Raw genomic sequence first — 57,517 nt, 5'->3', positions numbered from 1 at the left:
GCCTGCGACAGACGAGCTGTCCAGGTTTCGCCGTTCGCGAGCTTGACGTGGCCCTGCCCGTCGACAAAAGGTGTAGTGACCGTTCCAGCGGCTCCGATCAAGGCGGCAACATTAGTCGGGGTGGCATCGGACCCACGGCCCAGTGAGCGCTTGATAGCCGGCCGCGCAATAAACAGAAAGAGAAGGGAGAGCATCCCCGCAAGCAGAATTTGCGCCCAGAACGGCGCACCGAGCAGGTCTGCCACGAGACCGCCGACACAGCCACCCGCGAGCATGAGAAAGGTGAAATCGACGGTGAGAACCTCGACGATGACGAACACCAGCAACAGCGCCACCCAAAAGACCCAGGCGTACATCGTGAAAAAATCAGCGATCATTCAGCGGTGCCCCTTGCCACTCGTGTCCCCTAAAACTAGCACCGGCACCCGTAAAACCGCCTGATCTTGCTATTCTCGTGACCCGTGGCTCGCGCCTCGACCGCCCTTTCGACTTCAGGAGCCATCCCGTGACAAATCCCCTCGCCGCCGGTTCGCTCGACGGGCTCCGCGCCCTCGTGACCGGCTCTTCCCGCGGCATCGGCGCCGACACCGCCACCTACCTCGCCGAGGCTGGCGCGAGAGTCGTGATCAACTTCCGCAACAAAGAGGCCCGCGCAACCAAGCTCGTCGACAAGATCATCGCCGCAGGCGGATCCGCGATCGCCATCGGCGCGGACCTCACCGACCCGACGTCGGTCACCGGGCTGTTCGACACCATCACGAGCGAATGGGGCGGCCTCGACATCCTCGTGATGAATGCCTCCGGCGGCATGGAGTCCGGAATGGCCGAGGATTACGCGATGCAGCTCAATCGCGACGCCCAGGTCAGCCTGTTGACTGCCGCACTTCCACTGCTCTCGCCCGGATCCCGCGTGATCTTCGTGACCAGCCACCAGGCGCACTTCATCCACTCGACCCCCACGATGCCGGAGTACCTTCCCGTGGCACTCAGCAAGCGGGCGGGTGAGGATGCGCTGCTGGCGATGATCACGATCCTGGATGCTGCGGGCATCGGATTGGTCGTGGTCTCCGGTGACATGATCGAGGGCACCATCACCGCCACACTGCTCGAGCGGGCCAATCCCGGGGCGATCAGTGCACGCAAGAGCTCGGCCGGCCGCCTGTTCAACGTGAGCGAGTTCGCCGCGGAGATCGCGTTGGCTGCGGTAGAGCCGATCCCCACCGATCACACCCGGCTGGTCGGGGACGTGAGCGGCTTCGGTACCGCCTGATCCTGTCGGGGCGCGCGTCGGGGTTCTCCCGCCAGCTCTGGGCTGCCCTGTGTCGCGGCCGATAGCATCTGTGTCGCGGTGGCTAGCATGGGAACGATGAAGCCTTCAGATCTTCCCCTGCTGTCCACCGTATCCCGCCCCACGATCCACCCGGATGGCAGTCGTGCTGTCGTGGCGGTCTCGCGACCGGATCTTGATGCGGACCGCACGGTTGGGCAACTGTGGAGTGTCGATGTCGGTGTCGATGTCGGTGTCGATGTCGACGGCTCCGGTGCGCGGCGGATCACCCGCGGGATCAGTGATTCTTATCCGCAGTTCTCACCGGACGGCGCTTTACTCGCGTTTGTCCGGTCGCCAACCGACGGTCCGGCACAGCTGTACGTCATGGCTGCACCTGGCGGAGAGCCGGTGCAGCTGACCGATCAGAAACTGGGCATCGGCATCTGGCGCTGGTCCCCGGACTCCCGCAAGATCGCCTTCACCGCTGCGGTCGCCGAGGACGGACGTTACGGCACCGTCGCGCACCTCGGGCCGGGTTCTGAGCCGCCCCGTCGCATCAGCACTCTCAAGTACCGCTCCAACGGGTTCGGCTACACGACCGATCGGCGTCGCCAGGTCTTCCTCATCGATGTGCCCAGCGTGGATGACGAGCCCGGCTACCCGACGGCACCTTCGGCCGAGCATCCGGAGCCCGACGCATCCACCGGGGTTCCCCTGCCGCGCCGGCTCACCGAAGGAGACTTCGACCATGGAGCTCTCGCCTTCTCGCCGGACGGCCGAACACTCGCGGTGGTGTCGGCGCGGCATCCCGATCGTGACCGTGACCTCGCCAACAACGTCTACGAGCTCACTCTCGAAACGCCTGCTGGGGAGCTACCGGCCGCAGTGCAGGTCACCGGCCACCACCGCCGCTACGGTATCTCGAGCGTCGAATATTCTCCGAGTGGCGAGCTGTGGTTCATCGGTGCTGATCTGGGCGAGCGCGGCATCGACTTCGTCGGACGTGGAGATCAACTCTGGGTGCAGGATGCGGCAACCGAGGCCGCGCGACGGCTCACCGATTCGGCCACAGTTCAGCTCGACGGCGAGCTGATCGTGACAGCCGAGGGAGCCCTCGTGCACCGCCTCGACCGTGGGCGGGTACATCTGCTGCGGATCGCACTCGACGGCACGGTGACCGCTCTCGTCACCGGCGATCTCGAAGTGCACGGAACAGCGGCCAGCCACAATGCCAGCACCGGGGCAAACACGATCGTGGTCTCCTACACGACCCCATCCTCGATGGGTGAGCTCGGTCTCGTCACCGCGAGCGGGTCGCATCCGCTCACCGACTTTTCCGCGGGGTTGCGCCGCGGCGGGGTGACTCCGCTTCAGGAGCTGTCGGTGACCGCGCACGATGGCAGCGATGTGCACGGCTGGGTTCTGACACCGATCGACCAAGGGGAACCACATCCGGTGCTGCTGGTTATTCACGGCGGACCATTCGCCCAGTGGGGAGTCTCATTTTTCGACGAGGCGCAGGTGTATGTCGACGCGGGCTACGCCGTGGTGATGTGCAATCCGCGCGGGTCGGCCGGATATGGCGAGGTGCACGGACGTGCCACGCGCCAGCGAATGGGCACTGTCGACTTCACGGATGTGATCGACTTCCTCGAGGGGGCTTTGTCACGTCACCCCGCACTCGACAGAGAGCGCATCGGTGTGATGGGCGGCTCGTATGGCGGTTATCTGACCGCGTGGATCATCGCCAATGACCACCGTTTCGCCGGAGCGATCGTCGAACGCGGCTACCTCGACCCCGAGACTTTTGTCGGCACCTCCGACATCGGCTCGTTCTTCAGCGACGAATACACCGGTACGGATCCGCAGCGGATGCGTCAGCAGAGTCCGCAGGCGCTGTCGGGCCAGGTGACCACTCCAACGCTGGTGATCCATTCGGAGGACGATCTGCGCTGCCCACTCAGCCAGGGCGAACGCTTTTACGCAGCGTTGAAGCGCAACGGTGTCGAGACGGAACTGCTCATCTTTCCGGGGGAGAATCACGAGCTGAGTCGCAGCGGAAGACCACGACACCGCGTGCAGCGCTTCGAGGCCGTGCTGGACTGGTGGGCGCGATACCTGCCGTCCGTTGCGAATCCGGGCATTGCGAATCCGGGCGTCACGAGTCCGGGCGTCTAAGTGCGGAATCGACATCGCCTCACGTCCCGAATCCTGATCTTCGATGAGCAGGATCGAATTCTGTTGTACCTGACGGTTGGATCGGTGCCTGCCGAGCGCACACGCTGGATTACACCCGGTGGGGGAGTAGAGCCGGGGGAGACCCATGCCCAGGGCGCTCGGCGCGAACTCTTCGAGGAGACGGGCCTCGACATCTCCGACCTCGGCGAACCGGTCTGGCGCCAAGATTTCGTGCCGGACTACGCCGGGGGAGACCACGACACCGCTCATGCCGAGTATTACCTGTTGCGTACCACGGGCTTCCAGCCGTCACGAGAGAATTGGACCGCCGAAGAACTACTCGACGTGCTCGAGACCCGCTGGTGGACGCTCGACGAACTCACCAGCACGACAGAGCCGTTTCGTCCTCCCGAACTGCTCGACCTCATCCGCAACCAGTTACCGCCCTGTTGAAAGGCTCACCGTGACCGAAGACACCGCCCGCCTCATCGCCGAGATCGAAGCACAGGAGGAGCGCCTCGTCTTCGCCCGGTTCAGCCACGCCGATGCGTGGGAACTCGGATGCATCCTGGTTGCGCTCGGTACCGAGCGCGGCCTTGCGATCACCATCGACATCCGCCGCGGCGACCAGCAGCTCTTCCATGCCGCACTGGCCGGCACCGCCGCGGACAACGACCAGTGGATCGATCGCAAGGTGCGCACAGCGCGGCGATTCGGCAACAGTTCTTTTCTGGTCGGACTGCGCCATCGCGCCACCGGAACACCCTTCGAGACGCGCGAATGGAACGATTCATTGCTGTTCGCGGCGCATGGCGGTGCGTTTCCAATCATCATCCGCGATTCGGGCCTGATCGGCACCGTCACCGTATCGGGCCTCGCCCAGGATGCGGATCACCGCCTCGTGGTCGAAGCCATCGAGCGATTTCTCGGCCTCAGCGACCAGTAGTGCCGGGCTGCGCCGTTATGTCAAGTAAACATCATGTCAAGAAAAGACGACGCGGAGGACCGCACTGTCGAGACACTGTTTGAGCTGGCGAGGCAGCAGATCAACTTTGTAAGAAACCCGGGATGAGCGTTGGTGACAACGAGACGATGATTCCGATGAGTGCGGTAACAGCGACCAGCACGGCCATCACGATCAAAACGGCGATTCCGGCGGACCGGACCAGCGAAAGAAACATCGACATGTCCCAAGTATCCCAGATTGCGGCGGATGCCTCGGGCGCCTCTATTCAAGGGTTTCGTGCGGGGGCTCCCAGCTTCTGCTGCTGGCAAAAGCGCTGATAATGCGCATTATGTCAAGTCGGGGATATTCTGCATGTCAAGTCAGGGATAATCTGCGGCGGTAACACTCGACGATTAGGTCACCGCGAATCTCGCAGAGCCGATCGATGACCCGCCCCACCGTTTTCTTTGAGACCCCCGGCGCAGAGATGTCCCACGGGCCGATGGGCTGCAGCTTTCCGCACCGGATGCGAATGACTTCCCAGCCGGCTGCGCGCAGGAGGCGATCTTTTCGCCGGTCAGTGTCCTCGCGTCGACCGACATGTTCGAGACCGTCCCGGCCCGTCGTGTCGTATTCGATCGCGACCCGCAACTCTGCGATCACGATGTCGGGCCACACCTCGTGGTGCGCGAAGAACGCACGGCCAACCCGCACCGCATTCAGTGAGAAATCGACGTCGAATATCTGGGCGAGCCGATGCCGCAGGTCGCCCTCGGCTGCCGACGCCGGCGTTGGAGCGAGAGCGCTGAAAAAGGCCTCCCCCACACGAGACTCCCCCACAGCAGACTTCCCCGCGACGGCCTCCCCCACAGGATGAAGGGGCGAAATTTGTCGAACCGGTACGCGACGGGTTCGTGAACGCACCGGCGACACAGTGCGAGACGGTACAGGTGCACGCGGGCGCCTCGCTCCCGCCGCGCACTCGGGACACCAGGTCGACCGCCGCCTCGACTGCCCGGGTCGCTGACGTTGCTCCTCAGGGGTTGCCACGAATTGATGCCCGAAGTCGCACTGCCAGACGAGATAGACCTCGGCGGCTGGCGGCACCTGGGTCAGGGTGATCCCCGAGTTCAGGTCGGGGCGATATTGGCGCACCAGCACCGGATGACGCTCCCAGTCGCTGCGATAACAACCGACCGGATATGGGATCTCGAGCGCCTTCGACCATTGGCGTCTGGCCCACCACAGTTCGACCGGTTCTGCCATGGCAACAGGATGCCCCACCCGACCGACACCGGCCAATCGAGCATCCGCCCCAGAGGATGGAGCCCAGGAAGAATGGAGCACAGGAAGAACGGAGCCTAGGAGAGGATGTCTTTTGTGGTGAAGCGTCCAAACGCGAGAGCCCCGAAAACGAGGATATATCCGGCCTGCAGAATCAGATTGCTGCCGAATGAATCCCACAGGATGGGCTGACGTGATAGGTCGGCGAACCCGAGCCAGTAATGGCTGAACAACCACGGGTGCAACCAGTCGAGCTGCGGCAGCGAGTCGAGCACCTGGGAGACGACGGACAGCACAATCGTGGTGGCCATCGCTCCGACCGGCACGTCCGTCATCGTGGAGATGAACAGGCCGATCGCAGAGAGTCCGAGTAGCGAGACGCTGATGTAGGCGGCGATCAGCAGCGACCGCACGATCGAGTCCCCCACCGCGATGCTGTCACCCGAGAGGAGGGTGACCGGGCCAATCGGGAACAGTGCGGCGCCGATCATCGCGCCGGAGACCGCCACCGCGAGCGTGCCTGCAACGCAGAAAACCGCGGTCGCTACGTACTTCACGACGAGAAGCCGCACCCGGCCGGCCGGTGCGATTAGCAGATACCGCAGGGTGCCTGCACTCGCCTCCCCCGCAATCGTGTCTCCGGCAACGACTCCGACGGTCAGCGGTAAGAACAGAGGCACCGAGACCAGCAGCCCGACGAAACTCACGAAGAGGCCATTTTGGCTCACCTGATCGAGAAACGCGGGGCCGCGTCCTGTCGAGGGGCGGGAGGAGGTGAGCCGCACGGCAAGGGCGATCAGCACCGGAATCAGAGCGAGAGAGGCAAGCATCGCCCAGGTGCGGCGACGGCGGAACAGCACCGAGATTTCGGATGCCAGAAGGGGCAGCCCGAGCACCGACCGATTGCTCAGAGCGGGTCGATCAGCCGGCGACATCGAAACCCTCCCCCGTGAGGTCGACGAAACGCTGCTCGAGGCTCGGTCGATCGACAGTGAACGAACGCACTCGCACTCGCGCGTCCACGAGGGCGGCGACCATTACTTCCGGATCGGGTTCCTTCTCGCCGAACGCGGCGATCAGCTCCGTAGCATCCGCTCCCGGCTCGGCAACGGTCATCCCGAAGCGGGAGAAAACTGCGATTGCCAGATCCCGGTCCGGGCTCTCCAGCCTCACGCGCGCACCGCCGACTCCGCGCAGCTCTGCGATCGTGCCCTGCGCAACGAGACGTCCGACGCTCATCACGGCCGCGTCGGTGCAGACCTGCTCGATCTCAGCGAGCAGGTGACTGGAAACGAAAACGGTAGTGCCCTCTGCCGCCAGGGACCGGATGAGGCTGCGCACCTCACGAGTCCCCTGCGGGTCGAGGCCATTCGTCGGCTCGTCAAGCACAAGTAGTCGACGGGGGGTCAGGAGGGCGTTGGCGATGCCGAGCCGCTGCTTCATTCCCAGGGAGTACGCCTTCACCTTCTTCCCCGCCGCATGCGACAGCCCGACCCGCTCGAGTGCCGTCTGCACGCGAACACGCCGGGTCGCGGATGTTGCGTGGCCGTCGGCGGTGTCGAGACGATGGAGGTTGGCTGCACCCGACAGGTAGGGGTAGAACCCTGGCCCCTCCACGAGCGCGCCGACCTCGGGAAGTACCATCCGCAGATCCTCCGGAATGCGCTTCCCAAGCACCTCGATTTGCCCGCTCGTGGCCGAGGCAAGACCCAGAAGGAGGCGGATGGTGGTGGTCTTGCCCGACCCGTTCGGACCGAGAAACCCGAACACCGAGCCGACCGGTACACGAAGGTCTACGCCGTCAACGGCGAGTTGTGATCCAAATCGCTTGGTCAGACCCTCGGTGTGGATCGCAAATTCGGTACCCATCGCGAACCCGGTCGCGACGGGGGTCACTTCGTTGCAGCGGCAGCGGCAGCAGCAGTCTGAAGTTTGGCCAGCGGCACCGAACCGGCGAACACGCGTCCGTCATCCGTCAGCAAGACGTTAATTAGGCTCGTGCGAAGCAGGCGTCCGCCCGTCACCGAGGTGGTGAGCTGTGCGAAGAGGGGCGAGGATGTCGCGCGTGCCGTATTCTTGCCGGCCGGGAGGGCGACGATCGCGTCCCATCCGGTTCCTGAGACTGTCGGCTTCGCGGTGTCGTTCCGAGGTGTTTCAGTCTGAGGCGCCTGGGCCTTCGGGGTTTTTGTCATCACTGTGACCCCGGCTGGCGGGGTGAAGGTGAAGAGGCTGGCATCGGGAGTGCCGAGGTCGAGCGTAGAGAATCCGACGCGGAATGCGGGGGCCTCCTGCGAACGGGCGAAGACCTCGACCGACAGCGGGAGCCCGGTTTCGGAGTCGACCGCGATGGAGACGGATCCGATCAGCGTCTCGCCGGCCTTCGGCGTGAGCACCAAGTTGTATGCCGTCCGTCCCGCGACGCGCAGATCGTCGCCAAGCGAGACAACGGTGGTGGAGTCGACCGAGGAAAGGAACTTCGAGGCAAATTCGTCAGGGGTAGGAATGCTGCCCTCGGTCAGCGGCGGCGAGGTGGCACCCGCAGCGAGCGTCGAATGCGCTGCTGTCTTCTTCTTCGAGTCGTAGAGCCACACCTCGGAGCCATTTCGCACCATGTCCCGCTCCGCCATGGTGTCGAGCACCTGCACGCGCTGCTTGGTTGATCCGTCCACGAAAATCCGGGCGGTGTGCGAACCGGTGAGCAGTTCGATTGCGGAACCCGCCGAGGCATCCGCGCCGGTGGTCGGGATCTCCGGCAGTCCGAAGTTCGAGGTCTGCGAGAGTGTGCCCGACAGCGCAGTGACCTTCTCCCCGGCCGCGAGCGCGAGCACTTGGGACGGCGTTTTGGTCGGCAGGTTCACTGCGGCATTCGCCGCGACGGGCACAGCGACCGCGACCGATGCGATCAAGACGGGCACCGCGAGGGCGGGCATCCACTTCAACCAGGTGCGTTTCATGGTGACGAAACTACTCTCTGATGCCTACGGTTGGCTGGGTTGCGAGTTACTGGCACACGGGGCTACTGGCACACGGGGCTACTGGCACGCGTGCTTCTGGCACGCGTGCTTCTGGCACACTGCGTTGTGGCACACTGAGTTCTGGCACACTGAGTCGATGCCGCCTGTGAAGCGTTGTCCATGCCTGCGCGGCGACAGCTATGACGAATGCTGCGGGCCATTTCATCGCGGAGCTGCCTGTCCACCGACCGCCGAACGACTCATGCGGTCGCGATACGCGGCGTTTGCCCTCGGCGACAGTGCTTACCTTCTGGCCAGCTGGCATCCGGATTCGCGCCCGGCCTCTCTCGAACTCAACCACCTGCGCTGGTACCGCCTCGACATCGTCGGGCGCACCGCGGGAGGGCCGTTGGACACAACGGGCACAGTCGACTTTCGCGCCTACTGGCGGGCGGCGGATGGCGCGGCCGGGGTGCAATCGGAGAACAGTCGATTTACCCGCGTCGAGCAACGTTGGGCCTATCTCGGCGAGGCCTGAGCCGTCGATCGGCGTGACCGCGCGCCCGTTTGTCAGCCATGCGCCCGAACGTTCGGGCGCATGGCTGACAAACGGGCGCGCGGTCGCACAACTGACAAGCAGCGGTCGTGCCGCGGCGGCTCAGCGACCGCGGATCCGGCGCGAGAGTTCGGCAGCGGCCCTGCTGATCTCGGCAGCGAGGTCCGGCCAGCGTTCGACCGGGATCGCATCGCGCGGGAATGAGACGGCGATGCCCGCAGCCGGCCAGCCGGTGTGGTCCCGCACTGCGACCGCGACGGAGGCGATTCCCTCTGTGACATCCCCGTCTTCCGCCGCAAAACCGCGTTCGCGTACGCCATCGAGCAGGCGGGAGAGCTCCGCGTATCTGGACGGACCCGAATCCAGCCGGTGTTCAAAACTCTCGCTGGAGGGAAACAACGCCCTCAGTTGGGATTTCGGCAGGGTCGCAAGCAGTGCCCGCCCGCTCGCGGTGACATGGCTCGGCAGCCGCACCCCGACATCCGTCACGAGATGTGGCCGCCGCGGGGCACGCTCCTCGATGAGGTAGACGACGTCCCGTCCGTGCAAAACCGCGAGGTGGGCGCTCTCACCAAGCCGGTCGACGAGGGCGGAGAGGATGGGGCGCCCCAGTCGAGTGAGCGGCTCCTGGCGCATGAATCCCGAGCTCAGTTCGAAGGCCGCGATTCCGATTCCATAGCGCCGTTCCTCCGGAAAGTGCAGAACGAAGCCATGTTCCTCGAGTACGCCGAGCAGGCGGTAGACGGTGGATCGCGGAAGCTGCAGGGCGTGGGCGATAGTCGAGGCGGCGATCGGACCACGCTGGGCAGACAGCAGCGCAAGGATGCGCAGGGTGTGGTGCGCAGCTGGAGCGGGGCGAGTGGTCCGATCATCCATTTCTCTTTCCCTGTTTTCCGCATCGACAACTGTCTCGTATCTGAGACAGAGGTCAGCCTAACGATGTGGCGCATCACCGTGGTGAGGGAGTCTGATGGTGCCATGGAGCATTCCACGATCAGCACCACCACCAAAACCAGCCGAGTCGCAGCACGCAGTGTGTTGATGGGTATCGGCGCACTCACCGCAGAGCAGGTGGTCGCGATCGCGCGTGACGATGTTCCGATCGAAATCGACGACGCGGCTCGAGCCGCAGTGACCGCGAGTCGGGAAACGATCGAGCGCCTTGCCAGCGACGTCGAACCCCACTACGGCATCTCGACCGGTTTCGGCGCGCTCGCGACCACCTTCATCGCGGAGGATCGTCGTCGCCAGTTGCAGCGCAGCCTCGTGCGCTCTCATGCCGCGGGCTCCGGACCCGAGGTCGAACGTGAAACTGTGCGTGCGCTGATGGCACTCCGGCTCTCGACTCTGCTCACCGGCCGCACCGGCATCCGCCTCGAGACGGCCGAAGCCTATGCCGGCCTTCTCAACGCTAGCATCACGCCGATCGTTCGCGAATACGGGTCGCTCGGCTGTTCGGGCGACCTCGCACCGCTCGCCCATTGCGCCCTTGCTCTCCTCGGCGAAGGCACGGTGCGCGACCGCGACGGCATCCTCATGCCCGCCGCTGACGCACTGGCCGCGGCCGGTCTCACTCCCATTCTGCTCGCCGAGAAAGAGGGCCTTGCCCTCATTAACGGGACCGATGGGATGCTCGGCCAGCTCGTGCTCGCCCTTGACGACCTCGACCGACTCCTCAGCACCGCCGACCTGTCCGCGGCGATGTCCGTCGAAGCGCTGCTCGGCACCGACGCGGTTTTCGCTGAGGATCTCGCAGCCCTTCGCCCCCAGAGCGGCCAACAGGTCTCGGCGGCGAACCTACGCCACCTGCTCGCCGGATCCCCGATCGTGCACAGCCATAAGAGTCCGGAGTGCACTCGCGTGCAAGACGCGTACTCGCTGCGCTGCGCGCCCCAGGTGCACGGTGCCGCCCGCGACACCGTCGACCATGCCACGATGATCGCCGGGCGCGAGCTCGCCTCAGCGGTGGACAACCCCGTCGTCACCCTCGATGGCCGGGTCGCGTCGAACGGTAATTTCCACGGCGCACCGGTGGCCTATGTGCTCGACTTTCTGGCGATCGTGATCGCGGATGTCGCAAGCATGTCGGAGCGCCGCACCGACCGGATGCTCGATCCCTCCCGCAGCCAGGGCCTGCCCGCGTTTCTCGCCTTCGAAGTCGGGGTCGACTCCGGGCTGATGATCGCCCAGTACACCTCCGCCGGGATCGTGTCGGAGCTGAAGCGCCTCGCCGCGCCGGCATCCGTCGACTCGATTCCCTCGTCGGCCATGCAGGAGGACCACGTGTCGATGGGCTGGGCCTCGGCTCGCAAGCTCCGGAGAGCGATCGACGGACTCACTCGGGTGCTGGCGATCGAGATCCTCACCGCTTCCCGCGCACTCGACCTGCGCGCTCCTCTGCTCCCGGGCCGCGCAACCGGCGCCGCCCTTGCCGAGGTGCGCCGGGATGTCGCGGGGCCGGGCCCCGACCGCTACCTCTCCCCCGAAATCGAATCCGTCGTCGAGGCCGTTGCCTCTGGTCGGATCCTCGCTGCCGTCCGTACCGTGATCGGAGAACTCAGATGACCAAGAACCTCACCCACCAAAGCCCAGGCCCGCAGAACCTCACCGCGCAAAACCCGAGCCCGCGAAACCCGAGCCCGGCAGGCCCACGGCCGGTTCGCGCCTCCCGCGGCTCGACCCTCACGGCAAAAAGCTGGCAGACCGAGGGCCCTCTGCGGATGCTGATGAACAACCTCGATCCGGAGGTCGCCGAGCACCCCGACGAGCTCGTGGTCTATGGCGGAACCGGCAAGGCGGCACGCAACTGGGAATGTTATGACGCGATCGTCCGCACGCTCGAAACCCTCGAGAGCGACGAAACCCTGCTCGTGCAGTCGGGTAAGCCGGTGGGTGTCTTCCGCACCCACGAGTGGGCGCCGCGGGTGCTCATTGCAAACTCCAACCTCGTCGGTGACTGGGCGACCTGGCCGGAGTTTCGCCGACTCGAACAACTCGGCCTCACGATGTATGGGCAGATGACCGCGGGCTCGTGGATCTACATTGGCACCCAGGGCATCCTGCAGGGCACCTACGAGACCTTCGCTGCCGTGGCTGACAAGCTCGCCAGCCGAGCAGACGGAAAATACCGGCACAGTGGCGGCACGCTCGCCGGCACGATCACTCTCACCGGCGGTGCGGGTGGGATGGGGGGTGCCCAGCCTCTCGCCGTCACCATGAATCACGGAGTCGTTCTCATTGTCGATATCGATCGTTCCCGGCTCGAACGCCGGATGGCGAAGGGATATCTCGATGAAATCGCTCACAACCTCGACGATGCGCTGCGCCGGGTGATTGCGGCCAAGGAACTGCGCATCCCCATGTCGGTCGGCCTCGTGGGCAACGCCGCGACCGTTTTCACCGAGTTGCTCGAGCGGCACGCTCCCATCGACATCGTCACCGACCAGACCTCGGCCCACGACCCGCTCGCCTATATTCCCGAGGCCATCACCCTCGACGACTGGAAGCAGCGCTGCCTCGACGATCCACAGGGGTCGACCGAGCTGTCCCGCGCGAGCATGGCGAAGCAGGTTCGTGCCATGGTCGGGTTCCAGGATGCCGGGGCGGAGGTCTTCGACTACGGAAATTCCCTTCGCGCCGAGGCGAAACTCGGCGGCTACGACCGCGCCTTCGACTTTCCCGGGTTTGTGCCGGCCTACATCCGCCCCCTCTTCGCTGAAGGCAAGGGCCCATTCCGCTGGGTGGCGCTGTCCGGAGATCCGGCGGACATTGCGGCGACAGATCGGGCCATCCTCGAGCTGTTCCCAAACGATAAGAAACTGCACCGCTGGATTACCGAGGCTGGCAAGAAGGTTCATTTCGAGGGGCTTCCCGCTCGCATCTGCTGGCTCGGCTACCAGGAGCGCCACCTCGCCGGCCTCAAGTTCAACGAGATGGTCGCGTCCGGGGAGCTCAGCGCGCCCATCGTGATCGGCCGCGACCACCTCGACTCCGGCTCGGTCGCGTCCCCGTACCGTGAGACGGAGGGCATGGCGGATGGCTCGGACGCCATCGCCGACTGGCCTCTGCTGAACGCACTGCTCAACACCGCATCGGGGGCCACCTGGGTTTCGATCCACCACGGCGGCGGAGTCGGCATCGGCCGGAGCATCCATGCCGGCCAGGTGATCGTGGCCGACGGCACCGAACTCGCGCGCCAGAAGATTGAGCGGGTGCTGGTCAACGACCCGGGCACCGGGGTGATGCGGCATGTCGACGCCGGCTACGAGAGGGCGGCAGAGGTCGCTCGCGAACGCGGACTCCGCGTGCCACTCTGGGAAAACTGAGTGGCCTTTCTCCACTGCGCCGTGCTTGTGCGACCCGGATCCGTCGCCGAGAGAGTGCGCATCGAAACGGATGCGGCTGGCCGCATCGCGCGCATCCACGAGGGTGTCGAGCCGGTCACCGGCGATCTCCGACTCGGAACCGTACTGCCCGGCTTCGCCAACGCACACTCGCACGCGTTCCACCGGCTCCTGCGGGGCACCACCCATGCCGACGGCGGTGACTTCTGGCAGTGGCGCGACTCGATGTACCGGGTCGCCGAGTTGCTCGATCCGGCTCTCATGTTCCTGGTCGCCAGAGCGGTCTTCGCCGAGATGCTAGTCTGCGGGTACACCGCAGTGGGTGAGTTCCACTACCTGCACCATCACAGCGACGGCTCGCCCTACGCACCGGCGCACGGGATGGAACTGGCCATCGCCGATGCGGCCCGCGAGGTGGGTATCCGCCTGGTGCTGCTGGACACCTGCTACCTGGACGGAGCGATCGGGCAGCCTCTCAGTGCAGTGCAGCGGCGCTTCGGCGATGGATCTGCCGCAGGCTGGCTCGAGCGCTGGCACGCCCTCCGCGAGGTGATCGAGAGTGACCGGGTCACGCTCGGCGCGGCCATCCACTCGGTGCGCGCCGTAACGCCGACGGCGATGGCAGAGATTTGGCGCGCGCTCGGCGCGGGGATCCCGCTGCATATCCACGTCTCGGAACAGCCACAGGAAAATGCCGACTGCCTGGCCGCATATGGCAAGACACCGGTCGGAGTGCTTGCCGGAATCGGGATGCTGGACGCACGCCTCAGCATCGTGCACGCCACCAACCTCACGCCAGCCGACCGTGGTCTCGTCAGCGCCTCCGGCTGCACCGTCGTCATGTGCCCGACGACCGAGGCCGATCTTGGCGACGGCATTGGCCCCGCTTTCGAACTCGCATCGGGAGGAACGCCGATTGCTGTCGGCTCAGATCAGAATGCCGTCATCGATCCCCTGCTCGAAATACGCGGCCTCGAAGCCGGCGAACGCCTCGCCTCCGGTCGCCGCGGTCGATTCATGCCTGCCGCCCTCCTCGAAGCCGGTAGCGTTTCCGGGTATGCAAGCCTCGGCATCAGTCACAGTGTGCTGGCTCCCGGTGATCCCTGCGACCTCGTGGAACTGGATCCGGCATCCGTTCGCACGATCGGATCGACAGTGAGCCAGCTGATCCTCACCGCCACCGCCACCGATGTGCGGCGGGTGATCGTCGGGGGCGCGGTCGTCGCCGACAGTGGGCGACTCGCCAACGCTGGCACCCGTCATCCCGAAGACCTTCTGGCCGAGGCCATGGCCGCACTGGCGGACGCCTGATGCCTCGCTTATTTTCTGATGTCTGAACTCATCACCGACATCGGTGAACTCACCACCCAGTGCGGTGATCGACAGCGACTCCACGACGCCGCCCTCGTGATCGACGGCTCTCGAGTGGCCTGGATCGGGTCGGCCGCGGATGCCCCGGCCGCCGACATCCGCACCTCCGTCGCGGGCCGGGCGGTGCTGCCTGGCTGGGTCGACTCGCACAGCCACCTGGTCTTCGCGGGATCCCGTGACGCGGAGTTCGACGCCCGGATGGCCGGACGACGCTATGAGGCCGGCGGAATCGCAACCACTGTCACCGCGACGCGCGGCGCATCCGAGGCGATGCTGCTCGAGACTGCGACGGCGCTGCGCCGCGAAGCAGAACTCCAGGGCACCACTTTTCTTGAGACCAAGACCGGCTACGGACTCGATGTCGAGAGCGAGTGCCGCTCGGCACGAGTCGCAGCATCCGTCGCCGATACGGTCAGCTTTCTCGGGGCACATGTCGTGCCGGCCGGCATCGATCGCCGCGACTACCTCGACCTGGTGACCGGCCCGATGCTCACGGCGGTTGTGCCGTACGTTCAATGGATCGATGCCTTCTGCGAGGTGGGAGCCTTCGATGTGGAGGAGTCCCGCGAAGTGCTGCTCGCTGGCCTGGTGGCTGGTCTCGGACTGCGACTTCACGGCAACCAACTCGGCTTCAGCGGCGGAGTCGAACTCGCGGTCGAACTGGGATGCGCGAGCGTTGACCACTGCAACCACCTGAGTGCCAATGACATCGACTCGCTCGCCTCGTCATCGACCGTCGCCACCCTCCTGCCGGCGTGCGATCTCTCCACCCGCCAGCCCCTCGCCCCCGCCCGACTGCTACTGGATGCCGGCGCCGAAATCGCCTTGGCCAGCAACTGCAATCCGGGAAGTTCGTACACCACATCGGTGCCGTTCTGCATTGCCGTGGCAGTGCTCCAGATGGGGCTCACTATCGACGAGGCCGTGTGGGCGGCGACCCGTGGAGGTGCGCGCGCGCTCGGCCGCGATACGGGGTCGGATGCGGTCGGCTCACTCCGTGTTGGCGGCCGCGCCGACCTCCAGGTGCTCGATGCACCCTCCGTCGTGCACCTCGCCTATCGACCAGGCGTACCGCTCACGGCGGCAGTCTGGCGCGGTGGCATCCGCACTCCCCCGATCGTTTCAGGGTTCTGACGTTTCAGGGTTCTCACGCTTCAGGGTTCTCACGCTTCAGGGTTCTCACGCACCAGACTTCTCACGCTTCAGGGTTCTCACGCACCAGACTTCTCACGCTCCAGCTCGCGCGCGCAGTCGATGCACAGTCCTGCACTCGGCCGGGCGGTGAGACGCGCAGCGCCGATCTTGCCTGCGCACCGAGTGCAGAGACCGTAGGTTCCGGCCGTCAGCCTGGCCATGGCTTGCATGTTCTCCTTCAGCCGCGCGCTAAGGCCGCGCCGGATACCTTCGATTCGAGACCACTCCGATGAAAGAGTCGAGCCCTCGGGATCGTGCTCATCGTCAGCCGACGCGTCGGCCCGCCCATCGCGCACATCATCACGCTCGGCGCGGGTCCGCTCGGCGCTGTGCTCCAGGTCTGCTCGCTCGGCATCCAGAACGGATTCGATCCGTGACCGGTTATCCGCGGGCCGAGAGTCGTCCATTCAGAGATCTCCTCGTGATGTGAGTGTCTTGGAGTCCTTCATCCACGCGGATTCAGTCCCCTGCCGGATTCCCCGCGTTGGTCGCGGCAATCCACAGGTCGAGCTTCTTTATCGCCGCACCCGAGTCGATCGCGTCGGCTGCGACGGCGATCTTCGCCCGAAACCGCTCGAGGATACCGACCTGCAACTGTGCGGGATCCTGTGCAAGGTCGAACGCCACAAGACCGGCTGCAGCGTTCAGCAGCACGATGTCACGTACCGGTCCAGCCTGGCCGGCCAGGGTTGCGCGGGCGATGCCGGCATTGTGTGCCCCGTCACCGCCGAGCAGATCAGCGATGCTGGCGCGGTCAATCCCCAGCTCGAGCGGATCGAGGTCGTGTTCGGTTACCGACCCGCGTGACACTTCCCAGATATGGCTGTGGCCAGTTGTCGTGAGTTCATCAAGTCCGTCGTCCCCCCGAAACACCAGCGCCGTAGCGCCTCGGGTGCGGAACACACCAACCACGAGCGGTACTTTGTCGAGACTTGCAACCCCGACAGCGTTGGCTTCGCAGCGCGCCGGATTCACGAGGGGGCCGAGAAAATTGAAAGCGGTCGGGATGCCCAACTCGCGGCGGGTTGGTCCCGCGTGGCGGAATCCGGGGTGGAACAGTGCCGCGTAGGCGAAGGTGATGCCCGTCTCGCCAAACACGCGAGCGACACCCTCCGGAGGAAGGTCGAGGTTGATACCGAGCGCGGCAAGGACATCCGATGATCCGGATGCCGAACTGGCAGCCCGGTTGCCGTGCTTGACGACTGGCACTCCGGAGGCAGCGGCCACCACCGACGCCATGGTGGAAACATTCACAGTTCCGAATTGATCTCCACCGGTGCCGACGATATCAAGCGCCATCGGGTCGACGGCCAGCGGCAGAGCGTTCTCGAGTATCGCGTCCCGGAATCCAACAACTTCGTCAACGGTCTCCCCTTTCGCGCGCAGGGCAACGAGGAAGCCCGCAAGCTGGGCGGGAGTCGTATCACCGGTCATCACCTGCCGCATGGCCCAAGAAGCTTCACTGATCGCGAGGTCCTCGCCGTCCAGCAGAGCGTTGAGAACACTGGGCCAGGACAGTACGGAGAGCATGACTGCGATCATAGCGACGAGCCGTGACAAGCCTGAAAGATTCACCCGACTAGGGCGGGTTCGGAGAACTGGGCCCAGGCTGATCGACCATAATAGGAGAGTGACCAGTACTACATACTCAATCGGACTCAACACCCCCGTCGTCAATCGACCGAGTGTGGTCGCTGTTGGCACGATCGTCTGGCTTGGCAGTGAGGTCATGTTCTTCGCCGGGCTTTTTGCCATCTACTTCACCCTGCGTTCCACGTCACCGGAACTCTGGGCGGCCGAGACCCCCAAGCTCGCAGTGCCGTACGCACTCACCAACACGATCATCCTCGTGGCCTCGTCATTCACCGCGCAGTTCGGCGTGTTCGCCGCTGAGCGGTTGCAGAAGAGGCGAACGAGTGCCAGCCCGGTCAACTGGGGGATGGTGGAGTGGTTCTTCGCCAGCTACATCCTCGGCGCGATTTTCGTCACCGGGCAGGTCTTCGAGTACGCGACCCTCGTAAGCGAGAACATCTCTCTCGCCTCCAACTCCTACGGATCTGCCTTCTACATCACCACCGGATTCCACGCACTGCACGTGGTGGGCGGCCTGATCGCAATGCTGCTGATCATCGGTCGGGCCTACAGCGTGAAGAACTTCAGCCACAAAGAGGCGACGTCGACGATAGTCGTCTCCTACTACTGGCACTTCGTCGACGTGGTGTGGATCGGGTTGTTCCTGGTCATCTACGTCCTGAAATAAATGACAGTCACCAAAGGAATCAGGGATACCCTCAGCATGACGAGGAACAGCAAGAGCACGAGAATCGGCAAGACGAGCCGTCGTGGCCGGCGGCATCCGCTCGCCACAATCGCACTGGTCACGATCGGACTGCTGTCCACCGGTGGTGCGTATGCGCTATTCAGCAGCACGGCGTCTGCAGAGACCTCGTCAGTGAATACACAGGCGTCGGTGGATGAGGGCAAGAAGCTCTTCTCCTCGAACTGTGCAACCTGTCACGGATTGAACTTGCAGGGCGTCGACAACGTTGGACCGAGCCTGTATGGCGTGGGTGCGGCATCCGTCAGTTTCCAGGTCGGCACCGGACGCATGCCGCTGGCCAACCAGGGCCCACAGGCAGAGAAGAAGGCAGTGCAGTTCACCGAAGAGCAGGTCTCATCGCTGGCCCTGTACGTGGCGTCCCTCTCGCCGGGACCAGCGATCCCGTCGGCAGAATATCTGGGGGCCAATGGAAATGCGTCGACCGGGGCTGAATTGTTCCGAGTCAACTGCGCGATGTGTCACAACGTCGCTGGCGCGGGAGGAGCTCTCACCCAGGGCAAGTGGGCACCGGCTCTCGCCGGGGTGCTCCCCGTGCACATCTACGAAGCCATGGTCACTGGTCCGCAGAGTATGCCCGTGTTCAACGACACGAACCTCACGCCGACCCAGAAGGCCGACATCATCACTTACCTCAAGTATCTTGACAAGAATCCGTCCCCCGGCGGATTCGACCTCGGGGCCGTAGGGCCTGTCTCTGAAGGTCTCTTCATCTGGATCTTCGGACTCGGCGCAATCGTCGCGGTAACCATCTGGATCGCTGCAAAAGCCAACTGACCAGCACCAGCCCGCACAACTTCACAACACCTCTTCACTGCACCTCTTCATCGCACCACCGAAAGGACACAGAATGGCACAGGACGACGACGGCACTTCCGCCGCTGCCGGGTCGGCCGTAGTCCGAAGTGAACCCCCCGTTGCCAAAGCGGGTACGGCAGTTCTCCGCTCCGACTCCTTCGAGAATCCCGGACTCCCGCCCCACCGGCTTCGAGTCACCGATCTCGACCCGAAGAAAGATCGCGTCGCCGAGCGTCGGGTCTACACTCTCTTCTTCCTGTCGATCGTCGGCAGCGTGTTCGCCGTCGCCGCGTACGTCGCATTCCCGATCATCCCGGGTAACACCAACTCGGTTCGACTGAACACGGTCTTCCTCGGACTGGGCATCTCTCTCGGGCTGCTCGCCATCGGAGTCGGTGCTATCTACTGGGCAAAGAATCTCATGCGCGGCGATGAAATAACGGAATCTCGTCATCCCACCCGCGGCACCGAGGCGACTCGCGAAAAAGCGGTGGAGATCTTCAAGCTCGGAAACCAAGAGTCCGGATTTGGACGTCGCACTCTCATCCGCAACTCGCTCATCGGGGCGCTTGTGGCATTCCCATTGCCGGCGATCGTGCTGTTCCGTGATCTGGCACCTGCCGCTGACCCGATCCCGCTATTCAAAGAGACCATGTGGGCCAAGGGCGTACGACTGACCCGCGACCCGTCCGGAACTCCGATCAGGGCGGCTGACGTCACCATCGGATCTGTTTTCCACGTTATCCCGGAGGGGCTCAACGATCAAAAAGATCGACTCGAACAAAAAGCGAAGGCTGCAGTCCTGGTGATGCGCCTCAAGCCCTCGGATCTTAAGATCTCCGCGGGCCGTGAATCCTGGAATTACGACGGCATCGTCGCATATTCTAAGATTTGCACCCATGTCGGATGCCCGGTTGCGCTGTACGAGCAGCAGACCCATCATCTGCTCTGCCCCTGCCATTCCTCCACCTTCGACGTTACAAATGAATGCGAGGTCATCTTCGGTCCGGCTGCACGCGCCCTACCGCAGTTGCCCATCGCGATCGATTCCGATGGCTATCTCATCGCGCAAAGCGATTTCACCGAGCCTGTCGGACCAAGCTTCTGGGAGCGCGCATGACCGTCACCGAAACCAAACCCGCTGCCGCCCCGACCGTTGTTGAGACGCCGGCGGCCGCAGCACCCAGCCGTGGCGCACGATTCACCGGCGCTGCTGCCAACTACATTGACGAGCGTACGAGCATCTCAGGTCTCGTCAAGGAGCTCGGCCGGAAGGTCTTCCCCGACCACTGGTCCTTCATGCTCGGCGAGGTCGCCCTCTACAGCTTCGTCGTCATCCTGCTCTCCGGAACCTTCCTGACCTTCTTCTACCAGCCTTCAATGGTCGAAGTCGTCTACGACGGCTCCTATGTTCCGCTCAAGGGCATGCAAATGTCCGCGGCCTTCTCCTCCACCATGCACCTCTCATTCGACGTGCGTGGCGGGCTGCTGTTCCGTCAGATCCACCACTGGGCTGCGTTACTGTTCATTGCCGCAATCGGCTTGCACATGCTCCGAGTGTTCTTCACCGGCGCATTCCGCAAGCCTCGCGAGATCAACTGGTTCATCGGCTTCATCCTCTTCGTGCTCGCAATGGCCGAAGGATTCACCGGTTACTCCCTTCCTGACGACCTGCTCTCGGGCAATGGCCTGCAGATCATCAACGGCATCATCAAGGGCATACCGGTGATCGGTACCTGGACGTCCTATCTTCTCTTCGGCGGAGAGTTCCCCGGCACCACCGTCATTGCGATGTTCTACTCGATCCACATCCTGTTGTTACCCGCAATTCTTGTTGCTGCCCTCGGGGCACATCTGCTCCTGATGATCATCAACAAGCACACCCAGTTTGCTGGCCCCGGACGCACTAACGACAACGTCGTTGGAGTTCCGATCATGCCGCTGTTCGCGGCGAAAGCTGGCGGCTTCTTCTTCGTGGTCTTCGGCGTAATCGTGTTGATCGCGTCATTCTTCACGATCAACCCGATCTGGACCTATGGTCCATATGACCCCTCCCCCGTCTCCGCCGGGACCCAGCCGGACTGGTACATCGGCTTTGCCGACGGAATGCTCCGACTGATCCCGCCGGGGTGGGAGGTCGTGTGGTTCAACAACACCTACTCCTTCAACATCATTGTGATCACTGTGATCTTGATCGCATTCCTGGGTCTCGTTGCTGCCTACCCCTTCATCGAAGCGTGGATCACGGGTGACAAGCGTGAACACCACATCGCAGAGCGCCCACGCAACGCCCCCACCCGTACAGCCATCGGAGCGGCCGGCGTCACGTTCTACGCTGTGCTCTGGGCAGCGGCGAGTTCCGACCTCATGTCGACCCATTTCAAGGTCACTATCGAGGGTGTCATCCACACTCTTCAGGTGCTCTTCTTCCTCGGGCCGGTTCTCGCGTTCTTCATCACCAAGCGGATCTGTCTCGGCCTCCAGAAGAAGGATCGGGAAATCGCACTCCACGGCTTCGAATCAGGCCGAATCGTGAGGCTCCCCGGCGGCGAGTACGTCGAGGTGCATGAGCAGCTCGACGACTACGAGCGGTGGCGCCTGGTGAGCTACAACGAGTACACCCCGTTGACGATCCGCCCGGATGCCGATGGCCGGATCTCCGGGGCCCAGCGCACACGTGCCGCGCTGTCCCACTGGTTCTTCGAGGATCGGATCTCACCCGCTACGAAGACCGACGTAGAACGGTCGAACCAGCACTAACCCTCAGTGAAACGCCAGATGCCCCGACCCGCACAATCGGTCGGGGCATCTGGCGGTTAACGACGACTCGAAACAACACCCGCAATGCAAGCCAGGATCTGAATCATGGCCTGGCTCGGGGTCTGGGTCTGGGCGTCGCGTCACCGCTGGGCTTAGTCGGTGGTGAATCTCTTCTTGAGGAAGTCCGAGGTCGACCGATAATCCAGGCGCTCATAGAATCGGGCGGCATGACTGCTGGCTACGGTGAGCTGACGAACACCGCGTGACCGGCACTCTTCCTCAATGGCAGCGACAAGTAGGCTGCCAAGGCCACGATCCCGTGCGGGCGTATTCACCGCCAACTCCTGCAGCTGGGCAGAGTCGCCATTCGTGTAGAGAAGGCGCGCGATCGTCGTGTAGGCGTAAGCGGAAACAACCCCATCGAGTTCTGCTACCAGCAGCATGTGGTGCCTACTCGGTTCCACCGCGTGTTCAAAGGCCCCAGCGAAGGATTCACGCACCGGCTTCTCACCAATGCCAAGCTGCTCCACCAGGGCGAATACGGCATCCACATCGGCGGCCGCGGCCAGTCGAACGATTGAAGGGCTAGCGGGCGAAGTTTCCGCGGTAGTACTCATAGACCCAGCCTACGAGACTGATCAGGGTGATTGCGGCACCGAAGAAGGCAATCCACACGCCGACTGCGATTCCCATGAATAGGAATGCTCCTCCGGCAGCGAGCAAGACCGGCCACCAACTCCACGGGCTGAAGAATCCCTGTTCTGAGTCACCGTCATCGATGTTCGCGTCGAGACGATCTTCGGGCAGCACGCCACCGACAGACTTGTTGGTGCGGCTGAGGTAAAAGGCAACGAAGGCTGACAGCACTGCGGACAGTCCGATGACGAATGCTCCCACCCATTCAACGGGCGACCCGACTCCCCCGCCCGCAGTTCCGGCGAGCTGAGTCACGTTGCCTTGACCGCGCTGGATGATGTTCCAACTCACGTAGATGATGTCGACCAGGACGAAGAAGCCACAGAGGACCCAGAGCATTTTCGCTTGAGCATTCATGCGTTCTACTTCACCTGTCCGTCGGCAACGTCATAGATAGCAGCCTCTGGTGCATCCTTGAATGAGCCGAGCCCACCGACTCCGACCGGAATACCCGCCTCTGGGTGATTGAGGTCGAAGGCCGGCGACTCCGAGCGGATGCGGGGAATCGACGTGAAGTTGTGACGTGGCGGCGGGCAGGAAGTTGCCCACTCGAGCGACCGGCCGTACCCCCATGGGTCATTGACAGTCACCCGAGGAGCGGTACGCGCGGTAATGTACACGTTGAAGATGAACGGCAGCATCGATACACCGAGGATCATTGCTCCGACGGTCGACAACTGGTTCATCCAGGTAAAGCCATCCTCAGGCTGGTACGTCGCGTACCGGCGTGGCATGCCCATCACTCCGAGCCAGTGCTGCACCAGGAACGTGGTGTGGAATCCGATGAACAGAGTCCAGAAGTGGATCTTGCCCAGACGTTCGTTGAGCATCTTGCCCGTCCACTTGGGCCACCAGAAGTAGAACCCGCTGAACATGGCGAACACGACAGTGCCGAAGACCACGTAGTGGAAGTGTGCGACAACGAAGTAGGTGTCCGACACATGGAAGTCAAGCGGCGGCGAAGCGAGGATTACGCCGGTGAGACCACCGAATACGAAGGTGACCAGGAAGCCGATCGCCCACAGCATCGGAGTCTCGAAGGTGACTGACCCCCGCCACATTGTGCCGACCCAGTTGAAGATCTTCACACCCGTCGGCACAGCTATGAGCATGGACATGAGCGAGAAGAACGGCAACAGCACCGAGCCGGTCACGTACATGTGATGAGCCCACACCGTGACAGAAAGCGCCGCGATGGAGATGGTCGCGTAGATCAGAGTTTTGTAGCCAAAGATCGGCTTGCGGCTGAACACCGGAAGCACCTCGGAGATGATGCCGAAGAATGGCAGCGCAATGATGTACACCTCCGGATGGCCGAAGAACCAGAAGAGGTGCTGCCAGAGGATGGCGCCACCCGCCTGGACGTTGTACAGCTGCGAGCCGAACACCCGATCAGAGCCGAGGGCGAACAGCGCTGCGGCAAGTACCGGGAATGCCATGAGGATCAGGATCGACGTGACCAGCGTGTTCCACACGAAGATCGGCATGCGGAACATCGTCATCCCGGGCGCACGCATTGTGACGATTGTCGTGATGAAGTTGACGGCGCCGAGGATGGTGCCGAATCCGCTCAGAGCGAGTCCGAACACCCAGAGATTACCGCCGAGTGACGGCGAGAAGGTGGTCGTTGACAGCGGCACATACGCAAACCAGCCAAACGAGGCCGCCCCCTGCGGGGTCAGGAAGCCGGCAACGGCCATCAAAGACCCGAAGCTGTAGAGCCAGTAGGCGAAGGCGTTGAGACGGGGGAATGCCACATCCGGAGCGCCAATCTGGATCGGCATCAGGAAGTTGGCGAATCCGGCGAACAGCGGCGTCGCAAACATCAGCAGCATGATCGTGCCGTGCATGGTGAAAAGCTGGTTGTACTGCTCTTTTGTCGCCACAATCTGGAGACCGGGTTCAAACAGCTGCGCGCGGATGACCAGCGCCATCACACCGCCGAGCAGGAAATACAGGAACGACGTGAACAGGTAGAGGTACCCGATCCGTTTATGGTCGGTGGTGGTGATCCAGCCCACCAATATGTTGCCCTTGGGGCCAACGCTCGATGGCCTCACCTGGCGCGTATCCGCGCTTCCGACCGTGTCGCCAACAGTGGGTGCGGGTGCGGGTGCTGTCGCTGTACTCATGTCTGTGTCCTACTTCTTGGCCGACGGTACTGTGTTGTTCGGCAGATTCGAGTTCGTGTTGTATTCCGGGCCGAGGATGCCGGTCTGACCCTTGTCTGCGAGGCTTTGGATATAGGTGTCGAACTCGCCCTGCGTGACAACCTTCACCTGGAACAGCATGAGCGAGTGGTAGTCACCGCACAGCTCGGCACATTTGCCCTTGAATGTGCCAACTTTCGTCGGCGTCAAGTATTCGTAGTTGGACTTGCCGGGGATGTTGTCTTTTTTGTACAGGAAGTCGATCACCCAGAACGAGTGGTTGACATCGCGACTTTCGATCTTGATCTGTACGCTTTTGTTGACCGGCAGGTACAGAGTCGGAATCTTGGATGCATCGACGCTGCCATTGGCGTTCTCGAGTTCCTGGGCCTGCACACCGGGCTCGTTCACGCCGTTGCCTCCGGGGCCGACGCCGGGGTAGTTGAAGTCCCATGCCCAACGCTTGCCATACACCTCGACCTTGACGTCGGGGTCCTTCACCACGTGTTCGATCGAGTTCTGCTCTTTTGCCGTGAAGGCGAAGAAACCGAGTACCAGGATCAGCGGAACTACGGTGTAAAAAATCTCGATCGGCAGGTTGTACCGCAGCTGAACCGGCAGGCCGGTCTGGCCCTTCCGGCGACGGTAAACAATGGCTGCCCAGATGATGAGGCCCCAGGTGACCACACCGACAGCGAGCAACACGATCCAGGACGTGACCCACAGCCCGGTGATGCCGCTTGTGTGGTTTGTTGCACCCTCAGAGCCTGCCGGGAGGAAGCCTCGGAGTTGCTGCTGGCTGCAGCCAGCCAGAACTACAACGAGTGTGAGCGCGATCGGGGCTACGGCCCAGCGAAGACGGCGGTTGGAACGCACCTGAAACCTCTCGGATGATACTAATTTACTGGACAACAGACGGATCGATCCCGACTTTCTTGCTTACCTAAGCTTACTCCGCAGGACGCCCATTGGCAGACGGGACGGCCGCTGCGTGCACTTCGTGAGACCGGTTCAGACCGGTGTGAACGCTCTCCCACATGGCGGACTAGTTGAAGCTGTCCCCGCAGGCGCAGCTGCCCGAAGCGTTGGGATTGTCGATCGTAAAGCCCTGCTTCTGGATGGTGTCTTCAAAGTCGATGGTCGCACCGTCGAGGTATGGCACGCTCATCTTGTCGACGACAACCTCGACTCCGTCGAAATCGACGGTGACGTCACCCTCGAGCAGACGCTCGTCGAAGTAGAGCTGGTAGATGAGTCCGGAGCATCCGCCCGGCTGAACCGCGACTCGCAGTCGCAGATCATCCCGGCCCTCCTGCTCGTACAGGCTGCGGACCTTGATGGCAGCGGTGTCGCTGAGGCCGACTCCGTGCGCGGCTGCGATCTCAGCCGGCGTCTCGGAAGACAGTGCCTCGGCGGGCTTGGTTTCGGTCAGCGCGGTTTCTGTCATGACAACTCCTTAGTGTCGGCGAGATCTAATTTCAAGTGTAAGCACCACTTGCTGCATATTGTGCCTGCGACGGTCGAGGCGCATCAGACCGGCACATCGCATCGGCACATCGCATCGGCGCATTGCGGCGGCGCATTGCGGCGGCGCATTGCGCCGGCGCATTGCGCCGGCGCATCTCATCGGCGCATCTCACCGGCGTTCATTGAGCCGCGCGAGCAGCACCGCCTCGGTGAGAATCGCCCGCTGGAAGACCCCGAGATGCAGCGACTCGTTGGGACTGTGTGCCCGGGAATCGGGATCCTCTACTCCCGTCACAAGGATCTGCGCGTGCGGGAACAACTCCACCAGATCCGCGATAAAGGGAATCGATCCTCCGACACCCATCTCGACAGCCTCCGCCCCCCAGGCATCCGTCATCGAGGTCTTCGCTTCAGCGACCGCCCAGCCGCTCGTGTCAACCAGAAAGCCATTACCGGTGTCGACGTCGTCGATGTCGATGTGAGCGCCAAATGGTGTGTTCGCGCGCAGGTGCGTCTCGAGGGCAGCGAATGCCTCCGTGCCCAGCTGGCCCGGCGCAACCCGCGCGCTGATCTTGACGCTGACCGACGGGGTGAGTGTGTTCGACGCGTTAGAGACAGTCGGAGCATCGATGCCCGTGACCGTGATCGCCGGCTTCGACCAGATTCGACTGAGAATGCTGCCGGACCCGATCAGTGACACCCCGGCAAGCAACCCGGTCTCGTCACGCAACTGCTGCTCTGCGTAGTCGGGGGTATCGGCCTGGTGCGAGGTGAGTCCCTCGACTGCGACAGAACCGTCCGCGTGGTGCAGGGTCGCCAGCAGAGCAATGGCAGCCAACATGGCGTCCGGCACAGCGCCCCCGTACATTCCGGAGTGCGATGCGTGCCCGAGCGTCGAGACGGTGAGCCGGAATGTGACGTTGCCACGCAGGCCAACCGTGAGTGCGGGAGTGGTGATGTCCCAGTTGTTCGAGTCTGCGACGACGATCACGTCTGCGGCGAGTGCGGAATGATGTGCGGTGAGGAAGTTCGAGAACGAGCGTGACCCGAATTCCTCTTCGCCTTCGATGAAGACCGCTAATCCGAGGTCGAAATCATCCCCGACGGTTTCGATGAAGGCACGGATCGCCGCGACGTGAGCCATCACGCCGGCCTTGTCATCTGCCGCACCTCGCCCATACAGACGGTCGCCTCGCACGGTGGGCTCGAATGGCAGGGAGTCCCAATCCGCATCGTCACCGGGCGGCTGCACATCGTGATGAGCATAGAGAAGGATGGACGGTCGGCCGTTGCGGGCAGCTCGGGTTGCCAGCACTGCGGGTTGGCCGAGCGGCGCATCTGTGTCGCTACCGATGGGGTCGCTACCGATGGGGTCGCTACCGATGGGGTCGCTACCGATGGGGTCGCTACCGATGGGGGCGCGAGCGATCTGTACCGTCTCGAAAACCCCGAGTCCCGTGACGAGCGCGGCCACAGCATCCGCGCTATCGGCCACGTGCTTCGGATCGAACGCCGCCCAGGAGACCGACGGAATGCGCACCAGTTTGGATAGATCGGCGACAGCGACAGGAAAGCCGCCGGCGACCGCATCGCGCAGTTTCTGGAGGAGTTCTGGACGTGTGGGCGTGGGAGAAGACATGAAGGTAATCTTAAGCAGTCATCGATCGGTAGGAATCCCTGTGGCCAAGCCAAACAGCACGAATAAGACCGACCCAGAGGCCGGATACGACCTCAACACCGACAGCCTGTCAAGCGGTAAGGGTCACGCAACCCCGACACGACGGGAGCGAGAAGCGGCAAACCAGCGCCCTCTCGTGTCAAACGACCGCAAGGCTGGCAACAAGGCATCCCGCGCCAAAATGAACGAAGCGCGTGAGAAGGCCCGTGTCGGCATGGCCAACGGCGATGAGAAGTACCTACCGATGAAGGACAAGGGTGTTCAGCGTCGCTACATCCGCGACTATGTCGACGCCCGATGGAGCGTCGGAGAGCTCATCCTGCCGGTGATGTTCATCGTGATTATTCTCACTGCGGTGCCGAACCCGGCACTTCAGTCAGCTTCCTTTTACGCGATCTGGGTTTTCGTTCTCCTCGCTGCGATCGACTGCATCATCGCTGGCGTGCTGATCAAGCGCAGGCTCATCGCGAAGTTCGGAGCCGACAAGGTGCAGAAGGGCAACCGCTGGTACATCGCGATGCGTGCACTGCAACTGCGCCCGATGCGCCTGCCAAAGGCCCAGGTAAAGCGCGGCAAGTACCCCGTCTAAAGCAGCTCGCTCGGTCGAACCGCCGTCAGCGCACCGGAGGATTCCGGGCCAGTTCGGTCATTCCGGGCCGGCATGCCGGCCCGGAATGACCGAACTGGCCCGGTTTCGAGACGCCGGGCGGCAACTGTACCGGCGCGCCTATCGCGCCAGTTTCACCAGTCCACGGTTGACCGTACGCGCCCACATCGGTCCACGGTAGAGAAATGCGGTGTAGCCCTGTACCAGGGTCGCTCCAGCGGCGAGGCGCTCGGCGACATCCTTGGCCGTATCCACTCCCCCGACCGAGATCACACAGAATTCCGCCGGTACGGCCGCGCGGATGATCTGCAAGACCTCGAGCGACCGTGCGGCAAGCGGAGCGCCGGAGAGACCGCCGGCTCCGGCAGCCTCGACAATCGCAACATCCGTCACCAAACCATCACGCGAGAGGGTCGTATTGGTGGCGATGATGCCGGCCAATCCCAACTCCACGGCGAGTTCGGCGATTCGGCGCACCTGATCATCGGTCAAGTCGGGTGCGATCTTCACAAGCACGGGGGTAATTCCCGCCGCGTCATTCACCGCGCTCAGCAGCGGGGCGAGCTTGTCGAGCTCCTGCAGCCCGCGTAGACCGGGAGTGTTCGGAGAGCTGACATTGACGGCGAGGTAATCGCTCACCGGGGCGAGCAGGCGTGCAGTGACGAGATAGTCGGCGACAGCGTCATCCACCTCGACTGCACGGCTCTTGCCGATGTTCGCACCGATGATAGGACGGATGGCGCGGGCGCGTTCCCGAGCGAATCGCGGCGCCGCGTCCGCCGCACCCCGGTTGTTGAAGCCCATCCGATTGATGACCGCGTTGTCCGGCACCAGCCGGAACAGTCGCGGCCGAGGGTTACCTGGCTGCGCGATCGCGGTGATCGTACCGACCTCGACGTGGCCGAATCCGAGCTGTCCGAGTCCTTGGATGGCTCGGCCATCCTTGTCGAAGCCGGCAGCGACGCCGAATGGCGAAGCGAACCGCAAACCCATCGTTTCCACTGTGAGCGAGGGATGCGGACGGCTGAGCCGGCGAAGGATTGCACCGACACCGATTCGAGGCAGCCAACGGATCACATCGGACGCGAGGTGGTGCGCAACCTCCGGCTCGAACCGGGTGAGGACAAGCCTGAAAAGTAGTGGATACATACGACCCTCATATTACCCGCCGAGCGTCTGCGTCAGCTCTCAGTAACCTCGGCAGTGGCATCGTGTTCGACACGGAGGAGCGCGATTGCCGCTTCGAAGTCATCGAGCGAGTCGAACCCCTGGTAGACGCTCGCAAAGCGCAAGTATGCGACCTCATCGAGCTCCCGCAACGGTAAGAGAATCGCGAGGCCGATATCGTTGGCGTCCACCTGCGACGCGCCGGTTGCACGGATGGTCTCTTCTACCCGTTGCGCGAGCATGGCGAGATCCGTGTCGGTGACCGGTCTCCCCTGGCAGGCTTTGCGCACCCCGGACACGATCTTCTCTCGGCTGAACGGCTGCACGAAGCCGTTGCGCTTCACGACGTTGAGACTCGCTGTCTCGGTGGTGGAGAAACGACGACCGCAGTCCGGACATTGGCGGCGGCGACGAATAGACATCCCGTCATCGCTCGTTCGAGAGTCGATGACGCGGGAGTCAGGGTACCTACAGAAGGGGCAGAACATAGTGCTGACAGGATACCGCTCGCCGTCCGATCCGAACGTGCCGACTACGGTTCGATGAACCGTGCCGTGACCGCGGCAGCGTGCGCAGGGAGGTTCTCGGCGGTCGCCAGCGCGACCACTTTTTCTTCGACAGCCTTGAGCGCGTCACGGCTGTAGCGGATGACCTGCTGCGGCCGCAGGAAGGTGTAGGCCCCGAGCCCGGGGGTGAATCGCGCCTGTCCACCGGTAGGAAGCACGTGGTTTGAGCCGGCCAGGTAATCACCGAGGCTCACCGGCGAGTGCGCGCCGAGGAAGATCGCGCCAGCACTCTCGATGAGGTCGAGCATCTGCTCCGGGTGGGCGGTCTGGATTTCGAGGTGTTCCGGGCCGTAGACGTTGCTGAACGCTGCCGCAGCAGCCATGTCGTCGACGAGCACGACAGCGGACTGGATGCCCCGAAGCGAGATATCGACGCGGGTGCTGTGCGGTGTCAGTGGTGCGAGCCTGGCGAGTTCCGCCTGCACCCGGTCGGCCAGCTGTACCGAGTCCGTGACGAGCACCGATGCGGCGAGTTCATCGTGTTCGGCCTGGCTGATGAGGTCGCTCGCCACGAGTATCGGATCTGCGCTGGCATCCGCAATCACCATGATCTCGGTGGGGCCGGCTTCGGCGTCGATGCCGACTTGGCTGCGCACGATGCGCTTGGCCGCGGCCACGTAGACATTGCCGGGCCCGGTGATGACCTGCACGGGATCGAGGTGAAGACCCGGCACGCCCCAGGCCAGGGCGCCGATCGCTCCGGCTCCCCCCATGCTGTAAATCTCATCGATACCGAGCAGTCCCGCAGCGCCAAGGATGGTGGGGTGGATGCTTCCGTCGAACTGCCGCTGCGCCGGCGAGGCGATTGCCACGGATGACACCCCGGCAACCTGGGCTGGCACCACGTTCATGACGACACTGGACGGGTACACGGCCTTACCGCCAGGCACATAGAGGCCGACTCTGGCTACCGGACTCCAGCGTTGAATGACCTCTGCACCCGGCCCGAGCATCGTGACTCGAGGGGTGGGCAACTGTGCCTCGGACGCCGCGCGCACCCGCACAATCGCTTCTTCGAGCGCATCGCGTACCGGCACACTGAGCGCGCGCACCGCGGCCGAGATGTCTGAGACATCGACCCGAATGCGTGCCGGGCGCACCCCATCCAGCCGCTCGGCCTGATCGAGCAGTGCCAGCTCACCCCGCTCACGAACATCGGCAATGAGGTCCTGGGCTACTGCAGTCGCCGCCGAGACATCGGTAAGCGAGCGGGGAACAAGGGCGAGGAGTTCGGCGCGGCTAGGCTTGGAACCTCGGAGGTCAATCGTCTGGATCATAGGTCCCGAGTCTAAGCGGGGCTCTCTGGTGCCTTCGTGGGAGTCCGACGGCTGCTCGGCGAGATGATGGCAGCAGACAAGGAATCGAAGCACCCGTATGGATCAGACCGCACACATTGACACGCCACCAGAACCGGACGGCATTGCCGCATTCAAGCATGCATTCCGTCGGCATGCTGCCGGGGTAGTGGTGATCACCGCGCTCACTTCCGAGGGATCACCGGTCGGATTCACGGCCACGTCGCTGGCATCGTTGGCCGCCGTTCCGCCACTCGCCACCTTCAACATGGCGCGGGCCGCCACGGCATGGCCAGCGATCGCAGCCACAGAATGGGTGGCCATCCAGACCATGGGTGCGCGCACACGACACCTCGCGGAGCGGATGTCCGGCGTCCACAGCCTGCGCTTCGAGGGTGACCACTGGGCGCCCGGCCCGCACGGATTGCCCATCCTCAACGGGGTCACCTCGTGGATGATCGGACGCATCGTCGAGCGGTTCCCGGTAGCGAACAACGTCGTGGTCGTGGTCCAGATCGAGGAGGGAGCGCTCGGCGAACCGGATGCCGCACTGCTCTACCACGAGCGCGCCTATCGGAAACCGGGTGACGCGGTCTAGTCGCTCTTCCCATCGGGGCGCTCTTCCCAACCGGGTGCCGCGACAGCAGTAAATCGGTCTGCGCCACAGGTGACCTGTGGCAAATTCACCAGGCGGTCAGACCACGCAGTTCGGCCCCAACAGCGACTTGAGTTCGCCGTAGAGATCAGCGTTGACCGACACCGGGAACGGGATCTCGAACACGCGAGCGCTCTCGCCCTTGACGAGCTTGAGCCGCACTTCGGTGTCTCCCGAATGCCGGATGAGCACGTCATTCAACTGCGTCACGACATCAGTCGTCGCCCGGAATTCCGGCATGGAGATCGTGAGCGGTCCGGAGCCGAGGCTCTGGCCGAGATCGGGCGTGAACATGCTCGACGCGTGGAGATTCATTCCATCGTCGCGCACACTGACCCGGCCGCGCACGACGACGATTGCGTCGTTCGTGAGAGCGGGCGAGAACTCCTGGTACGCCTTGCCGAGGAACATCACGGTGATTTCACCCGCGAAATCTTCGACGGTGATCATGCCGTACTGGTTGCCGGAATTACGTGCCGTGCGGTGCTGCACCGACGTGATCAGGCCCGCGATCGTCACGTGCTCGCCGTCACCGGCCACTTCCCCGCCGAGAACTTCGGTGATGCTGTTGCCGGCGTGCTTCGCGAGCTGGAGCTCGAGGCCGGCGAGCGGATGATCGGACACGTAGAGTCCGAGCATCTCGCGCTCGAACGCGAGCTTGTCGCGCTTGGACCACTCCGGCCGATCAGGGACCTTGTTCGCAGCCTGCGGTTCATCCCAGAGGCTGTCGAAGTCGAAGCCGACCTGCCCGTTGGCTTCGGCGCGTTTGTCGCTCACGGCCGAGTCGATGGCATCCTCATGGATCTCGAGCAGTGCTCTCCTGGTGGCCAGCGTCGAATCGAACGCACCCGACTTGATGAGTGACTCAACCGTGCGCTTATTCGCGACCTGGATCGGCACCTTGGACAGGAAGTCATGGAATGACTCGAAGCGACCCTTCTCGTCGCGCGACTTCGCGATCGCCTCGACCACATTGGAGCCGACATTGCGGATCGCACCGAGCCCGAAGCGGATGTCTCCGATCCCAGCCTCAGCGGGGACAGCGGTGAAGTCCCCGCTCGACTCGTTCACGTCGGGAGCCAGCACCCGGATACCCATCCGCCGACACTCGCTCAGGTAGATCCCGAGTTTGTCCTTGGAGTCTCCGACGCTGGTCAACAGCGCCGCCATGTACTCGGCCGGATGGTTGGCCTTCAGGTATGCGGTCCAGTAGCTCAGCACGCCGTAGCCGGCGCTGTGAGCCTTATTGAAGGCATAGTCGGCGAAGGGCATGAGCGTGTCCCACAGCACCTTGACGGCCTGCGCGCTGTACCCGTTACCGGTCATTCCGGCCTCGAAGTCGGCGTACTGCTTGTCGAGCTCCGACTTCTTCTTCTTGCCCATCGCCCGTCGAAGCACGTCGGCCTGGCCGAGAGTGAATCCGGCCACTTTCTGGGCGACCGACATCACCTGCTCCTGGTAGACGATGAGGCCATAGGTAATGCCGAGACTCTCCCTCAGCGGCTCGGCGAGCTCCGGATGAATTGCGTCGATCGTCTGCAGCCCGTTCTTGCGCAGAGCGTAGTTCGTGTGGGAGTTCATGCCCATCGGGCCGGGGCGATAGAGCGCGATCACCGCGGAGATGTCTTCGAAGTTGGTTGGTTTGAGCTGCTTCAGCAGAGACCGCATCGGTCCGCCGTCCAGCTGGAACACACCGAGCGTGTCCCCTCTCGCGAGCAGGTCGTAAGTCTTCTGGTCGGCATCGAGATCGAGGTCTTCGATCACGAGCCGAACGCCCGTGTTTTTTTGGATCATCCGCAGTGCATCTTCGATCACTGTGAGGTTTCGAAGTCCGAGAAAGTCCATCTTGATGAGGCCGAGAGACTCGAGTGGCGGTTGGTCGAACTGGGTGATGATCGCGCCATCGTCTTCACGCTTCATGATCGGAAGCACGTCGAGTAACGGCTCAGCCGACAGGATCACACCCGCCGCGTGCACCCCCCACTGGCGCTTGAGATTCTCGATACCCAGCGCGGTCTCGAAGACTGTCGCCGCATCCCGATCCGTCTCGAGCACCGCGCGGAAGTCGGCGGCCTCTTTCCATCGCGGCGCAGCCTTATCGAGCACCTCGCTCAGGGTGATGTCCTTACCCATGATCGTTGGCGGCATCGCCTTCGTGAGCTTCTCGCCCACCGAATAGGGCATTCCGAGCACGCGGGCGGAGTCCTTGAGCGCCTGCTTCGCCTTGATCGTGCCGTAGGTCACGATCTGGGCGACCCGATCGTCCCCGTACTTCTCGGTGACATAGCGGATGACCTCGCCGCGTCGCCGATCATCGAAGTCGACGTCCACATCGGGCATCGACACCCGCTCGGGGTTCAGGAATCGCTCGAAGATCAAGCCGTGTGCAAGGGGATCGAGCTCCGTGATGCCCACCGCATACGAGGCCATCGAGCCGGCTGCGGATCCCCGACCGGGACCGACACGGATGCCCTGCGCCTTTGCCCAGGCGATGAAGTCGGCGACGACGAGAAAGTAACCCGGGAAGCCCATCTGGATGATGACGTCGACCTCATACTTCGCCTGCGCGAGATGAGCCTCGGATGGTGCGTTGTGGAATCGCCGCAGCATGCCAGCGTTCACTTCTTTCTCAAACCAGGTTGCTTCTGTTTCACCCTCTGGCACGGGAAAACGCGGCATGAGATTACGGTGTTCGAACGATACATCGCAGCGCTCTGCGATGAGCAGGGTGTTGTCGCAGGCCTCGGGATGATCGCGGAACAGGTGTCGCATCTCGGCGGCGGATTTGAGGTAAAACTCGTTCGAGTCGAATTTGAAGCGGTTGGGATCGTCGAGAGTCGACGCGGACTGAACGCAGAGCAATGCGGCATGTGCTGTCGCATCGTGCGCGTGGGTATAGTGCAGGTCGTTGGTGGCGACGAGGGGAAGATTTAAGTCTTTGGCCAGTCGCAGCAGATCTTGCATGGTGCGGCGCTCGATGTCGATGCCGTGATCCATGACCTCGGCGAAGAAGTTGCCCTCCCCGAAGATGTCCCGGAAATCTGCCGCAGCCTTGCGCGCCTCCTCGTATTGGCCGAGCCGTAATCGGGTCTGCACCTCCCCGCCCACGCATCCGGTCGTGGCGATGATGCCGGTGCCGTAGCGGCTGAGCAGTTCACGATCCATGCGCGGTTTGAAGTAATAGCCCTCGATCGACGCGAGTGATGAGAGGCGGAACAGGTTGTGCATGCCCTCATTGTTTTCCGAGAGCAGAGTCATATGTGTGTAGGAGCCTGAGCCGCCAACATCATCCTGGTTCTGGTGGCTCGCGCCCCACTTGATCCGGGTGCGATCCTGCCGCGCGGTACCCGGCGTGATGTAGGCCTCGGTACCGATGATCGGTTTCACCCCGTTGGCCGTTGCCTGCTTCCAGAAGTCGTGGGCACCGAACATATTGCCGTGGTCGGTAATCGCGATCGCTGGCATCTCCTGCTCGGCGGCCGCTTTCATCAACGGATCGATCCGCGCGGCCCCGTCAAGCATCGAGTACTCGCTGTGCACGTGCAGGTGCACGAATGAATCGTTGCGTGAAGCCAATTCTTGACCCTTACTAGCCGGGGGCGGAGGTCTAGCTTAAGCCGCGGTCAGTCCCCACGGAGCACGGTGAGCGCGTGTTGCAGGTCGGCCGGATAGTCGCTCGCAAAAAGAACCCGCTCCCGGGTTCCGGGGTGGGTGAAGCCGAGCTGTTTTGCGTGCAGCCACTGCCGGGAGAGGCCGAGTCTGGCTGAGATCGTGGGGTCAGCCCCGTACATTGCATCTCCGGCACAGGGATGTCGCTGGGCGGCCATATGCACCCTGATCTGGTGGGTTCGCCCGGTCTCCAGATGCACCTCGAGCAGCGAAGCGCTGGGGAACGCTTCGAGAGTCTCGTAGTGCGTAATGGAGTTCTTGCCGGTGGAGGTGACCGCAAATTTCCAGCTCGACGACGGATGCCGCCCGATCGGCGCATCGATCGTGCCGGACAGCGGATCCGGATGCCCCTGCACTACCGCGTGATAGATCTTGTCGACCTCCCGGTCGTGAAACTGCCGCTTGAGCTCTGTGTACGCGCGCTCACTCTTCGCGACGACCATCAGGCCGCTCGTGCCGGCATCGAGCCGGTGCACAATGCCCGCCCGCTCCGCGGCGCCCGAGGTCGAGACACGGAACCCCGCTCCGGCAAGCGCCCCGAGCACAGTCGGCCCCGTCCACCCGACCGAGGGATGAGCCGCCACCCCTACCGGCTTGTCGACCACCACAAGATCATCGTCGTCATACACGATGCCAAGGTCGGGCACGACGACCGGTTCGATCGAGGGTGCGACCTTTGGCTGCCAGGTCACCTCGAGCCAGCTTTCGGCCCGCAGCCGGTCCGACTTGCCGAGGGTCACCCCGTCAGCGACGACTCCCCCAGTCTCGGCGATCTCTGCCGCGAAGTTGCGAGAAAAGCCCATGAGCTTCGCCAGAGCGGCATCAACACGCTCCCCGGCGAGGCCATCGGGTACCGGGAGGCTGCGCGATTCCATTTGCCTGCCTACCTGGTTTCGGTGCCCTGTATGTCGGTGCCCTGTGCTCCGGTGCCCTGTGTGTCGGTGCTGCTGTCGATCGGCTGATCCGACTCGAGAGACGTGCCACCGGAGCCGGTCTTTCGATCGGGTATCCGACGGCCATCGAGCCCGACTCCACGGATCGTCAGGATGATAAACAGCCCCATACTCGCAACGATGAAAGAATCCGCGGTGTTGAAAATAGCCGGAAAACCCTGCACCTGGATGAAGTCGATGACATGTCCAACTCCGAAGCCCGGCTCCCGAAATAGCCGATCAGTGAGATTACCGGTGGTGCCGCCGAGCAACATCCCGAACAAAACTGCCCAGCCAAGGGAGCGGATGCGCCGAGCAAAACCGAGAATGAAGATCGTGACGGCGGACGCTGCGATGGAGAAGATCCAGGTGGATCCACTGGCGAGGGAGAAGGCTGCGCCGGGATTCCTGACGAAGTGGAACTGAAGAAGTTCCCCGATGGCCTTCACCTGCTGTCCCTCCGTCAGATTACCGACGATGAGAAACTTGGAGAATTGGTCGAGACTGTACGCGACTACCGCAACGAGGGCCAGCGCAATGAGCGCCCGGATGCTGACCGGCGCGCCCGTGACCGGTGGCGCGGGATCCTTCGCCTGCGGTTCAGTTGCCGGCAAAGCCCCGGAAGCTGGCGGGCGGCGGAACCGGAGTGCCGTCGGAGGAGCCGAGGTCATAGGGTGCGCCCGACACCGGCACGCTCTCGACCATCGCACTTGGCGCCGAGTTAGCAGAGCCCGAGTTAGCAGAGCCCGAATTAGCAGAACCCGATTTGCCTAAGCCCGATTTGCCTGAGCCCGAATTTGCAGAGCCCGAATTTGCAGAGCCCGAATTTCCAGAGCCCGGCACCGGGGTGTGGGTCGTTGCGGACGTGGACTCGGTGGCGTCGAGCTCGGTCAGCTGTGCCTCGATGTACCCCTTGAGCTTCTGGCGATACTCGCGCTCGAAGGACCGCAGGGATTCGATCTGCTGCTCAATGCCAGCCCGTTCGCTGTCCAGTCGGGAGCTCTGCACCCGCTCTGCTTCCTCGGCTTCGCTGACCACCCGAGCGGCCGTGGCATGCCCCTCCGCGATGAGCGCGTCACGCTTCTCGATGCCCTCGCGCACGTGCTCCTCGTGCAGCTTGCGCGCCAGTTGAAGGAGATTGTTGGTACTGCCAGTATCGTACGCGTCCTGATCCGCGGCCGAGGTGGCGACCAGGGCCGGCATCGGGACGGGCAGCGGGGCTGGTAGTGGAGCGGCGACCGGGGCTTCCCCGAAGAGCGTTGAATCTCTGGCGGGAAGTTGGCTCTGCTCGGTAGAAGCCGTCTGCTGAGCCGCACTGCGCTGGAGTTCGCTTATTCGGGACTCGCCCGCGATGATGCGCTGGCGCAGTTCCTCGTTCTCCTGAGTGAGACGGCGGAGTTCCACCACGATCTCATCCAGGAAGTCATCGACCTCGTCCTGGTCGTACCCCTCGCGGAACTTGGTCGGCTGGAATCGCTTGTTGACTACATCTTCGGGCGTAAGCGCCATGGGTGCCACCTCAAAAAAACTCATCTGGTAGTGCGTTAATAACAGTCAGCTAACGCTAGCAAACTGCGGCCTCGTCGGGCCGTGATATCCCGTGGTGTTCAACCACGACACCACAGTACACAGGGGTGCTGTGCAACCCGGCGCGCAACGCGGCGCGCCCCGGTCGGGCGGGCCACACGCTGTGCAGGATGCGTGGCCCTCCCCAATATCTCACCCGCGGAAGGCGGATGCGACCGACAGCAGGATGAGCGTGACGATCATCACGATGCTCCAGGCGAAGTCGAGTGCGAACCCACCGATACGAATGGTTGGGATGATTCGTCGTACCAGCGAGATCGGCGGGTCGGTCAGGGCGTAGACGACCTCCGACACCACAAGGCCGAAACCATGTGGGCGCCAACCGCGGGAAAAATTACCCACGAGGTCGAGGATAAAGCGACCCCAGAGGACGAAGAAGTACATCAGCAACAGAAAATAGACGATGCTGGCCGGAATGGCGAGAGGGGAAAGGATCACGTTGTCAGACTAGGGCGCGCGCGCCCAAACCAATTACCGCGAAGGGCGAACGGCTGGCTTAGGACTGGGCGAAAAAGCTCGCATCGACGTCGGAGTCGTCGGTGCCCTGGTCACCACTCACGGCAACGTGCGCCGGAGACAGCAAGAATACTTTGCTCGTAACCCGCTCGATCTTGCCGTAGAGGCCCTGCGAAAGACCGCTGGCGAAATCGACGAGTCGACGCGCATCCGGCTCGCTCATTTGGGAGAGATTGATGATCACCGGGATGCCGTCGCGGAATGCCTCGGCGATGGCCTGGGCATCCTTGTAATGGCGCGGGTGGACGGTAAGAATCTCGTTCATTTCGGAGTTGGAAACATTCTTTTGGGATGGAGCACGGCGAAGTGGAGTGACAGGGGCGCGGGTGCCGCTGGCCTGCGGAGCGTGGCCCGATTCCCGCGCGTCCTTGGCGACAGGCACCGGAGCCGCTTGAGGGGCTTCCTGGTAGTCGAACTCCTCATCGGCGAGGCCAAGGTAGACCATGGTCTTGCGAAGTGGATTAGCCATTACGTGCCTCCTGTGGTGGAAATGATGGGTAAAGATTAACCGGCGTTCGGGCGGTTTCCCGTGATTGCGGAACCAATCCGCAGGTGTGTCGCACCCTCGAGGATCGCCTCGCGATAGTCGCCCGACATCCCGGTAGAGATGAAGCGCGCATCGGGCGCGAGGCTCAGCATCCGCGCAGATGCTTCGCGCACCCGCACAAACGCCGCTCGTGGTTCCTCACCGACGGGAGCCACTGCCATCACTCCAAGTAATTCGAGTCCCGGGGTGGAGAGCACGAGCTCGGTCATGCGCTCCAGCTCGGCTTCCTGCACTCCCCCGCGACCCGGATCTTCGGTCAGGTTGAGCTGGACAAAACATTCGATGGTCGTGCCATCAGTGCTGCCAAGTGCCTGGATGACGGACTCCCGATCGAGAGAGTGCACCGAATGTACGTAGGTGCGCGCCTGCTTTGCCTTCTTACTCTGAAGCTGCCCGACGAAGTTCCAGCCCAGATCGAGATCGGCGAGTTCCGCTGCCTTGGCCTGAGCCTCCTGGTTGCGGTTTTCCCCCACCTCCGTCACTCCGAGTGAGAACAGCTCTCGCACCAGCGACGCCGGTTGAAATTTGGTCACGACGATTGTCGTGATCTCCTCTCCTGCTCGGCCAGCCTCGCGCACCGCCGCTGAAATACCGGAACGCACCTCTTCGAGACGCTCGGCAAGCGACGGGTTACTTGAGGAAGTCAGGGACATCGAGGTCGTCATCGCCATCATCGAACACCGGGTCTTTTGGAGCCGTCGGCACCTCGGACTCCGCCGCCCAATTGGGTACGCTGCGTATCGCCGGCTCAACAACACCGGTGGCCGCTGCTGCCGTCGCGAACGCCGGCGTGTGCGCTGCAGCATCACCCGCGGTGCCTCCCGCTCTTCCCCGACGCTCGTCTTTCTTCACCGCAGGCTCTCCGCCATCGAAGCCGGCAGCGATGACGGTGACCCGCACCTCGTCCCCGAGGGTGTCGTCGATCACTGCACCGAAGATGATGTTGGCTTCGGGATGCACGGCCTCCTGCACAAGGCGGGCCGCATCGTTGATCTCGAAAATTCCCAGGTTGGACCCACCCTGAATCGAAAGCAGCACGCCGTGCGCCCCGTCGATGGATGCTTCGAGCAACGGGCTCGCAACAGCCAGTTCAGCGGCCTTGATCGCTCGGTCGGCACCGCGGCTCGACCCGATACCCATGAGAGCGGATCCTGCGCCCTGCATCACGGACTTGACATCGGCGAAGTCGAGGTTGATCAGGCCGGGGGTCGTGATGAGATCGGTAATTCCCTGCACTCCAGCAAGCAGCACCTGGTCGGCTGTCGCGAACGCCTCGAGGAACGAAATCCCGCGGTCGCTGATTTCGAGCAGGCGGTCATTTGGCACGACGATGAGGGTGTCGACCTCTTGCTTGAGTGCGGCGACGCCGACGTCCGCTTGCGCGGCGCGGCGCTTGCCTTCGAAGCCGAACGGACGTGTCACAACGCCGATGGTAAGCGCGCCGATGGACTTGGCGATGCGGGCGACGACGGGCGCGCCACCGGTGCCGGTACCGCCACCCTCTCCCGCGGTGACGAAGACCATGTCTGCACCGGCGAGGGCCTCTTCGATCTCCTCCGCGTGATCCTCGGCTGCGCGGCGGCCGACCTCTGGGTCCGCTCCTGCGCCGAGTCCGCGGGTGAGCTCACGACCGACATCGAGTTTGACGTCAGCGTCGCTCATCAACAGCGCTTGGGCATCCGTGTTGATGGCGATGAATTCAACCCCGCGAAGGCCGAGCTCGATCATTCGATTGACGGCGTTGACTCCGCCGCCGCCGATGCCGACGACCTTGATCACGGCGAGGTAGTTTTGGTTCGATGTCACGTCCGGCCTCCGGTAGGAACTTTCAACCTTTACCTGAGCGTTAAAGTTATGCTCAGTATAGGTTTGTTGATTTGAAGTTAAGGGTCAGGTCACGCTCGCGCCGCGAAGCCGTCCAGCGTGTCGGCTATTCGCGAGAAGATTGAGCTCAGTTGCCGCCGAGCACCGGATGGTTGGGAGCCGACACGTCGTACTTAGTGGTCGCACCGCCCACGGTGATCACCGCGGCAAGCACTTTCGCCTTGAGCGCAGATTGCTCCGGGCTCCCCCAGATCACTGACTGACCACCGGTGAGCATCAGCGTGACGTCATCCGCGGTCTGGGCAGACACGGTATCGACTTTTTTCAACAGATCCGGAGGGAGGGCGAGCACAACACCCACCGCCGCCGTGAAGGCCGGGCTGCCTACGGTGGCGGAACCGAGTTCGATCAGTGGAAAGCCCGGCTGGCGCTCCGCTGCACTGTCGATCACGATGCCGGCCGGATCCACGACGGAGAACCCGCGTGTGGTTGCGAGCGTGGCGATCGGCACACGTTCGGCAATACGGATGATCAGCGTGTCCGGTGGCACCGTCTCCGTCACGAAACTGCGGATCAGGGGGAACCTGCCGAGTGCCCGGGTAATCGAGTCGAAGTCGACGAGGGCGAGCGGCCGACCGATCTGGTCCCCGACGGCAGCTCGAACGCTCGAAGAACTGACTCGCGATGCTCCCTCGATCCGGATTGTCGTGAGCGAGAGAAGCGGGGAATACACAGCCCCGGTGACAAACCCGATCACCAGCAGGAACGACACTCCGCTCACCAGCCAGGTGATGCGCCGACGACGGGAGCGACGGGTGAATCGACGCGCCTCCCCGCGCTCATAGGCGCGGCGCGCCTTCTCTGCCTGTTTGAGAGCGTGACGGGCCGCGGTATCCGCGGGTTGTTCGGATATCGGTGCCGGTCGGGTGCGTCCACGCCGTTTCAGCAGGGCTGGTTCTGAAATCGGGACAGGCGGCTGGCCAGCCTGCCCAGACTTCTTCTGCTCGGGCGTCTTCTGCCCAGACTTCTTCTGCGCAGGGGTCTTCCGAGGCGGTGTCGCTCCGGTGGTCGACTGTGGCGTCCGATCGAACCCCTCCGGCCTCTTCATCTGGGGCCGATCAGAGGTCGGCCCGGTGACAGTGCAAGGGTTTCGAGCAGTTCCGGGATCATCCGGTAGACGTCGCCACCGCCCATGGGAATCACGAAGTCGCCCTCCCGGGCGATCGACGCCGCGAAGCGTGCGGCATCCTGCCAGTTGTCGAAATAGTGCACGCGCGACTGATCGCGAAAAAGCCGACTGATGAGTTCTCCCGTGACACCGGGCTCCGGGTCCTGGCGGGCACCGTAGATCGGCACGATGATCGTGATGTCGGCCAGCGTCTCGAAGGTCGATGCAAATTCTGCGGCCAGCTGTTTCGTGCGTGAGTAGAGGTGGGGCTGAAAGATCGGGATGAGCCGGCCAGCGCCGACGACCCCGCGGGCACCCGAGAGTGCGGCCCTGATCTCGGTGGGGTGATGTGCGAAGTCGTCGTAGACGCTGACTCCGCGCACGTTGCCGCGCAGCTCGAAGCGTCGCTCAGTACCGTCGAACCCGGCAATGGCGTCGAGGGCAGCCTGCGGTTCGATTCCGAGGGAGACGAGCACTCCGAACGCACCGGCGGCATTGAGCGCATTGTGCAGACCGGCTACCCGGAGCCGCGTTGCGTAGTCGGCACCGCGGTAGTCAATGGTGAACGCAACCGTTTCGGTGCTCTCGATGGAGTGCAGCCGCACATCGGCATCCGCATGCTGCCCGAAAGTGAGCACGCTGCGATCGCCGAGGCGGGTTGTCACGCTGACGGAACGAGCGTCATCGCTCGAGATGATGACCCGTTCGGATGCTGTGCGCGCGAAGGTGACGAAGGCCTCCTCGAAAGCTTCTTCCGAACCGTAGTGGTCGAGGTGGTCCGGATCGACGTTGGTGATGAGCGCGATCGCGGTGTCGTAGAGCAGGAATGAGCCGTCCGACTCATCCGCTTCGACCACGAACACCTCGCCTACCCCGGTGGCGGCACTCACCCCGAGCGAGCGGATCACTCCCCCGTTGACGAAGCTCGGATCCTTCCCGAGCTCGAGCATCGCGGTCACGATCATGGCGGTGGACGTGGTCTTACCGTGGGCTCCGGCTACCGCGACCACGCGGTGATTGCGGGTAAGCCGGGCCAGTGCCTTCGCGCGGTGAACGACCGGGATACCACGCTCGAGTGCTGCCAGAAATTCCGGGTTGTCCTCCGTGATCGCCCCGGTGACGACAAGCGTGTCGGCACCGTCGATATTCTCGGCAACATGACCGATAGCCACCGGTATTCCACTCGCCCGAAGGGCTTCGACCGCCTCCGTCGCGCGAATGTCCGACCCGGTCACCCGCAGCCCGGCGTCGAGAAAAAGGCGGGCGATTCCGCTCATACCGGCACCGCCGATGCCGACAAAGTGCACGCAGCCGAGGTTCTCTGGCACCGACTGGGAGAAGTCTGATTTGATCACGGGACCACCGTTGCAGAGGCGGCACGGGCGTCCTCGACGAGGTCCACCATGCGGTCTGCGCCATCGAGCGCACCGACCGGGAGAGCACGCGCAGCCATGTCCGCTATGCGCACGCGATCCTCCAGGAGTGGCACTAGAAAGTCACGGATCCAGGGCGAAGAGAACTCCGCATTGGCTACGAGAAGTGCACCACCGGCAGCGACCACGTCGCGCGCGTTGAGTCGCTGTTCGCCGTTCCCGACCGCGAGTGGCACGTAGACCGCTGGCACCCCGAGGGCACTGAACTCGCTGACGGTCGCGGCCCCGGCCCGGGCTATAGCCAGATCCGCTGCGGAAATAGCGAGATCCATTCGATCGCAGTACGACATCAGGAGGTAGTGCGCCAGCTCGGTAGGGGGAAGGGGTGAACGTTCTCCCGTGACATGCACTATCTGCCAACCGGCCCCGATGATCGCTGCCGCCGCCGCGTTCACCACCTCATTGATGTGAAGCGCACCCTGGGAACCTCCGGTCACAAGCAGGGTCGGGCGCGATGGGGAGAGTCCGAAGAACTCCTGGGCCTCACGCCGTTTCTCCGGTCGGTCGAGAGATTCCAGCTCCCGGCGCAGCGGCATACCGACGAAACGGGCGTGCGGAAGACGGGCGGATCGAAAGGCGGTACCGACAAAACGAGTGAGCCTGGCCCCGAGCTGATTCGCCATCCCGGGTCGTGCATTAGCTTCGTGGATGGCGATGGCAACTCTTTCGCGACGCGCCGCGAGGTAGGCCGGAGCGGAGACGTAGCCACCGAACCCGACGACCACATCGATGTGGTGCTCGCGGATCAGTGCCCTGATCTCGTCGACCAGTCGGGTGAACCGGCCGGGAAACCGCGCCGCGGCTGCATTCGGACGGCGGGGAAAGGGAAGTCGCGGCACGACCAGCAGCTCATATCCTCTCGCGGGTACGAGACGGGACTCGAGTCCCTCCGCTGTGCCAAGCACAAAGATCACGGCAGTCGGCTGCCGCAGGACGAGCCGGTCGGCGACGGCGAGCAGCGGATTGACGTGGCCGGCGGTTCCCCCGCCGGCCAGAAGGTACCGAGTCACGCCGCGCGACCGCTGGTCATAGGTGCCGATTCGACATCCGGAGCGTGGCGGGCAAAGGACAAAACGATTCCGATGCCGAGCAGCGTGGTGGTGAGCGCTGACCCGCCCGATGAGATCAGGGGAAGCGGAACCCCCAGCACGGGCAACAGTCCAAGTACGACGGCAATATTGACGAAGGCCTGTCCGATGATCCAGACCAGCACAGCACTCACGGCAACGCGAGCGAATGCGTCGGTCTCCCGACGCGCTCGGATGATCCTCAGGAAGGTGATTGCGAGCACGAGGAGAAGTACGAGCACGAGAATGGCTCCAATGAGCCCGAGCTCTTCACCGATGATGGCAAAAATAAAGTCGTTTGCCGCTTCGGGTAACCACGACCACTTGAGCTTCGAGTTGCCGAGCCCCACGCCGAAGATCCCTCCGGAGGCCAGGGCCCACCAACCGTGGACTGTCTGCCAGCACAATCCGAGGGGATCAGAGTCGGTCTGACACCCCCTGACAAACTGGGCGATCCGGGCCGCCCGTGAGCTGGAGCCGAGGGAGAGTGACGCCCCAGCCAACGCGAGCACGACAAGCGGCACTGCGAGCAACCGCAGATTGACTCCGGCGAAGAAGAGAGCGGCGAAGATGATCGCGATAAAGATGATCACCGTGCCGACGTCGCCGCCAATGAGGTTGAGAACTGTCGCGATTCCGGCTGGGATGAGCAGCTTTGCGAGTGCACGCCAGTCCCCGAGGCGGTCCTGGATAGCCGCGAGGGACTTAGCGAGCCAGAGCACGAGCGCAACCTTGACGAGTTCCGACGGCTGGGCAGTGAAACCGGCGATGTTGATCCAGTTGCGGTTTCCATTGACTTCGACACCGATACCGGGGATGTAGACCAGCAGTTGGAGCCCGATCGCGAAAGCCATCAGACGGCCGGCCCACTTCTTCCAGAAAAACACAGGAAGTCGAGCGGCGACCAGCATCAGCGGTACACCGAAAGCGGCGAATGCCACCTGGCGCACGAAACCGTTGAAGAAGTCACCGCTCGTGATGAATGACTCGACCGCCGATGAGGAGAGAACCATGATGAGGCCGAACACCACCAGGAACAGGGTCGTTCCGAGCAGGAGGAAATAGTTGCCAGTCTCGGCGGTGAACAGGCGCTTGACGGTGACGATGGCAGCAGGCCCGCGTGAGTCATCCGAGGAGGACGGATTCACCGGGCGAGCCGCCGGCCTACCCTTCGACCGCGGTCGCGGGGGGCTCGTCGTCATCCGTGGCCTCTCCGTCTGTCTCTCGTTCGTGGTCTGCTTCTCGTACCGCCTCGGCGAACCGGTTGCCCCGGTCGGCGTAATCGGTGAACTGGTCCATGGATGCAGCCGCCGGCGCGAGCAGTACCGTGTCCCCGCGTTGGGCTACCGACACCGCCAGTCTGACGACTGTCGGCATCACCACCCCAGTTTCGGCCGTGTCGACCTCGAACACCGGCAGCGCGGGCGCGTGTCGCGCGAACGCGTCGCGCAGTGCCGAGCGATCGGCCCCGATCAGGATTGCCGCACGCAGGCGCTCCCGATTGCCCGCCACCAGTTCGGTGATATCAACCCCCTTGAGCAGGCCACCGACCACCCAGACCACGGAATCGAAGGATTCCAGCGCCGCCTGGGCGGCATGGGGATTGGTTGCCTTCGAATCATTCACCCAGCGGATCCCGGCCCGCTCGAGAATCGTCTGGGTTCGGTGGTTATCCGTTTTGAATGCCAGCAGAGCGGTGCGGATGTCACCGGGTGACACGTCGAAAGATCGGGCGAGTGCGCAGGCCGCCAGCACGTTCGCGATCATGTGCGGCGAGCCGAGCCCGACGGTGTCGAGTTCATCGACGGTGGTGATCTCGGTGGCGGAACGCCAACGGTCGGGAAGGAACGCGCGGTCCACCACGATCTCGTTGACGAGGCCGATATCGCTCGGGCCGGGAAGCCCGCGACCAAAGCCGATCGCACGACATCCGTCCACCACCTCTGCATCTTCAACGAATTCTCGGGTGGCGGCATCTTCGAGGTTGTAGACGCAGGCGACCCGGGTGCGCTCGTAGATGCGTGCCTTGGCCGCGCGATACGCCTGTTCGGAGCCATGCCAGTCGATATGGTCGACGGCGACATTGAGGCACACACTGGAGAAAGCGGACATCGAGTGCAGGTAGTGCAGCTGAAAACTCGAGAGTTCGACGACGAGAGCGTCGAACCCGATCGGATCGCGCACGGCATCGAGCACCGCACTCCCGACGTTTCCACACGCGATCGCCCGCTTACCACCGGCGACAAGCATCGCGGTGGTGAGCTGGGTCGTGGTGGTCTTTCCATTGGTGCCGGTGATCGCAATCCAGTCGGCTACTCGCCCGGAGCGGTCACGCAGGCGCCAGGCCAATTCGATATCCCCCCAGATCGGCACGCCAGCTGAGATGCACCACTCAACGAGCGGATGCGTCGGAGCAAAGCCCGGTGACACCACAACAAGCTCGGGGGCAAAGGTCGCAAGCTCGCTTTCGAGGTCATCCCGCAACAGGCGGACGCCGATTACGTCGAGCAGGTCGGCGATGTCTTCATCCGCCCGATCCGCGAGCACGATCATTTCCGCCCGCAGCTCTGCGAGGGTGTCCGCAACAGAGAAACCAGTGAGGCCAAGACCGAGCACTGCGACTCGAAGCCCAGCCCAGTCGGCGTTCCAGCCGGTGAGTCCCGCAACATCATCCGCTGTTCGTGTCATCAGCGAACCCGAGAGAGCCATTCGAAGTAAAAGGTGCCAACTCCCGCAGCGACGAACAGGGCGGAGATGATCCAGAAGCGCACGACGATCGTGACCTCGGCCCAGCCCTTCATTTCGAAGTGGTGATGCAGCGGGCTCGCTCGCCAGATGCGTTTGCCATGGGTGACCTTGAAGTAGATGCGCTGAACGATCACCTGCCCGGTGATCACGAGGAACAGACCACCGATCAACATCAGGAGCAGCTCGGTGCGGGAGAGGATCGCGAGGGCAGCAAGTGCTCCCCCGAGGGCGAACGACCCGGTGTCGCCCATCATGATCTGCGCGGGTGCCGTGTTCCACCAGAGGAAGCCGATGAGCGCACCGACGATTGCTGCAGCCACCACCGCAATATCAAAGGGGCGTGACACGGTGTAGCACTTGAACAGGTTCTCGCCGACTTTCGCGCTGAAGCACGACTGGTTCGACTGCCAGAAGCCGATGAAGATGTACGAACCGATCGCGAGGATCGAGGATCCGGCGGCCAGTCCGTCGAGACCGTCAGCGAGGTTCACTGCGTTCGTCGTTGCCGTGGTGATCAGCGCGATCCAGGCGATGAACAGGGCGATACCCACGGTCGTGCCGAAGACGGCAACGAAATCGAAGTTGAGATCGCGCACGAATGAAATCGCCGTGGAGGCGGGAGTGCGGCGATTGGCATCCCGGTACACAAGTGAAATTATGCCGAACACGATGGCCACGATCACTGTGCCGAGGATTTTGTATGGTCCGGCGAGCCCGATGCTGTTTTGGCGCTTGACCTTGAGGAAGTCATCGATGAAACCGATAAGACCGACCCCGGCCATCATGGCGAGCACCAGGATCCCGGAGCCCGCGACAGAGTCTCCCGCCACGAGATGCCCGACAAAATAGCCGACGATCGACGCGGTAACGAAGACGATTCCCCCCATCGACGGCGTTCCACGCTTCATCACGTGGGCCGTCGGGGTGTCGGCGCGGATGAACTGGCCAAGCTTGAGCCGCCGGAAGGTGCGGGCGAATAACGGTGTCAGCAGCAGCGTGAAGACCATGCTGACGCCGCCGGCGGTGAGGAGCGCAATCACTCAGCTCACCTCGCCTATCCGGTCCCCGAGAAATCGAAGATTGGCAGACTTCGACGACTTCACGAGCACGACGTCGCCGGCACGCACATCGCCACGAAGCAGTTCGTATGCCTCGTCGGCGGTCTCAACGAGCATCGATTCCCCATCCCAGGAGCCTTCCCGTCCGGCGGCATTGTGGATGTGCCGAGCACCGTGGCCCACGACGATGAGCTTGTGGATGTTCAGGCGAACGACGAGCCGACCGATACGGTCGTGTTCCTCATCGGAAAACTCTCCGAGGGCAGTCATCTCGCCGAGAATCGCGATCGACCGCTGGCCGGCTGTGACGACCTGCGCCAGGGCCTTCAGTGCAGCCGACATCGAGTCGGGACTCGCATTGTAGGCATCGTTGATCACCACGACACCGTCCGCCCTGGTCAACACTTCCATGCGCCAGCGCTCAGCGCGCGGCACAGCCTCGAGCGCGCGGATGGCGATGTCGAGGTCGACACCGAGCTCACGGGCTACTGCGAGGGTGGCCAGCGCGTTCATCACGTGGTGCTCTCCGAGGATCCTGAGCAGGACGGGCCGGTGGATGTCGCCCTCGATGAGTGTGAACGCGGTACCGGAAGCGGTGGTGCGAAGGTCATCCGCGCGCACGTCGGCCGAAGCATCCAGGCCAAACCACACCGGGCGCGCCTTCGTGAGCGTGACCATCGCCGCTACCCGTTCGTCATCGATGTTGAGCACCGCGACGGCATCAGCCGAAAGTTGGGTCACGATCTCGGACTTGGCCAGCTGAGTCTGTTCGATACCGCCGAATGCTCCGGCGTGAGCCAGTCCCACCTTGAGCACGACCGAGATATCCGGGATGGCGATGCCCACGGTTCGGGCGATCTCCCCGATTCCGGCAGCCCCCATCTCCACCACGAGAAAACGCGTATCGAGGTCGATGGAGAGCATGGTGAGCGGTGCCCCGACCTGGTTGTTGTACGAGCCGGGCGGGGCGATCGTCGCGCCGGCGGTCTCGAGCACCGCCCGCAGCATGTTCTTGGTTGTGGTCTTGCCGTTCGAGCCGGTGATGCCGATGACTCGAAGCTCGCCCCGAGCACGCACCGTTGCGACCACGAATCGAGCAAGATCGGCAAGGGCGGTGAGCGTATCCTCGACCACGATCTGGCACACCGGGAGTTCGAGCAGGTGATCGACGAGCACGACGGCTGCACCGCTGTCCATGGCGGACGGCACGAAGAGGTGTCCGTCAGACACCTCTCCGGGAAGGGCGATGAAAATCGAACCGGGGGTGACGAGTCGGGAGTCGGTCAGCACAGATCCGGTGATCTGGTCGGAGTCGTGGGCGTCAGGAGCAAGATGCAGGGTTCCGCCGACGGCCGACGAGAGTTCGCCAAGAGTGAGGGAGATCATCTAGACCCAACCCGCTTCCCGCAGGGCCGCCCTGGCCTCCGCGCGGGCAGAGTAGGGTGTGCGCTCGCCCCGGATGTCGCGGTAGTCCTGGTGGCCGGGGCCGGCCCAAAGGATGGAGTCGCCCGCCTTCGCGAGCGCAACCGCCGCGCGAATCGCCTTCTCCGGCGGAGATACCTCATGCAATTCGGCCGGGTGCTCCGCGAGATTTGCACCCTCGATCAGGGTCGCCCGAATCGATTCCGGATCTTCAAATCTGGGGTGATGGTCGGTGATCACCAGGATATCCGAGCCTTCCGACGCAACCCGGCCCATCTCATGGCGTTTAGTAGCATCACGGTCGCCATCGGCGCCGAAGACCATGATCACGCGGCCGGTGGTGAACTTGCTCACCGCACCGAGAGTGTTGAGAAAGGCATCAGGGCTGTGGCCGAAATCAACGTAAACGCTGGGGCCGCTGTCACCGGAGACCCGCTCGGTGCGCCCGGGTAGGTAGGCGTCGATGCCATTTTCCACGGCCTGGCCGATGGCATCGAGGTCAAACCCGGCCTCGACCAGCATCACGATCGCGAGGGCAGCGTTCGCCGCCATGTGCCAGCCGATGAGCGGCACATGGGTGGTGATCGAGCGCCCCTGGGGGCCGGTGAGGGTGAATTCGACACCGGACGCGCGCTCGTCGAGAATCTCGACGTTCCACTGCGCCACGACACCGCGCGTCGCTGAGAGTGTCGTGACGGGGATTCGCGAACGGTCGACGACCTTCTGGCCCCAGACTGTGTCGAGCGAGACGACGCCCCGCCGTCCGCGCTTCAGATCGAAGAAATCGAGCTTTGCCTCGAAATACTCCTCCATGTCGACATAGTCATCGAGATGGTCGTGGCTGAGGTTGGTGAAGGCTACGACATCGAACATGAGGCCATCGACCCGGTTGCTGGTGAGCGCCTGTGCGCTGACCTCCACGGCCACAGCTCGCACGTGTCTCTCGCGCATCCGGGCCAGCAGCGCGTGCATCTCGCTCGCCTCCGGGGTCGTGAGCCGCGAGACGACGCTCTCGTCCCCGATATGGCGTTCGGCGGTGGAGGAGAGTCCGGTCACGAGCCCGAGCTGCTTGAGAATCGCTTCGAGGATGTAGGCGGTGGAGGTCTTTCCATTTGTGCCGGTGACACCGAACATGAGGGGCGGATTCTCGTTGGTGCGATACACCCAGGCCGAAATAGTGCCGAGAGCCGCACGCGGAGAGTCCACGATCACGATCGGCACCCCGCTGTTGGCGGCCAAGCTCGCTCCGGCTGCGTCGGTGAGCACCGCGACCGCCCCGCTCGCGGCAGCCTGGGACGCGTACTGTGCGCCGTGGCTGTGCAATCCCTGGATGCCCACGTACAGGTCTCCGGCCTCCACCTCGGTCGAGCGAAGGGTGACTCCGGTGATTTCGACGCCATCGGGCGAGCCGACCGAGCCGAGCCCGAACTCAGAAATGAGTGCGGTAAGAGGCCTGGCCAGCGGATGCTCCGGCCGCAGTACCGGGGGGATCCGTGCGCTCACAGCAGCTACTTCCTCACCATGTCGTCGCCGGGTAGGTGGATGGTGTTTTCGACGGGGGTACCCGGTACTTTGTGAGCACTTGGGACATAATCTTCTTGAAAGTCGGCGCCGCAGCAGCCGACGTTCTCATCGTAGCTGGCTTGGTGTAGGTCACGACGACGACGTATTGCGGGTCCTCGGCCGGGGCGATTCCGGCGAAAGACACGATGCGATCAGAGGTGTAGCCACCGGGTCCCGCTACCTCGGCTGTGCCACTCTTACCCGCCACACGGTATCCCGGAATATTCACCGCCGACGAGAGCTCACCACCCTGCACGACACTTTCGAGCATGTTCACAACTGTCTTCGCTGTGCTTTCGGAGACGACCCGTGTTCCTGTGGTCGAAGGAATACCGGTCACGGTGCCGTCGGCTTTCGTACAGTTCTCCACCAGGGTCAGTGGCAGTCTCATGCCGCCATTGCCCAGGGTTCCAAAAATCTGTGCCACCTGCAGTGCTGTGGCAGAAACGCCCTGTCCGTAGAGCACGTTGTATTTGCTCTGGTTGTCCCACGGTTTGGAACTGTTGCCGGTGACACCCAGGCTGCCGGTCCCCTCACCCAGGAAATTGATATCGGTCTTTTGACCGAGGCCGAACTTCTTCATGTAGGCGAGACGCACATCCTCCGGCACCTGAGACCCGAGCATCGAGATGCCGACGTTCGACGAGTTCTGCAGGACGCCGGTGAGAGTGAGCTGTTGGGTCGGATGCGCTGTGGCATCGCGCACGAACCCACCCTCTGGCGTTGCCCACCGCGAGGGCACGGTTGCCTGCATGGTCGGCGATCCGATGCCGGAATCGAGCAGGATCGCGGCAGACATCGCCTTGAAGACCGACCCGGGCTCGTATGCGGCAGTAAACGCCTGTGATCCGAAGTTCGCGACGTCCGATCCGTCGATGTTGTTGGGGTCGACCGCCGGCCAGTCGGTGGCCGCCATGACGTGGAAGTCTTTGATGCGAAGCACGACTGCGGTGCCGGACGTAGCTCCGATCGCGGTGCCCTGCTCGGCGACGGCCTGCGTGGAGAACCACTGAAGGTCGCTGTCGATTGCGAGCGTGAGCGTGCCACCGGGCGTGGCTGTCTTGCGTGTGACAGCACTGCCCGGAATCTGCACGCCGTCTGCGCCCTGCTCGTAGCTGGTGGCCCCGTTGACGCTAGTCAGGCAGTCTTTCGCGGTGACCTCGAGCCCGCCACCCGGTCCGTCCGTGCTCATATAGCCCGTGAGGTTGCCGGCAACGGCACCGTTCGGATAGGTGCGCTTGGGATGGAATTGGAAGACGATGCCTGGGATTTTGAGCTTCTCGATCGCACGCCGTGTTGCGAGGTCGACGGACTTGGTGACCAGAGCGTAGTTCGACTTCGGATTCTGGGTCATCGACTGGTACACGGTTGCCGGGTCCTGCTGTGTCAGTGTCGCGAGGTCGGTCGCGGCCTGCAGCACCGTCACCGTGGTTTTCTTGCCGTCCTCTGCGCGGACCGTGAAACCGCCATCCGAATCCATCTTCGCGAAGTTCATCGGAGAGACAGCAACGTCGTAGCGATTGACACTGTTGGCCAATGCCACACCGTTGGTGTCCACGATGTCTCCGCGTGCCGCGTACGTGGGAATTTCGACCGCACGTTTATTGAGCGCGTCAGAGGTGAGCTGGTCGGCACGCACGATTTGGATGTCGACAAGACGCACCGCGAAGACACCAACGACGGCGAACACCATCACGATCGCTAGGGCGAGGCGGCGGCGGCTGCGGCGGGGATTGGTCACTGGCGCCTCCTTCACGAAGTTTCGGTGGTGCGGATGATCAGCGGGTCAGCGGGTCACCGGTGACGGTAAGGCATTGGGTGCGCTACTTCCCGGGGTGGACGCTACAGAACCCGTACCCGTGGATCCGGAAGGCGCGCCCGTGCCCGCCGCTTCCGCTTCCGCTGCGGCTGCTGCGGCTGCGGCTCCGAGAGCCGAGATGTCAGGGGTGATGAGCGCGTTAGGGGTGTAGAGCGCGGCATCCGCAGCGACGGAGGTATCGGCGGTCGCCGCAGTCGGGGCGCGACTGACACCCCCCGACAGACTGAGGTAGCCCTGACTGCCGGTGTTCATGACCATTCCGAGCGCGGACGCCTGACCCGCGAGGTTTTGCGGAGACTGCAGCACGCTGAGCGTCTCACCGAGAGCTTGCTGGTCACGAGACAGGTCGCGCTGGGTTTGCTGCAATCCAGAAATCTGATACGCGCCATCCGACAGCCAGATACTCAGGAGCAACTGGGCCATCAGGATGACGAAAAGTCCAGCAATGGCGACGAGCGCATAAACAACTTTGGGGCGCGCCCGCTTCTGGCCGCGGGTCGACACGATCTCGATATGGCGCGGCTGGCTATCCGGTATTGCCGGTGGGAATACCGACGGATCGATGGCGAGACTGTTGCTCATGCTGCCCTCCGAATGCGTTCGGCGGCGCGCAACCGCACTGAGGTCGACCGCGGGTTCGCGTTTTTCTCGTCATCGGTGGCGAGTTCGGCACCGCGCACGAGCAGTCTGAGTTCTGCACGGTGTTCCGGCAGCTCGATCGGAAGCCCCGCAGGGGCGGTGGAAGAGGATGCCGCGGCCAGCGCCCGCTTCACGATGCGGTCCTCGAGTGATTGGTAGGCGAGCACGACCATCCGACCCTCGACGGCGAGAGCGCGAATGGCGGCCGGGATTGCACGCTCGAGCACCGCGAGCTCCTGGTTCACCTCGATGCGCAGCGCCTGGAAGACCCGTTTGGCTGGATGTCCCTTGCGCTGGATCGCAACGGGTGTCGCTGCGGTAATCAGTTCGACGAGCTCGGCGGAGCGCAGAAGCGGTCGGGTCTGACGGGTTTCCACGATCTTTTTCGCGTAGCGCTGGGCGAGACGTTCCTCGCCAAACTCCCAGAAGATACGACGCAGCTCTGACTCGCTGTACTCCGCGAGGATGCGCTCGGCGGTGAGCGGGGATGTCGCGTCCATCCGCATGTCCAGTGGAGCATCTTTGGAGTAGGAGAAACCGCGCTCAACCCGATCGAGCTGAAGCGATGAGACGCCGAGATCGAAGAGAATGCCGGCCGGCTCGGTAAACCCCAAATCGTCAAGGGACTCTTCGAACCGGTCATAGACCGTGTGGACAAGGTGCACTCGGTCACCGAAGGGCTCGAGACGCTCCCCCGCGATGGAGAGAGCATCGGTGTCGCGATCGAGACCGACGAGCACAAGCCCGGGGAAACGCTGGAGAAAAGCCTCGGCGTGCCCGGCCATGCCGAGTGTGGCGTCGACGAGCACTGCTCCCGGCCGAGACAGGGCCGGGCTGAGCAGCTCTATCGTGCGTTCGAGCATGACGGGGGTGTGGATACTGTTGTCGACCATGTTGCCAGTGGTTCTGCAGTTCCCTGCTCCTGATCCCCATCCGTCCGACCTGTCACCGGGGAAGTGATGTCAGGGCGAATCGACGGCTGGGAGTCAGGAACAGGGACGCTAGAAGAGCCCGGGGATCACCTCCTCAGGGGTCTCGGCGAACGCAGTCTCCTGTTCGGAGTAGTAGGTCTCCCAGGCGGTGGTGTCCCAAATCTCGGCGCGGTTGCCCGCGCCGATCACGGTGAGGTCGCGACCGAGTCCGGCGTAGGCACGCAGTCCGGCGGGAATCGTGACGCGATGCTGGACATCCGGCACTTCGGCGTTCGCTCCGGAGAGAAAGAGCCTCAGGTAGTCCCGCGCTTGCTTGCTCGTGACCGGGGCCTGGCGGATTCGGTCGTGCAGCTCCTCAAACTCGCGGGTGGAAAAAACGTAGAGGCACCGCTCCTGGCCCCGGGTAATCACGATGCCGGATTCGAGCTCCGACCAGAACTTCGCCGGAAGGATGACACGGCCCTTGTCGTCGAGTTTGGGGGTGTGCGTACCGAGAAACATCGCAGACTCTCCCCCTCATTCTCCGGCCCGGATTCAGATATCCTCCACTTTACTCCACTCTCCACCACTTCACAATAAAAATCGGCTAAAAATGCCACTGATGCGCGAACAATAAGTTCAGGTTGTGGTTGGCGTTTCCGCCGTTCTCCGCGACATGACGGGATCTGATCGGTACCTGCTGGCTGCCCAGGCCCCGGAATGTGGGGAACGCGGCCATGGGTGTGCCGCAAAGCCCGGTCTTGACGCTGCTGATTGCTTTGTTCACGACCCCCGGCATACAGGGAAAGGCTCAGTGGAGGGAAATGGAGCAACATCGCCCGATCCGGAGCGAAAAGGGCACAAAAAAGGCCGATCTCGCGATCGGCCGATATTTGTGACGCGTCCCTGCTGCTGGCGTTCCTACTGCTCGCGTCCGTCCTGACGCTTGTCCCAGCGCTCGTTCATGCGATCCATGAAGGTGGCCTTCGAGCGCGAAGGCGTCGGCCGTGGTGCCTCTTCGACAATTCGGCGCGGTGCCGAGATCGAGACGAGTACGCCAACGAACATCACGGCAAATCCGGCGACGCCGAGAATTGCCAACTGCAGCATCACTCCCGCGACGATTACGGCGATGCCCGCGAGACCGACAAGCACACCGATCACGATGGAACGGTACGTGGGTCGTCCCCGACCAGATCCGACGGTCGCGACGAAGTCGGCGTCGCTGTGATAGAGGCTGCGCTCCATCTCGTCCAGGAGCTGCTGTTCATGTTCCGACAGCGGCATGGTGACTCCTTCCCCGGCCAGTGGTTGTGGCTCTCTGTGCTAATTGTAGGCTCTCCGAGGTGGCTAGGCTATGACAGTGTCTGAGAGTAAGCGGTTAGTTGACCTAGTCCAGAGCGACATCGATGCCTTTCTGGATGAGCGTGAGCCCCTGCTCGCTTCCATTGGATCTGACCTCGCGCCGTTCATCGACTTCTCCCGAGATTTGCTGCGGGGCGGGAAGCGTTTTCGAGCGCTGTTTTGTTACTGGGGCTGGCAGTCTGTGAGCGGCCACGTCCCCGCGTTCGATGTGATCCCCGATCGCTCCGCGGAAAGCGATTTCGCGGCTGTCGTGCGTGCTGCGAGCGGCCTTGAGATTTTCCACGCCGCCGCTCTCGTGCACGACGACATCATGGACAACTCAGACACCCGGCGCGGTATGCCGAGCGCGCACAAGCGATTCCAGGGGCTTCACGACGACGGTCGCTGGACGGGAAGTGCACGCTCCTTTGGCGACTCGGCGGCGCTGTTGCTCGGCGATCTGCTGCTGAGCTGGAGTGATGAACTATTCGACTCCGGCCTGCAGGCACTGACTTCTCCCGCTGCCCGGGTGACCGCGCGAGCTGAATTCAACCGCATGCGCACCGAAGTGACGGTCGGCCAATACCTCGACGTTCTCGAGGAACGCAGCTGGCGCAACTATCCGGAGCCGGATCTCCTGTCTCGTGCGCACCGGGTGATCGTCTATAAATCTGCCAAATACAGCATCGAAGCACCCCTCGCGATCGGTGCAGCCCTCGCCGGCGGATCCGAGAAGCAGGTCTCCGCGCTGCGCGAATTCGGACTCCCGTTAGGAATCGCGTACCAATTACGCGATGACCTCCTCGGCGTGTTCGGCGACCCGGAAACCACCGGCAAGCCCTCGGGTGACGACCTGCGGGAGGGCAAACGGACCGTGCTCATCGCCCTCGCCCGCAACAAGCTCCCTGCCAGCTCGACCAGTCTGCTCGACGAATTGCTCGGAGACCCCGAACTCTCCGCCCAGCAGGTGTCGATACTCCAGGCATCCATTCGCGAC

55 protein-coding genes (2 of these 55 running past the window's edge) are annotated in these 57,517 nt (G+C 63.3%); 17 read left to right on the top strand and 38 right to left on the bottom strand.

The window, feature by feature from the left end; genetic code table 11:
* Window positions 1-377, bottom strand: partial view of an NfeD family protein gene (locus IWX88_RS07535; RefSeq protein WP_196828786.1) — the 5' portion only. The gene continues 100 nt to the left of window position 1, outside the view; the window shows 377 of its 477 coding nt (coding positions 1-377); it begins with the start codon at window positions 375-377; its stop codon lies beyond the left edge, outside the window.
* Window positions 378-505: 128 nt separating this feature from the next.
* Between IWX88_RS07535 and IWX88_RS07530 the strand changes: the two genes are divergently transcribed.
* The 5 genes from IWX88_RS07530 (at window position 506) to IWX88_RS07510 (ending at window position 4,732) form a co-directional block, all read left to right on the top strand.
* Entirely contained in the window at window positions 506-1,270 is a 765-nt protein-coding gene (locus IWX88_RS07530; RefSeq protein WP_196828784.1) for an SDR family oxidoreductase, read from the top strand.
* 96 nt (window positions 1,271-1,366) lie between these two features.
* Window positions 1,367-3,448 carry a S9 family peptidase gene (locus IWX88_RS07525; RefSeq protein ID WP_196828782.1) on the top strand — a complete coding sequence of 694 codons (2,082 nt, stop codon included), beginning with the start codon at window positions 1,367-1,369 and terminating at the stop codon, window positions 3,446-3,448.
* Window positions 3,449-3,901: an NUDIX domain-containing protein gene (locus tag IWX88_RS07520; RefSeq protein ID WP_196828780.1), complete on the top strand. Its 453-nt coding sequence runs from the start codon at window positions 3,449-3,451 to the stop codon at window positions 3,899-3,901.
* Window positions 3,902-3,911: 10 nt separating this feature from the next.
* Window positions 3,912-4,394 carry a heme-degrading domain-containing protein gene (locus IWX88_RS07515; protein WP_196828778.1) on the top strand — a complete coding sequence of 161 codons (483 nt, stop codon included), beginning with the start codon at window positions 3,912-3,914 and terminating at the stop codon, window positions 4,392-4,394.
* A 122-nt stretch (window positions 4,395-4,516) separates the two neighbouring features.
* Window positions 4,517-4,732: a hypothetical protein gene (locus IWX88_RS07510; protein ID WP_196828777.1), complete on the top strand. Its 216-nt coding sequence runs from the start codon at window positions 4,517-4,519 to the stop codon at window positions 4,730-4,732.
* 37 nt (window positions 4,733-4,769) lie between these two features.
* Here IWX88_RS07510 and IWX88_RS07505 read toward each other — a convergent pair whose 3' ends face one another.
* The 4 genes from IWX88_RS07505 to IWX88_RS07490 all read right to left on the bottom strand — a co-directional run bounded on the left by IWX88_RS07505 (window position 4,770) and on the right by IWX88_RS07490 (window position 8,632).
* Window positions 4,770-5,660: a zinc-ribbon domain-containing protein gene (locus IWX88_RS07505; RefSeq protein WP_196828776.1), complete on the bottom strand. Its 891-nt coding sequence runs from the start codon at window positions 5,658-5,660 to the stop codon at window positions 4,770-4,772.
* Window positions 5,661-5,755: 95 nt separating this feature from the next.
* Entirely contained in the window at window positions 5,756-6,613 is an 858-nt protein-coding gene (locus IWX88_RS07500; RefSeq protein WP_196828775.1) for an ABC transporter permease, read from the bottom strand.
* Window positions 6,600-7,547 (bottom strand): ABC transporter ATP-binding protein, encoded by a 948-nt coding sequence (locus tag IWX88_RS07495; protein WP_196828774.1) that lies wholly within the window; start codon window positions 7,545-7,547, stop codon window positions 6,600-6,602. The genes IWX88_RS07500 and IWX88_RS07495 overlap by 14 nt, the downstream gene beginning before the upstream one ends.
* A gap of 23 nt (window positions 7,548-7,570) precedes the next feature.
* Window positions 7,571-8,632 (bottom strand): sigma-E factor regulatory protein RseB domain-containing protein, encoded by a 1,062-nt coding sequence (locus tag IWX88_RS07490; protein ID WP_196828773.1) that lies wholly within the window; start codon window positions 8,630-8,632, stop codon window positions 7,571-7,573.
* Here IWX88_RS07490 and IWX88_RS07485 point away from each other — a divergent pair.
* On the top strand, window positions 8,631-9,170 hold the full coding sequence (locus IWX88_RS07485; protein ID WP_370568235.1) for a YchJ family protein: 540 nt from the start codon (window positions 8,631-8,633) through the stop codon (window positions 9,168-9,170). The genes IWX88_RS07490 and IWX88_RS07485 overlap by 2 nt on opposite strands.
* 120 nt (window positions 9,171-9,290) lie before the next feature.
* Here the strand turns inward: IWX88_RS07485 and IWX88_RS07480 are convergent, their stop codons facing one another.
* The gene (locus IWX88_RS07480; RefSeq protein WP_196828770.1) at window positions 9,291-10,064 is read right to left on the bottom strand and encodes an IclR family transcriptional regulator; all 774 of its coding nucleotides are present in this window, start codon (window positions 10,062-10,064) and stop codon (window positions 9,291-9,293) included.
* A gap of 165 nt (window positions 10,065-10,229) precedes the next feature.
* Between IWX88_RS07480 and hutH the strand changes: the two genes are divergently transcribed.
* From hutH to hutI, 4 genes are read left to right on the top strand one after another with little or no spacing between them, the layout of a single operon-like run.
* The gene (hutH, locus tag IWX88_RS07475) at window positions 10,230-11,753 is read left to right on the top strand and encodes a histidine ammonia-lyase (protein WP_231369030.1); all 1,524 of its coding nucleotides are present in this window, start codon (window positions 10,230-10,232) and stop codon (window positions 11,751-11,753) included.
* The gene (hutU, locus tag IWX88_RS07470; RefSeq protein WP_196828768.1) at window positions 11,750-13,513 is read left to right on the top strand and encodes a urocanate hydratase; all 1,764 of its coding nucleotides are present in this window, start codon (window positions 11,750-11,752) and stop codon (window positions 13,511-13,513) included. The genes hutH and hutU overlap by 4 nt, the downstream gene beginning before the upstream one ends.
* On the top strand, window positions 13,514-14,842 hold the full coding sequence (locus tag IWX88_RS07465) for a formimidoylglutamate deiminase (protein ID WP_370568234.1): 1,329 nt from the start codon (window positions 13,514-13,516) through the stop codon (window positions 14,840-14,842). It abuts the gene before it with no gap.
* A gap of 18 nt (window positions 14,843-14,860) precedes the next feature.
* The gene (gene hutI / locus IWX88_RS07460) at window positions 14,861-16,036 is read left to right on the top strand and encodes an imidazolonepropionase (RefSeq protein WP_196828767.1); all 1,176 of its coding nucleotides are present in this window, start codon (window positions 14,861-14,863) and stop codon (window positions 16,034-16,036) included.
* A 77-nt stretch (window positions 16,037-16,113) separates the two neighbouring features.
* Here hutI and IWX88_RS07455 read toward each other — a convergent pair whose 3' ends face one another.
* Entirely contained in the window at window positions 16,114-16,503 is a 390-nt protein-coding gene (locus IWX88_RS07455) for a TraR/DksA C4-type zinc finger protein (protein ID WP_196828765.1), read from the bottom strand.
* 52 nt (window positions 16,504-16,555) lie between these two features.
* Window positions 16,556-17,626, bottom strand: a complete 1,071-nt coding sequence (gene trpD, locus IWX88_RS07450) for an anthranilate phosphoribosyltransferase (protein ID WP_196828763.1) — start codon at window positions 17,624-17,626, stop codon at window positions 16,556-16,558.
* Between the two features lie 100 nt (window positions 17,627-17,726).
* Between trpD and IWX88_RS07445 the strand changes: the two genes are divergently transcribed.
* The 4 genes from IWX88_RS07445 (at window position 17,727) to IWX88_RS07430 (ending at window position 21,992) form a co-directional block, all read left to right on the top strand.
* Entirely contained in the window at window positions 17,727-18,356 is a 630-nt protein-coding gene (locus IWX88_RS07445; protein ID WP_370568233.1) for a heme-copper oxidase subunit III, read from the top strand.
* A 36-nt stretch (window positions 18,357-18,392) separates the two neighbouring features.
* Entirely contained in the window at window positions 18,393-19,211 is an 819-nt protein-coding gene (locus IWX88_RS07440; RefSeq protein WP_196828759.1) for a cytochrome c, read from the top strand.
* A gap of 73 nt (window positions 19,212-19,284) precedes the next feature.
* Window positions 19,285-20,352 carry a ubiquinol-cytochrome c reductase iron-sulfur subunit gene (locus tag IWX88_RS07435; protein WP_196828757.1) on the top strand — a complete coding sequence of 356 codons (1,068 nt, stop codon included), beginning with the start codon at window positions 19,285-19,287 and terminating at the stop codon, window positions 20,350-20,352.
* Window positions 20,349-21,992, top strand: coding sequence for a cytochrome bc complex cytochrome b subunit (locus IWX88_RS07430; RefSeq protein ID WP_196828755.1), 1,644 nt, complete (start codon window positions 20,349-20,351; stop codon window positions 21,990-21,992). Before IWX88_RS07435 ends, IWX88_RS07430 begins: the two co-directional genes overlap by 4 nt.
* Before the next feature lie 152 nt (window positions 21,993-22,144).
* Here IWX88_RS07430 and IWX88_RS07425 read toward each other — a convergent pair whose 3' ends face one another.
* From IWX88_RS07425 to IWX88_RS07400, 6 genes are all read right to left on the bottom strand, one after another.
* The gene (locus IWX88_RS07425) at window positions 22,145-22,609 is read right to left on the bottom strand and encodes a GNAT family N-acetyltransferase (protein WP_196828753.1); all 465 of its coding nucleotides are present in this window, start codon (window positions 22,607-22,609) and stop codon (window positions 22,145-22,147) included.
* A complete protein-coding gene (locus IWX88_RS07420; protein ID WP_196828751.1) occupies window positions 22,578-23,045 on the bottom strand; it encodes a cytochrome c oxidase subunit 4 in 468 nt (155 codons plus the stop codon). Before IWX88_RS07420 ends, IWX88_RS07425 begins: the two co-directional genes overlap by 32 nt.
* Before the next feature lie 5 nt (window positions 23,046-23,050).
* The gene (ctaD, locus tag IWX88_RS07415) at window positions 23,051-24,820 is read right to left on the bottom strand and encodes a cytochrome c oxidase subunit I (RefSeq protein WP_196828749.1); all 1,770 of its coding nucleotides are present in this window, start codon (window positions 24,818-24,820) and stop codon (window positions 23,051-23,053) included.
* 9 nt (window positions 24,821-24,829) lie between these two features.
* Window positions 24,830-25,714 carry a cytochrome c oxidase subunit II gene (coxB, locus tag IWX88_RS07410; RefSeq protein ID WP_196828746.1) on the bottom strand — a complete coding sequence of 295 codons (885 nt, stop codon included), beginning with the start codon at window positions 25,712-25,714 and terminating at the stop codon, window positions 24,830-24,832.
* 169 nt (window positions 25,715-25,883) lie between these two features.
* Entirely contained in the window at window positions 25,884-26,285 is a 402-nt protein-coding gene (locus IWX88_RS07405) for an iron-sulfur cluster assembly accessory protein (protein ID WP_196828744.1), read from the bottom strand.
* Window positions 26,286-26,474: 189 nt separating this feature from the next.
* Window positions 26,475-27,944: a dipeptidase gene (locus tag IWX88_RS07400; protein ID WP_196828742.1), complete on the bottom strand. Its 1,470-nt coding sequence runs from the start codon at window positions 27,942-27,944 to the stop codon at window positions 26,475-26,477.
* A 40-nt stretch (window positions 27,945-27,984) separates the two neighbouring features.
* Between IWX88_RS07400 and IWX88_RS07395 the strand changes: the two genes are divergently transcribed.
* Window positions 27,985-28,572: a DUF3043 domain-containing protein gene (locus IWX88_RS07395; RefSeq protein ID WP_370568232.1), complete on the top strand. Its 588-nt coding sequence runs from the start codon at window positions 27,985-27,987 to the stop codon at window positions 28,570-28,572.
* 138 nt (window positions 28,573-28,710) lie between these two features.
* On the opposite strand, the gene IWX88_RS07390 is transcribed toward IWX88_RS07395, so the two are convergent.
* The 3 genes from IWX88_RS07390 to hisD are packed head-to-tail and all read right to left on the bottom strand — an operon-like array spanning window position 28,711 to window position 31,600.
* Window positions 28,711-29,739 carry a quinone-dependent dihydroorotate dehydrogenase gene (locus IWX88_RS07390; protein WP_196828738.1) on the bottom strand — a complete coding sequence of 343 codons (1,029 nt, stop codon included), beginning with the start codon at window positions 29,737-29,739 and terminating at the stop codon, window positions 28,711-28,713.
* A 32-nt stretch (window positions 29,740-29,771) separates the two neighbouring features.
* Window positions 29,772-30,245, bottom strand: coding sequence for a transcriptional regulator NrdR (nrdR, locus tag IWX88_RS07385; protein ID WP_196828736.1), 474 nt, complete (start codon window positions 30,243-30,245; stop codon window positions 29,772-29,774).
* 44 nt (window positions 30,246-30,289) lie between these two features.
* Complete coding sequence (gene hisD / locus IWX88_RS07380; RefSeq protein ID WP_196828734.1) at window positions 30,290-31,600, bottom strand: histidinol dehydrogenase; 1,311 nt, start codon at window positions 31,598-31,600, stop codon at window positions 30,290-30,292.
* A gap of 97 nt (window positions 31,601-31,697) precedes the next feature.
* Between hisD and IWX88_RS07375 the strand changes: the two genes are divergently transcribed.
* A complete protein-coding gene (locus IWX88_RS07375) occupies window positions 31,698-32,216 on the top strand; it encodes a flavin reductase family protein (protein WP_196828732.1) in 519 nt (172 codons plus the stop codon).
* A gap of 96 nt (window positions 32,217-32,312) precedes the next feature.
* On the opposite strand, the gene dnaE is transcribed toward IWX88_RS07375, so the two are convergent.
* The 21 genes from dnaE to IWX88_RS07270 form a co-directional block, all read right to left on the bottom strand.
* Window positions 32,313-35,849 carry a DNA polymerase III subunit alpha gene (gene dnaE / locus IWX88_RS07370; RefSeq protein WP_196828730.1) on the bottom strand — a complete coding sequence of 1,179 codons (3,537 nt, stop codon included), beginning with the start codon at window positions 35,847-35,849 and terminating at the stop codon, window positions 32,313-32,315.
* 47 nt (window positions 35,850-35,896) lie between these two features.
* The gene (locus IWX88_RS07365) at window positions 35,897-36,817 is read right to left on the bottom strand and encodes an RluA family pseudouridine synthase (RefSeq protein WP_196828728.1); all 921 of its coding nucleotides are present in this window, start codon (window positions 36,815-36,817) and stop codon (window positions 35,897-35,899) included.
* An 8-nt stretch (window positions 36,818-36,825) separates the two neighbouring features.
* Entirely contained in the window at window positions 36,826-37,488 is a 663-nt protein-coding gene (gene lspA, locus IWX88_RS07360; protein WP_231368937.1) for a signal peptidase II, read from the bottom strand.
* Window positions 37,475-38,383: a DivIVA domain-containing protein gene (locus IWX88_RS07355; RefSeq protein ID WP_196828724.1), complete on the bottom strand. Its 909-nt coding sequence runs from the start codon at window positions 38,381-38,383 to the stop codon at window positions 37,475-37,477. Before IWX88_RS07355 ends, lspA begins: the two co-directional genes overlap by 14 nt.
* Window positions 38,384-38,593: 210 nt before the next feature.
* Complete coding sequence (locus tag IWX88_RS07350) at window positions 38,594-38,899, bottom strand: YggT family protein (protein WP_370568230.1); 306 nt, start codon at window positions 38,897-38,899, stop codon at window positions 38,594-38,596.
* Between the two features lie 58 nt (window positions 38,900-38,957).
* A complete protein-coding gene (locus IWX88_RS07345) occupies window positions 38,958-39,446 on the bottom strand; it encodes a cell division protein SepF (RefSeq protein WP_196828722.1) in 489 nt (162 codons plus the stop codon).
* A gap of 35 nt (window positions 39,447-39,481) precedes the next feature.
* Window positions 39,482-40,189: a YggS family pyridoxal phosphate-dependent enzyme gene (locus tag IWX88_RS07340; RefSeq protein WP_196828720.1), complete on the bottom strand. Its 708-nt coding sequence runs from the start codon at window positions 40,187-40,189 to the stop codon at window positions 39,482-39,484.
* Window positions 40,155-41,330 (bottom strand): cell division protein FtsZ, encoded by a 1,176-nt coding sequence (gene ftsZ, locus IWX88_RS07335; protein ID WP_196828718.1) that lies wholly within the window; start codon window positions 41,328-41,330, stop codon window positions 40,155-40,157. The genes IWX88_RS07340 and ftsZ overlap by 35 nt, the downstream gene beginning before the upstream one ends.
* A gap of 145 nt (window positions 41,331-41,475) precedes the next feature.
* Window positions 41,476-42,456 (bottom strand): FtsQ-type POTRA domain-containing protein, encoded by a 981-nt coding sequence (locus IWX88_RS07330; RefSeq protein WP_196828716.1) that lies wholly within the window; start codon window positions 42,454-42,456, stop codon window positions 41,476-41,478.
* The gene (murC, locus tag IWX88_RS07325) at window positions 42,453-43,871 is read right to left on the bottom strand and encodes a UDP-N-acetylmuramate--L-alanine ligase (protein WP_196828714.1); all 1,419 of its coding nucleotides are present in this window, start codon (window positions 43,869-43,871) and stop codon (window positions 42,453-42,455) included. Before murC ends, IWX88_RS07330 begins: the two co-directional genes overlap by 4 nt.
* Window positions 43,868-44,959, bottom strand: coding sequence for a UDP-N-acetylglucosamine--N-acetylmuramyl-(pentapeptide) pyrophosphoryl-undecaprenol N-acetylglucosamine transferase (locus IWX88_RS07320; RefSeq protein WP_196828712.1), 1,092 nt, complete (start codon window positions 44,957-44,959; stop codon window positions 43,868-43,870). The genes murC and IWX88_RS07320 overlap by 4 nt, the downstream gene beginning before the upstream one ends.
* Window positions 44,956-46,218, bottom strand: coding sequence for a putative lipid II flippase FtsW (ftsW, locus tag IWX88_RS07315; protein ID WP_196828710.1), 1,263 nt, complete (start codon window positions 46,216-46,218; stop codon window positions 44,956-44,958). The genes IWX88_RS07320 and ftsW overlap by 4 nt, the downstream gene beginning before the upstream one ends.
* The gene (gene murD, locus IWX88_RS07310) at window positions 46,181-47,704 is read right to left on the bottom strand and encodes a UDP-N-acetylmuramoyl-L-alanine--D-glutamate ligase (protein ID WP_196828708.1); all 1,524 of its coding nucleotides are present in this window, start codon (window positions 47,702-47,704) and stop codon (window positions 46,181-46,183) included. The genes ftsW and murD overlap by 38 nt, the downstream gene beginning before the upstream one ends.
* Complete coding sequence (gene mraY / locus IWX88_RS07305) at window positions 47,704-48,804, bottom strand: phospho-N-acetylmuramoyl-pentapeptide-transferase (RefSeq protein WP_196828706.1); 1,101 nt, start codon at window positions 48,802-48,804, stop codon at window positions 47,704-47,706. The genes murD and mraY overlap by 1 nt, the downstream gene beginning before the upstream one ends.
* Window positions 48,805-50,208, bottom strand: a complete 1,404-nt coding sequence (murF, locus tag IWX88_RS07300) for a UDP-N-acetylmuramoyl-tripeptide--D-alanyl-D-alanine ligase (RefSeq protein WP_196828704.1) — start codon at window positions 50,206-50,208, stop codon at window positions 48,805-48,807.
* Window positions 50,209-51,747, bottom strand: a complete 1,539-nt coding sequence (locus IWX88_RS07295) for a UDP-N-acetylmuramoyl-L-alanyl-D-glutamate--2,6-diaminopimelate ligase (protein ID WP_196828702.1) — start codon at window positions 51,745-51,747, stop codon at window positions 50,209-50,211. It lies immediately after the preceding gene.
* 13 nt (window positions 51,748-51,760) lie between these two features.
* The gene (locus IWX88_RS07290) at window positions 51,761-53,548 is read right to left on the bottom strand and encodes a penicillin-binding protein 2 (RefSeq protein ID WP_196828701.1); all 1,788 of its coding nucleotides are present in this window, start codon (window positions 53,546-53,548) and stop codon (window positions 51,761-51,763) included.
* Window positions 53,549-53,593: 45 nt separating this feature from the next.
* On the bottom strand, window positions 53,594-54,208 hold the full coding sequence (locus IWX88_RS07285; RefSeq protein ID WP_196828699.1) for a hypothetical protein: 615 nt from the start codon (window positions 54,206-54,208) through the stop codon (window positions 53,594-53,596).
* Window positions 54,205-55,158 carry a 16S rRNA (cytosine(1402)-N(4))-methyltransferase RsmH gene (gene rsmH, locus IWX88_RS07280; RefSeq protein WP_196828697.1) on the bottom strand — a complete coding sequence of 318 codons (954 nt, stop codon included), beginning with the start codon at window positions 55,156-55,158 and terminating at the stop codon, window positions 54,205-54,207. Before rsmH ends, IWX88_RS07285 begins: the two co-directional genes overlap by 4 nt.
* A 108-nt stretch (window positions 55,159-55,266) precedes the next feature.
* The gene (gene mraZ, locus IWX88_RS07275; protein ID WP_196828695.1) at window positions 55,267-55,698 is read right to left on the bottom strand and encodes a division/cell wall cluster transcriptional repressor MraZ; all 432 of its coding nucleotides are present in this window, start codon (window positions 55,696-55,698) and stop codon (window positions 55,267-55,269) included.
* 399 nt (window positions 55,699-56,097) lie between these two features.
* Window positions 56,098-56,463, bottom strand: coding sequence for a DUF3040 domain-containing protein (locus tag IWX88_RS07270; RefSeq protein WP_196828694.1), 366 nt, complete (start codon window positions 56,461-56,463; stop codon window positions 56,098-56,100).
* Between the two features lie 76 nt (window positions 56,464-56,539).
* Between IWX88_RS07270 and IWX88_RS07265 the strand changes: the two genes are divergently transcribed.
* Window positions 56,540-57,517 carry the 5' portion of a polyprenyl synthetase family protein gene (locus IWX88_RS07265; RefSeq protein WP_196828693.1) on the top strand. 144 nt of this gene lie beyond the right edge of the window, so the window shows 978 of its 1,122 coding nt (coding positions 1-978); its start codon is at window positions 56,540-56,542; its stop codon lies beyond the right edge, outside the window.

This window comes from Frigoribacterium sp. CG_9.8 (assembly GCF_015751965.1).
Classification (GTDB): Bacteria; Actinomycetota; Actinomycetes; order Actinomycetales; family Microbacteriaceae; genus Lacisediminihabitans.
The sequence above is the reverse complement of the archived record's forward strand: the minus strand, read 5'-3'. Positions and strand labels throughout refer to the sequence as shown.

Bases quoted from the DNA above. Each gene is read 5' to 3' on its own strand.
- IWX88_RS07525 (WP_196828782.1), top strand. From the start codon at position 1,367: ATGAAGCCTTCAGATCTTCCCCTGCTGTCCACCGTATCCCGCCCCACG.
- IWX88_RS07510 (WP_196828777.1), top strand. From the start codon at position 4,517: ATGAGCGTTGGTGACAACGAGACGATGATTCCGATGAGTGCGGTAACA.
- IWX88_RS07505 (WP_196828776.1), bottom strand. From the start codon at position 5,660: ATGGCAGAACCGGTCGAACTGTGGTGGGCCAGACGCCAATGGTCGAAG.
- IWX88_RS07500 (WP_196828775.1), bottom strand. From the start codon at position 6,613: ATGTCGCCGGCTGATCGACCCGCTCTGAGCAATCGGTCGGTGCTCGGG.
- IWX88_RS07495 (WP_196828774.1), bottom strand. From the start codon at position 7,547: ATGGGTACCGAATTTGCGATCCACACCGAGGGTCTGACCAAGCGATTT.
- IWX88_RS07485 (WP_370568235.1), top strand. From the start codon at position 8,631: ATGGTGACGAAACTACTCTCTGATGCCTACGGTTGGCTGGGTTGCGAG.
- IWX88_RS07490 (WP_196828773.1), bottom strand. From the start codon at position 8,632: ATGAAACGCACCTGGTTGAAGTGGATGCCCGCCCTCGCGGTGCCCGTC.
- IWX88_RS07480 (WP_196828770.1), bottom strand. From the start codon at position 10,064: ATGGATGATCGGACCACTCGCCCCGCTCCAGCTGCGCACCACACCCTG.
- hutH (WP_231369030.1), top strand. From the start codon at position 10,230: ATGGGTATCGGCGCACTCACCGCAGAGCAGGTGGTCGCGATCGCGCGT.
- hutU (WP_196828768.1), top strand. From the start codon at position 11,750: ATGACCAAGAACCTCACCCACCAAAGCCCAGGCCCGCAGAACCTCACC.
- hutI (WP_196828767.1), top strand. From the start codon at position 14,861: ATGTCTGAACTCATCACCGACATCGGTGAACTCACCACCCAGTGCGGT.
- IWX88_RS07455 (WP_196828765.1), bottom strand. From the start codon at position 16,503: ATGGACGACTCTCGGCCCGCGGATAACCGGTCACGGATCGAATCCGTT.
- trpD (WP_196828763.1), bottom strand. From the start codon at position 17,626: ATGCTCTCCGTACTGTCCTGGCCCAGTGTTCTCAACGCTCTGCTGGAC.
- IWX88_RS07440 (WP_196828759.1), top strand. From the start codon at position 18,393: ATGACGAGGAACAGCAAGAGCACGAGAATCGGCAAGACGAGCCGTCGT.
- IWX88_RS07435 (WP_196828757.1), top strand. From the start codon at position 19,285: ATGGCACAGGACGACGACGGCACTTCCGCCGCTGCCGGGTCGGCCGTA.
- IWX88_RS07430 (WP_196828755.1), top strand. From the start codon at position 20,349: ATGACCGTCACCGAAACCAAACCCGCTGCCGCCCCGACCGTTGTTGAG.
- IWX88_RS07425 (WP_196828753.1), bottom strand. From the start codon at position 22,609: ATGAGTACTACCGCGGAAACTTCGCCCGCTAGCCCTTCAATCGTTCGA.
- IWX88_RS07420 (WP_196828751.1), bottom strand. From the start codon at position 23,045: ATGAATGCTCAAGCGAAAATGCTCTGGGTCCTCTGTGGCTTCTTCGTC.
- ctaD (WP_196828749.1), bottom strand. From the start codon at position 24,820: ATGAGTACAGCGACAGCACCCGCACCCGCACCCACTGTTGGCGACACG.
- IWX88_RS07405 (WP_196828744.1), bottom strand. From the start codon at position 26,285: ATGACAGAAACCGCGCTGACCGAAACCAAGCCCGCCGAGGCACTGTCT.
- IWX88_RS07400 (WP_196828742.1), bottom strand. From the start codon at position 27,944: ATGTCTTCTCCCACGCCCACACGTCCAGAACTCCTCCAGAAACTGCGC.
- IWX88_RS07390 (WP_196828738.1), bottom strand. From the start codon at position 29,739: ATGTATCCACTACTTTTCAGGCTTGTCCTCACCCGGTTCGAGCCGGAG.
- nrdR (WP_196828736.1), bottom strand. From the start codon at position 30,245: ATGTTCTGCCCCTTCTGTAGGTACCCTGACTCCCGCGTCATCGACTCT.
- hisD (WP_196828734.1), bottom strand. From the start codon at position 31,600: ATGATCCAGACGATTGACCTCCGAGGTTCCAAGCCTAGCCGCGCCGAA.
- IWX88_RS07375 (WP_196828732.1), top strand. From the start codon at position 31,698: ATGGATCAGACCGCACACATTGACACGCCACCAGAACCGGACGGCATT.
- IWX88_RS07365 (WP_196828728.1), bottom strand. From the start codon at position 36,817: ATGGAATCGCGCAGCCTCCCGGTACCCGATGGCCTCGCCGGGGAGCGT.
- IWX88_RS07355 (WP_196828724.1), bottom strand. From the start codon at position 38,383: ATGGCGCTTACGCCCGAAGATGTAGTCAACAAGCGATTCCAGCCGACC.
- IWX88_RS07345 (WP_196828722.1), bottom strand. From the start codon at position 39,446: ATGGCTAATCCACTTCGCAAGACCATGGTCTACCTTGGCCTCGCCGAT.
- IWX88_RS07340 (WP_196828720.1), bottom strand. From the start codon at position 40,189: ATGACGACCTCGATGTCCCTGACTTCCTCAAGTAACCCGTCGCTTGCC.
- IWX88_RS07330 (WP_196828716.1), bottom strand. From the start codon at position 42,456: ATGAAGAGGCCGGAGGGGTTCGATCGGACGCCACAGTCGACCACCGGA.
- ftsW (WP_196828710.1), bottom strand. From the start codon at position 46,218: ATGACGACGAGCCCCCCGCGACCGCGGTCGAAGGGTAGGCCGGCGGCT.
- murD (WP_196828708.1), bottom strand. From the start codon at position 47,704: ATGACACGAACAGCGGATGATGTTGCGGGACTCACCGGCTGGAACGCC.
- murF (WP_196828704.1), bottom strand. From the start codon at position 50,208: ATGATCTCCCTCACTCTTGGCGAACTCTCGTCGGCCGTCGGCGGAACC.
- IWX88_RS07285 (WP_196828699.1), bottom strand. From the start codon at position 54,208: ATGAGCAACAGTCTCGCCATCGATCCGTCGGTATTCCCACCGGCAATA.
- rsmH (WP_196828697.1), bottom strand. From the start codon at position 55,158: ATGGTCGACAACAGTATCCACACCCCCGTCATGCTCGAACGCACGATA.
- mraZ (WP_196828695.1), bottom strand. From the start codon at position 55,698: ATGTTTCTCGGTACGCACACCCCCAAACTCGACGACAAGGGCCGTGTC.
- IWX88_RS07270 (WP_196828694.1), bottom strand. From the start codon at position 56,463: ATGCCGCTGTCGGAACATGAACAGCAGCTCCTGGACGAGATGGAGCGC.